Here is a 57671-nt window from a genome sequence, read left to right on the forward strand (position 1 = left end):
TTCTGGAGCCCATTTTCGATATCCAGGTTAACAATGTCTATATTGTTGTGAACATTCGCGAGGACGGCTTCCGCAAGCTGGTACAGGGAGGCACGGGGGCAGGAGCGTCGAGCTTCCTGCTTAATGCGGAAGGAGAGACTGTGTACCCAGCGAGGCAGCCTCTGGTTCGGCAAGCTGTGGATGCAGGCAGCCTGAGGGTTATGATGAACCGTAAGGAAGGCAATCAATCCTTTGAATTAAACGGCAAAACCTATCTGCTGAACTATGCCCGGCTAGGCATTGCGGATTGGACGATGACAACGATTCAGTCTCAGGCCAGCGTGCTCAAGGATATGGTTTATGTGAAATGGTTAATCGCCGGGGTAGTCTTGACGGCATTTATTGTAGCTGCATTAATTTCCGGGGCATTTACGCGCTATCTGCTGAAGCCCTTGCAGAGGCTTATGAAGGTGATGAGACGGGTGGAGAACAATGATTTATCCGCCCGTTTTGAAAGCAGCAGCGGAGACGAGCTGGCTCAGGTTGGCCTTCGGTTTAACCGGATGCTGGAGCAAATTGTGGTATTGATCGAAGAGGTTACGGAAGCACAGACGAACAAGCGGTCAGCCGAGATCAAGGCGTTGTCAGCGCAGATGGACCCGCATTTTCTGTACAATACCCTGAACACTATCTACTGGAAGCTCAATTTGAAGCAGGTCGAACCCTCGCAAAAGATGGTCATGTCCCTCTCCCGGCTATTTCAGCTTGGATTGAATAAGGGTCAGGAAATTACGACCTTGTCGAAGGAGTTGGAGCATGTACGCCAGTACCTGGAACTGCAATCAAGCTGTTATGAAGGGTTGTTCTCCTATGAAATCCAGGTACATGAGCCGGGGTTATACTCACTTGCTATTCCGCGTATTATTTTGCAGCCTCTGGTGGAGAACAGCATCCTGCATGGTTTCCACGACCTGGAGAATGGTGGACGAATTAAAATCGAGATTGCCGGAGAGGAAGATCGCTGGACGATGACCGTCAGTGACAATGGCAGCGGCATGGAAGAGAGCCAGGTTCGCGCGCTCTTCTGGCGGGAATCGGAGAAGGGATACGCGGTATCCAATCTCATTCGGCGGCTTCAGCTCTATTACGGGGACTATGCTGAATTTTATGTAGATAGTACACCGGACAAGGGAACGACCATACGAATTACTTTGCCCAAGAAGGGAGAACGTGCGGATGAGTAATCATGAGGAAGTCAAGCTCTGCATTATCGATGATATTAAAAGCGTGGTGGAAGGTCTGACCGCCATGAGGTGGGAGGACGAGGGAATTCGGGTTGTCGGGGTAGCCAGCCATGGGGAAGAGGGGCTTCAGCTCATTGAGAAATGGTGTCCGGATTTGATCATCACGGATATACGCATGCCTAGGATGGATGGATTAAGTCTGCTGCGGGCAGTTTTGGAAGAAAACCGTTGCTGCAAGGTCATTTTGATTAGCGGTTATGCTGATTTTGAATATGCGCAGCAGGCGGTGCAATTGGGAGCCTTTGATTTTGTAGTCAAGCCTTTTTCAGAAGAGGATATTATGTCAACGGTACTGCGAGCCAAGTCGGCGATTATGGCCGAGCGGTCCAAGCTGCTAAGCCAGGCGGAAATGGAGGCCAAGCTGCGGGAAAGCATGCCGGTATTGCGGAATGAATACTTTGCAATGCTGGTAAGTCATCGCACTTCATGGGAAGAAGCCTCCAGACGGTGGGATTTCCTGAATATTGATCTCGCCCCGCAAGGCTTTGTGGTCATGCTAACGGAGATTGATCGCTTTCAGGAGCGAGTTGCCGAGATGTCCATCCGGGAGATGGAGCTGATTCGCTTCTCCTTGTTGAACATTATGCAGGAGACTTTGGCCGATTATGCCCGTAGTGTCGTTTTTCGTGCTCGTCATGACCGATATCTGGCTGTACTCAATGCCCCGGATGTGTCCCGTCCATTTAGTCCAGTAGAAATTGCAGAGCAGTGCTGTCGTAATATTGAACGGTACACCAAATTTACGATTTCAGTTGGCATCGGCGGCAGAGTGGAGGAGATCAGTGAATTGCCGGATTCCTACCGTCAGGCCCAACGGGCATTGTCCCACCATCTGTTCACCGAAGGAAACACGGCAATTATGTACCACGATATTCACCAAAGCGGAAGTCAGGAACCGCTGGCCCTGGAATATAAGGATGAATTGCTGCTTGCCCTTCGCTCGGGGAATGCTGAGCGGACAGGGGCTATTTTAGCTGCCATCTCGGACACATTGCAGGGCCTGATCTCACGGCAAAATCCTGATTATCTTCTCAGCTTGTACGATGAGTTGGCGGCCTCAGCCATCCGTACCTTCTACGAAATGATTCCGTATTCAGACATTCAGCCGCTCATTCAGCGGTTTCGTGCAGTACAAGGGACAGCCGGGTTATCGCTCTCCTCTTTGCAGCGTCAGTTGCTGGTCCTGTGTACGGAGGGAGCGGAATTGGTGCGTAGGAACAGCTTGTCCGAAGGGCAGCGGGTCATCTATGAAGCTATTGATTATATAAAGGGCCGCTTATCCCGGGATATTACCGTTGGCGAATGCGCTGCCCATGTTCATCTCAGTGCCAGTTACTTTTCCAGCCTGTTCAAGAAGGTGACAGGAATGACGGTAACGCAGTATATGACCTCGGAACGCATTCAGAAGGCAAAGCTGCTGCTGGTAGAAGGGGTGCAGGTGCAGGAGGTAGCTTCCGCCGTAGGTTATGAGGAGCGCCGGTATTTTAGCGAAATGTTCAAAAAGGTGACGGGTCAGACACCATCGGAGTTCAGAGCAGGCTATCACCCCGATCGGCCAGAGGTGTGAGGCTAATGACAAATTCAGCTCTGCAACGCTCCTGTGTTATTTATGCCAATTATTCCGCGCACACCAAACCTCATGCTGTTGAATATACCAGCGGGCTGACCTTCTATCTGTTCCGGCTGCAGGCAGAAGGAACCTGCCGTATGCTGGTGGAAGGAAAATATGAGACCGTGATTCCTGGCGATCTGCTCATTTATCCGCCCGATCAGCCATACGGACTTCATGTGCTGCCCCGGAACAGACCCCAATCGCAGGAGGTTCAACCCGTCGCAGACTATTTTCTGGCTGGTAAGGGAGAGTGGATAGACGCGTGGTGGAAGGAGAAAGGCTTGCCAATCAGAACAAACATCGGCTTTGACGATACGGTCATTACCTTATGGAAGCATATCATCGGGGAGAAGAAGAAGCTCATGCAGAACCAAGAGGAGATCATGGACTATCTGCTTAGAACGCTTTGCCTGACCCTGGAGCAAGTGGTTGAGATCAAGCAGCACCGCAAGGGGGGAGATGCCGCATACAAGCTTAAGCAATTCATCGAGAATCATGCCCATGAACCTCTCAGTCTGGAAAAAATATCGGCCTCCGTCGGGTTAAGTGTCTCTCGCTGCTCCTATCTGTTCAAAGCCGCTTTTGGCCAATCGATGTTCGCCTATTGTATTGATGTCAGGCTAAAGCTTGCGCAGCAGCAAGTGCTTTATAGTAATCTGGCCCTGGAGCAGGTTGCCGAGAACACAGGCTTTCAGAGCTACGCTCATTTTTGCCGTGTGTTCCGTGAACGTTTCGGGCATCCTCCGGGAGAATATCGACGCCAATTCGGCTTTCAATTCAATCACTATTGAGTCAAGCATCAGGGTCCTCATACAATACTTGACTCTCTTGGACGAGTACAGCATTCAACTCATTGTACTTTACATGCTGAACGATGCCGTCCGCATCTATTGCCAGTACGGCGGCGATAGCAGCCGATTGCCCCAAAATCATAAACACAGGCTCCATCCGAATGGAGCCGTAGGCTGCATGGGTAGCGGAGACGCAGATGGGTACGATTAAATTTGTACATTCCAACCGTTTCGGAACAATTGCCCGATAGCTGATGGGATAAGGGGCTTTTAATCTTACATAAAATCCGCCCTCGGTGCTTACATGTCCATCTTCATTTACATAGTATTGGGTATGATGCGAGTCCATAGCGAAGGAGCCCATTCCTATGGAATCCGGCACCGGGTTGTCCAGTCTGACATCATGCTCCGTTATTACATAATCACCAATCATTCGGCGGGATTCTCTAATGTATAACTGAGGTGTCCAATGACCGGTCTCAACAAATTCATCGAGTGGGAGTCCCCACGGCTTATAAACATTCCGGATATCCTCCGGCACGCGCGGATGGTTCTGAATAGTCCAGACATAACCTTGCTGATAGATTCGGTGGGCTTCCCAGATCTGTTCACGTGTACGATAATCTGCTTCTGCATAGTTGTGATTCATGCCGTTATAATCCGTAGAAATGCCGCTGTTGTTGTTAGAATCCGTCTTGTCCGGGGTAACCCGATTTAATTTAAAGAACCGGGAGCTCTGACCTTGCTCAATGGCCCGGAACAGGATTTCATAATCCGCCTCGTTATATCCTTCCGGCTTTTCGATGGTCAGACGGTTGTCCGGATTGTCCGTAAGGCACATACGGAAGTTGTAGGCTTGCAGCTTGTCGTCCCCATCACCGACATTGCCGCCACGATCAGCATTAACACGCAGGAGCAGTCCGCTGGAGGGGACGCCTTTCACCCTATAAGGATCAATCCCGGCGGGCAGTTCATTAAGTTCATCACCGGGCTGAATGCCGTTAAGCGTCTCCCCGTATTGTGAATTCGACTCCCGGCCAACAAAGTAGGAAACGCCCGCCTTGCCCATCAAATCTCCTTCATATGTAGCGTCAATAAATACTTTAGCTCTGTAAATGGCTGCGGATTCGGTACGAAGGGCAGTGATTTTTGTTCCTTGTTTGGTCACTCCTTTTTGCAAGTCCAGCCTTTCCCCATAAACGACTTCAATATGGTGTTCGGCCACCCAATCCTGCAACACTTCGAGCGCTACCTTGGGTTCAAACAGCCAGCATGCCCCATCTTGCGAATACTTTCTAGCGACCCGCTGGTAAAATTCCAAGGATAATCCGCCGATCGCCTGCTTCATCCCGACATCCGTATCACCAAGACCGCCGCTGGTCAGCCCCCCGATGCGCTGGCCTGGCTCAATCACGATCACCGTTTTGCCCATTTTTTTCGCTTGAACAGCCGCCGTGATCCCCGCTGCCGTTCCTCCGTAGATAACAATATCATAATGTTTCTCCTGGCTCATTTTTAGCTCCTCCTCCATGATGATTTGGCTTGCCAACGTTATTATAAAGTGTTGAACGCTTGGCGAGAATGATGGATCTTCCTTTTCTATTTGATGCATCTTACTGTTTTTGCGAGAGTGTGGAAAGGCTTCAGCAATTAGGGTTTAATGAAATGGAAAAACGGTAAAACAGGAGGAACCTATGAAACCCCAATTTCGCTATTCAAGCAAGCCCGTCCTCGAACCTGTACCTGGTTGCAATTGGGCGGATAAAATGGTGTTAAATCCGGCTATCGTTAAAGACCCGGAGTCTGATGACATTCATATGCTTTTTCGGGCAACGGGCCCATGGCCGCAAAAGAGAAGAGCAGGTTGCCACGATCCTTACCCGATTTTCCTGGGGTACGCCAAGAGCAAGGACGGGGGAGAAACATGGGATGCAGACTTCTCAAGACCCGCTCTGGCTCCTGCCTTGGGGTATGACGAACACGAGCTGTATATCACGGATATCCGCGGCAACAAGGTGCGGAACTATGCTAATGGTTGTGTGGAAGATCCACGTATCTTTTATGTTGAAGGACAGCTCTATTTGACGGTTGCTTGCCGTCCGTTTCCTCCAGGGCCGTATTGGCTTAGCAGCCAGCATCCTCCGATACAAACGCGCTTTGAATATGTTCCTGACTGGATATTTGCAGGGGATGATTCCGATCCGTTTATACAAACAGCCCGTTCCAACGATACAGTCAGTGTTCTCTACAAGCTGAATTTGAGCGCATTGAAGCAGGGGAATTATGAAGGCGCGTTTCAGTATGTAGGTCCGCTGACTGAGGGGCATGTGAGTGATAATCGGGATGTATTTTTATTTCCTGAGAAAATGTGGATTGCAGGCAAACAGCAGTATCTTATGCTGCATCGTCCTATGAATGTTGCTCCGTTTGAAGGAGGGGAAGAGGTGAATAAGCCTTCCATTTATTTGGCGGCAGCGGAATGGATGGAGGATTTTGCTTCACCTAAAGCGAGCCACAGGCTGCTGGCCCATCCTGTCTTTGAATGGGAGGAGAATCGTGTCGGCGCAAGCTGGCCACCGCTGCCTCTGGGGAATAAAGAGTGGCTGCTAGCTTACCACGCGAAGAAGGATGCCAAGCTGGGATATACGCAATCCTTTATGATTCTCAGGGAACAGGAAAATGATTTCCCTCTGATTGTCCACCGCTGCTCTGAGCGCTTGATGTTTGCCCAGCAGGATTGGGAAATGCCTGCGGATTACCCCACACCTTGTCTCTTCACCACTGGAGGAATAGTCATGGGGGAGAATTTGATCATGTCTTATGGCGCGGCGGATCAAAGGGTTGGTATTTCCTGGGTTCATTTTCATCAGTTAGTGGCATATATACGGAAATTTGATAAGAACGGAATAGAATTCTGTCCCTGAACAGTGAGTCTGCCACCCTCCATTTCCAGGGCCAGGGGCCTATAATAAAAACTGAGCTCATCAAAAAATCATCAATTAAAGGGGTAGAAGCTATGCAAAAAAAATGGTTAAGCCTTGGACTGAGTCTCATGCTGACCGCAGGAATTGTAGGCTGCAGCAGCAACAATGGCAGCGCGGCGTCGGAAGCGCCGGGCAGCAACAAGGCAACTGCCGCAGAAGAAACCGGCAGCAACAAGGCTACAGGCGAGCCTATACAGCTTAAGTACTGGACCGACGATCGTCATGATCAGGAGTATGTTAAGGAATTGATTAACAAGTTCAATGAAACCAATGGTGAGAACATCCAGGTTGAATTGACGGTGATGTCCGAGAACTACGCGCAAAGTGTCGACATTGCTTTCTCTAGCAACCAGGCGCCGGATGTGTTGCGTATCAAGAGTGGGAATACGGGAGAGTTTGTAAAAAAAGGCTATCTTGCTCCGATTGATGATTTCCTGACTGACGACATGAAGACGGCATTCGGGGGCTTGATGATCGACAATGTGAATCGTTTTGATGGCAAGGTGTATTCCTTGGCCAATACGGGTCTTACCCTGCGTATGGTCTACAACAAGGATCTCTTCGCCAAGGCCGGTATCGCAAATCCTCCGACATCGCTACAGGAAATGGTGGATGCTGCCAAGCAGATTACCGAAGCGGGCAAGTCCGAAGGAATCTACGGCTTTGCGTTAAACTTTAAAAGCCCAAAATCGGCATTTGACCGCTCCATACGCGAGATTCTCTCCTTAAGCGGCCATCAGGGACTGGGCTTTGATATGAAAACAGGTCAATTCGATTTCGAGCCTTATTCTCAGGTGATTGAGTATTTCAAACAAATGTATGAGGACGGAAGTATTCTTCCTGGCGCAGAATCGCTGGATATCGACCCGCTGCGGGCCCAATTCGCGGCAGGCAAAATCGGAATGTATCTCTCCTTCTCGACAGAGCCGGGCGTGTATCAGGATCAGTTCCCGACGGAAATCGACTGGGCGGGTGCTCTGGCTCCAACACTGGACGGACAAATCAAGGGAACCTCGGAAATTGTGTCCGCCGGAACCTGGCTTGGCATTAGTGCGACATCTGCTCATCAGGAGGCAGCCTGGAAGTTTATGCAATACATGTATGGGGATGAGGTCCTAAAGGCCTATCATGAGAAGGGTTTCGGCATTGCCATCGTACCACATATTGTAGAACAGGCTAAAAATCCGGAAATCGACGGTATGGAGGGCTTCCTGGTCGGAGAACATGACTCGCTTTGGCCGGCTACACCAAGCGTAACACCGGAAGGTTCCACCTATGCGGATGCTTTCTTCAAATATATGCTTGACGGAGGAGATTTGAAAGCGGTCACAGCTGATTTGAACGCAAGATATAACGAGGCTTTGAGCAAATCGGTAGAGAAGGGTGAAGTGACCGTAACGCCAAATCCTGCTTTTGATCCAAGCAAACCGCAGGGAGAATAACAGGAAGGATGGGGCTGCAGCGCACTTCTTGGCGCAGGGCCCTTTTCTTTTCCGGAAGGAGGAATCAATCATGAGCTTTAATTGGAAACGACTGGGAGAGAATACCCTGTTCCTGATCCCGAGCATCATTTTAACGGCCGCCCTGGGTATCTATCCTTTGCTTTGGATGCTGCGTTATATGTTTTATGATTATGCCGGATATGGCGATGCACTGTTTATCGGACTGGACAATTTTCGCCGCTTGATGCGTGACGGACTGTTCTGGGAATCGGTAGGCAACACCTTCATCTATGCGGGAGGCAAGCTGCTGCTGACCCTGCCGGTGTCGTTGCTGCTCGCAGTTATTCTGAACGGCAAGCTGCGGGGCAGCAACTTGCTGCGAGGCATTTACTTTATGCCGACGGTCATCAGTACAGCCGTTATCTCCGTTGTCTTTTATAATATCTTTAATTCCTATAACGGCATGGTTAATACTGTTCTGATGAAGTTGCATCTGGTCTCACAGCCGATCGACTGGCTCGGGCCCAAATATGCGATGCTCACGGTTATTCTGGTCGCGGTGTGGGGCGCGGTCGGCAACTATATGCTGCTGTTCCTGGCCGGGCTGCAAAGCATTCCCCAGGATTTGTATGAAAGTGCGGCTATTGATGGGGCAAATGCCGGAAGACGATTCTGGAACATCACGCTGCCGATGCTGGCTCCGGTTGCTCAAATGGTTATGATGCTGGCGATCATCGCTTCTCTGAAGGGCTACGAGAGCATCATGGTTATTACTGAAGGCGGCCCGATCGGCAAGACCGAGGTCATGTATCTTTATCTCTACAAGCTGTTGTTCCCGGTATCAACAGGCTCGCCTGTAGTACAGCAGCTTGGGTATGGCAGTGCCGTTGGCTTCGCCAGTGCTGTTATCGTTGGGGCGATCACCGGCTTGTATTTCTTCTTGAGCCGCAAAATGAGCAAGGTGTACTAGTGACAGGAGGGTTCATCATATGAACGAACAGGTACTATCTCCGCAGCCGGATGGACGCAGCAAGCTTGCCGAGCGCCGGACTTCCGGTTCGGCAGGCCGAGTGGTGGCTCGCACGGCTATGTGGTTGTTTTTATTGATAACGGCGCTGCTGACTTTGTTCCCTCTGCTCATGACCATCACGGGTTCCTTGAAGACCGGAGCCGAGATGATGACCGGAGGAAGCCTGCTGCCAGCCAAGCTGCAATTTATCAATTATGTGGAGGCCTGGAAGCAGGCCAACTTCGCACGCTATACCTGGAACAGTGCTTTTGTCAGTATTATGGTGACGGCAGGCACGCTGCTGGTCGCTTCCATGGCGGCTTATGTCGTGGATCGGCGCAACTTTCCCGGCAAATCACTTTATGTGACCGTGCAGGCCTCCATGATGTTCATATCCGTTGGCGCTATCGTATTGCGTCCGCAATTTGATCTTATGGTGGCGCTGCATCTCAATACGACATTGTGGGGAGTTATTCTCATCCTGATCAGCGCTCATTCCAGCACATTCTTTATGCTGCAAGGCTTCTTCAAAGCCATTCCCCGCGAGCTTGATGAAGCGGCGATGGTGGATGGCTCCGGATTCATCCGTACGTTCTTCCGGATTATTCTGCCGCTGCTGACGCCGGGACTAGGTGTGGCGGGCTTGTTCGCCTTCCGACATGCCTGGAATGAATACATTTTGCCTCTGGTGTTCACGATGACCAATCCAGAGCTGCAAACGCTCACCGTAGGGCTGGCGAATCTCCGCTATGGTTCCTCCGCAGCGATGCAAATTCACCTGATGATGGCAGGGGCCTGTCTGTCGATCCTGCCGATGCTGCTGGTATATATTTTGGCCAACAAGACGTTTATCCAGGTGACCGCAGGTTCGGTCAAAGGTTAAAGATTAAAGGTTTACTATAGTTCTACCTCAATTCGCATAAAAGGAGCATCAGGTATATGAGTCATTTTACAATTGGGCCTTTGGCTTCCAGTCCGGTAGTCACCCGTCATGCCGATAATCCGATTCTGTCGCCGGGGGACGTGCCTTACGGGCCCGCAATGGTCTTTAATGCAGGAGTCGCCAAATTCAAAGGCAAATATGTCATGGTCTTCCGCAATGATTACGGGGATGAAAAGAAAGGAATCGTTGCCCCTCATCATACGACTAACCTGGGGCTGGCCTTCAGCGATGACGGGATCAAGTGGGAGGTTCAGCCTGAGCCATGCTGGTCCTGGCAGGACGAAGAGGTCATCCGGGTATATGATCCGCGTCTGACAGTGATCGGGGAGCAATGCTATATGTGCTTTGCCGTCGATACCAAGCATGGGCTGCGGGGCGGCATTGCTGTCACCGAGGATTTCAGCTCCTTCAAGGTGCTTAGCCTGTCGCTTCCAGACAATCGCAACATGGTGTTGTTCCCGGAGAGAATCGGGGGCAGCTATGTACGGCTGGAGCGCCCAATGCCGGTGTACAGCCGGGGAGGGAAAGACCGCTTTGACATGTGGATGAGTGATTCGCCAGATTTGAAATATTGGGGCAACTCCAAACTGCTGCTAACCGTTGAAGATGTCGCATTTGCCAACGACAAGGTAGGGCCGGGTGCTCCGCCTGTCAAAACGGACAAAGGCTGGCTGACCCTGTTCCATGCCGTGGATCTGGATCTTGGCCGGGGCAAGAATGGGTGGGAGGATAGCTGGAAAAAGCGCTATACGGCCGGAGTCCTGTTGCTTGACCTGGCTGATCCAAGCCGCATCATCGGCAGGGCGTCAGCGCCGCTGCTCGCCCCGGAGGCCAAATATGAAATCAGTGGGGGATTCCGCAATGATGTCATTTTTCCGGGCGGCATGATTCTGGAGGCTTCCGGGGAAGTCAAAATCTACTACGGGGCCGCCGATACGGTAGAATGTTTGGCAACCGCCCATGTGGATGATCTGTTGCGTCTCTGTCTTGAAGGTAAGATCCATTAAGTGGAACACGTGACCACCCCCTGTCTCACAAACAGGGGGAAAGTCCCACATAAATTGGAGGGGTTTTTTATGAATATCAAAGAGATTACATTGCCTTCGGCCAGCATTCCGGTGACCCACGAGGTGGATGTACTGGTCATCGGCGGTGGGGCTGCTGGCATCGCCGCCGCTATTGCTGCCGCAGAAGGGGGAGCGCGCACGATGCTGGTAGAGCAACGTGGATTCCTTGGCGGTATGGGAACCGTTGCCTTGGTTCCATCCTTCTCCCCCTATACAGATAAGCAAAAGCTGATTATACGCGGTCTGGGTCTGAAGCTGATGGAACGGATGAAGCAGCACTGCAAGCCGGAGTATCTTGAGGAATACCGGGAACTGCTGGATTGGGTGCCTATCGATCCAGAGGTGCTGAAGCGCGTTTATGACGATGCCATTCTGGAGAGTGGCGTTACCCCGCTATATCATACCTTTGTCTATGATGTTGTGCTTTCGGAGGATCGCCGAAGCGTTCAAGGCGTTGTTGTCGTCAACAAAACGGGACGTTCCTTCATCTCCTGCCGATATATAATCGATTGCTCGGGAGATGGGGATATTGCCGCCTTGGCGGGAGTTCCCTTTCAGAAGGGCGGGGAAGAGGGCGAACTCCAGCCGGGCAGTATGTGTTATCTGCTTGCGAATGTAGATCGTCCGAGGTTCAAACGCTTCCTGGAGGAGAGCGGAGACACGGGGCAACTGCATAAGACGGTGGAACAAGCGATTCAGGACGGAGCGTTGCCGGAGGGGCGCAAGTCGATCTCCGGCCTGGCCTGGATCAGTGATTACCTGGTGGGTGTTAACTTCGGCCATGTCTTTGGTGTCGACGGTACGCTTGCTGAGGATTTAACGCGGGGGGCGATTGAAGGACGGCGTACCGCAGAGCGCCAACTGCAATTCTTCCGCCGTTATGTCCCGGGGTTTGAGCATGCCCACATGGTGGCAAGCGGAGAACAACTTGGCATCCGGGAGACCCGGCGCATTGAAGGAGACTATGTGCTGACGGTCGACGATTTCCAGGCTGGTCGCTCCTTCCCGGATGATATTGCCCGGAACGCTTATTATATTGATATCCATCTCGCCAACAGCCAAAGCGAAATGACCTTCAACCATTTGCCTCCGGGTGTGTCGCATGGGGTGCCGTACCGGATTATGCTACCGGTCGGAATTGACAACCTTTGGGTGGCTGGTCGCTCGGTATCTTCGGATCGGGCGGTGCAAGGCTCCTTGCGGGTGATGCCCAATTGCTTCTCCATGGGTCAGGCGTCCGGCACAGCGGCCGCCTTGGCGTTGCAAGACGGCAATACCTCGCGTGGCATATCGATCACTGAGCTTCAGCGGCGATTGCTGGAGCAGGATGTCTGGCTAGGAGAGGATTTCTTGCTGGCCGGGAGCAAGAAGGCGAGCGATGTTCTGTGAAGCAGATCACTTTAACGGATGAATGGTTCCATGGTGCCGTATCCTTAGAACATCTGGAGCAAGGAATCAAGCCGTGGCGCATTCCGTTCCAGGATTACGAGCTTTATCCACCTGAAGGCATTGAAGGCAAAGCGGCGATTTGTGCCGGTATCCGCTTGCGGTTATATACGGATGCGGCGGCAATCAAACTATCCTTTACACCACTTGCGGAAGCCGCCGCACTGGATTGCCTCGTAGATGGGGAATTGATTCGGACACTCCCGCTGCCGGCAAGAGCAACGGACGCATTATTCGATAAAGGTATTCCGCGTAGGTTCAAGGAGCTGGAAATCTGGCTTCCGCAAAACACCGAAATGACAGTTAACGGACTGTGGATTGATGAAGAAGCCTCGGCAAAGCCGCTACCGGACAACCGGCCTCGCTGGATTACATACGGCAGCTCCATCACCCAATGCGTAGCTGCTTCCAGCCCTACGCGCACCTGGCCTGCTATCGCGGCAGCCAAGTGCGGCTTCAACCAGACCAATCTCGGTTTCTCTGGCAACTGTCATATGGAGCCGATGATGGGGCGGCTCATCCGTGACCTGCCGGCTGACTTCATTTCACTTTGCATAGGCGTGAACATCTATGGAGCAGGCACCTTAAGTCCACGTATGTTCCAGCCGATGCTGATCGGACTGCTGGAGACGATTCGCGACAAGCACCCGAATACTCCGTTGCTGATAATCTCCCCAATCTATGGCACCCATCGTGAGACAGAGTCTAATTCGCTGGGCTTCACCTTGCCGATGATGCGTGAGATCATTCATAAAACCACCCGAACACTGCAAGCACGGGGGGATCGACATCTGTACTATCAGGATGGACTAAGTTGGCTTGGACCGGAGGATGCAGACCTGTTAACGGATGGCCTGCACCCTGGGGCTAAGGGTTATGAGTTGTTAGGCCAGAGGTTCCCCGAACTTCAACAAGCAGCTTTTCCATATAAGAGGTAGTTCAAAAATTCGTCTTTCCAGGACGAAGCTGTTCGAGGAGTAGATTCGACATCGAATCTTGAATTCACCCGGGACTTCCGTTGCTCACGTACCCACTACGTACGCTGCGCTACTCAGTCCCTAGCTTCATCCAACCTTCTCGATCCTGAAAATCTGACTTTTTGAACACATATTAAAAGAGGTAGTTCAAAAAAATCATCTTTCCAGGACGAGGCTGTTCGAGGAGTAGATTCGACATCAATTCATAAGTTTGTATCCCTAGAGAGTGGGCTCACCCCACTCTTTTTGAATGGGGACAAGGCTATAATGAAGTTGTTCAATGTCATAAAATGAGGGGGGATGAAAATATTTACGTTTTATTTAAATCTATTTGGCAACGTTTACACTAGAGGGGCAGACACATAGTTTGTTAAAGGTTAATGGCCGGCAAATGAAAGAGTAGAAGGAGGTACTTATGTTTAACAGGAGAGCATTTACCTTATTGTTACTGTTTGCTGTCTTCGTCTCAGGGTTATTACCGCAAATGGCTTCTGCCGATATGCTTGCTGAGAATCATGTTATATCCTCCATGGATAAGGAAGGATTATCTGACCTCAATGCTGACAGCGAGATTATTGAAAATGATCCCTTGCCCGTTAATGAAGACGAGCCTGTACTCACTACTGATCCTGGAGCCTTGCCTGATGCTGATCCAGCGGAGGAGGTCAATGTGACGGACGCTGTATATTTGGAGGCCATGGACCCTGCTGCCTTTGAAATTACGGATGCGGCGGCAACAATTCAGAACTATCCCATGCCCTCTATTTATTCCGCATCCAGTGTATTTTCGTTGAAAGCTAATGGCAATAACGTTCCTGTCATCGCTTATGTGCGCGATTACGACTATGCCCAATTCTCCTTCTCTGGAGCAGTGACCCTGGAAGTGACAGCTAATGAGAATATAGAATCCTACTCCATCAGTCCGCTGGCGAAAAATATTCAGGGTACGGTGAGCGGAAGAAAGCTGACGTTTACGTTGTCCTCTTCAACCTATGTGATCGTTAAAATCAATGATCTGAAGAAAATAGTCATTGCCGCCGATCCTCTGGAAACGGATATTCCCGCTTCTTCCGGTCCCGGCATCTATAACGTAACCCAATCGCCGTACAACGCAGATCGCACTGGCAATACGATGGCAACCACAGCTATTCAGAGAGCGATTGACGATGCAAATCAGGCAGGCGGCGGTACTGTATTTGTTCCAGCCGGTGTCTACAAGAGCGGGAATCTGACATTAAAGAGCAACGTGACCTTCTATTTGGCCGGGGGTGCTGTCATTGTCGGCACAGGCAAGGGAGAGGACTACGTCAAGGATTTCCGCAAGGACTCGCTGAACAGGGATGGAACTTATTTTATCCGTACAGCGATTAATTCCAGCAATATTACCCTGCGGGGACGGGGAACCATTGACGGAAAGGGCATGGAAATGCGTGACCGCAAGATGCCCGCCCCACACAAAAATGAAGGGTTTATCAACAATCTGCTGGTTCCGCTAGCGACGTCCCATTTTACATTTGATGGCTTGATCTTGCGGGATGCCGGCTTCTGGTCTTTTATGGTGGTTCGCTCCGATCATGTTACGATTACCAATCTCAAGGGCTTTCAGGACCTGCACAAGCTTGAAAATGATGTGATTGACATTAATGAAAGCCAGGACGTGCTGGTGAAGCATGCGATTGCGATCTCGGATGATGATACGTATTCCACGAAAACCTGGCTGCAAACAGGCATGTCCAAGGGGTGGCCGGGCCAGCTTGAGCATTTGGAGAATGTGGTCTTTGACGATGCCTTTGCCTGGACAAGATGTGCAGCCTTCAAAGTTGGCATGGGCGTAGCCCAACCGCAAATCGGGGTTACCGTGCGAAATTCCTATGTATACCAAAGCGCTCGGGCTTTGCTCATCGATCATGGTTACCAATACAACACACTTCCGGAGGAAGGCTACGCCCAGAATATTACATTTGAAAATATTGATATTGAACGCGTTGGCATCAATCAGTTCGGAAACTACTGGCTAGGAGTATCCACCAGCACCTCTGGTGATATCAGTAATGTAATCGTTAAGGACATTCATATTCGCGAGTTGGGCTCTCAAAACTCCAGACTCTCCGGGAACGTCACGAAAGGGGGCATGGTTAACGGCGTCATGTTCTCGGACGTGTATGTCAAAGGCGAGCTTGCCACCAAACTGAGTGATATGAAAATCACCGTTAATAACAATGTCAACGGCGTTATCTTTGCTAATTCCAGACCTCCGCTGTTCAGCGATAATTTTGAAGACGGAGATACGGCAGGCTGGACCGCTCATTCCGGATCCTGGAGTGTAGCTACAGATGATTCTAGGGTTTTGGCTCAGAAGGCCACGGCGACCTCGCTTATTACGGCAGGCAGCTCGTGGACGGATTACGCCTATGAAGCCAAAGTAAAGATGCCTATTCACAACGCAAATGCCGGCATCGTATTCCGGGTGAAGGATGCAAATAACTATTACATGTACAGAATTAACGCGACGACACAAGAGGTAGAGCTGTACAAGAGCATTAATGGCACCCTGACAAGAGTGTCCGGCACAGCGTTCACAGCAGTAGCCAAGCAGTGGTATAAACTTAAAGTGGTTGTCCGGGGCAACACCATTGAAGGTTATGTAGATGGAGTATTAAAAACGCAATGGACGAATCCTGTGACCGAATTGACAAAAGGTAAGGTCGGCTTCAGAACGACATCTGCGGATGTGTTGTTTGATCATGCTATCGTCTCCAGTTTGAATAAAGCTCCTACCGATCTTACGTTAAGTCATAACCGTGTGCCTGAGCATACTACGGCAGGCGGCAGCGTGGGAACCTTCACCACCACTGATCCAGATGATGGCGACACCTTTATCTACCAATTGGTGGCTGGCATGGGGGACACGAATAACGGGAGCTTTGATATTTCGGGAAATGCGCTAATCCTCAAGATAAGACCGGATTATGAAACGAAAAATAGCTATTCGATTCGGGTCAGAACGGTGGATTCCGGTGGACTCTATTACGAGAAGGCATTTACGGTTCAAATTACGGATGTAAGTGAAGCACCCAATCCGCTGCCTAACCTTACGTTGTTCAGTGACAACTTCGAGGATGGAAATACAACAGGCTGGACGGCTCACTCAGGCTCCTGGAGTGTGGTCACCGACAGTTCGCAGGCATTGGCCCAGAAGGCATCGGCAACCTCTCTGATTACAGCCGGTGAGACATGGACGGATTATTCGTTGGAAGCCAAGGTCAAGGTTCCCATTGCTAACGCGAACGCAGGGATTGTCTTTAGAGTGCAGGACACCAACCATTATTACATGTTCAGAATCAACGCTACAGCCAAAACGCTGGAGCTTTACAAAGCTGTGGACGGCCTTTTGACCAGCGTATCCAGCACGCCATTTACCGCCACTGCAAATCAATGGTATACTCTCAAAGCCGTGGTGCAAGGCAATAATATCAAGGCCTACGTGGACGGAGCCTTGAAAATCGAGTGGACGAATCCAGTAAACGAATTAGCGACGGGTAAAATTGGACTACGAACAACGTCAGTGAACGTGTTATTTGATGATATTATCATCAAAGGCAATCACTAGATAAGCATAATTACCAGCAATGAACCAAAAACAGCTCATTAGATGGGTACTATCTAATGAGTTGTTTTTTATCTTTGCAGGGTGTAGATGCTTAAAGTGTTTGTGATGATTGCTTGCTGCGACGTAATGCGCGCCGGGCCCACCAGAGCCGGCTGCCTGTCAATAAGCTGGCCACCAGACAGATCGAAGCCGAGGTGACGAACACGACATGCATTCCGGACAGGAACAGATCAGGCCGATCCGCGATTAAGCCGGTGACGCGGTAGCCAGCCCGGTTGCTCATGACATTGAACAATGTGGTAGTGGCGACGGTAATGCCTACCACCATACCGATGTTGCGTACGAGTGAGTTGATACTGCCAGCAATGCCGAGCTGTGTTCGCGGCACCTTGGACATGACAAGCGAATTGTTCGGCGATTGAAACAGACCGCTGCCCAGACCCAGCATGCCAATCCATACGCCTACCAAGGCGATCGAACTCCGATCATGCAACTGGGCTAGTCCAATCTGGGCGACGACCATGACGATCAGGCCGGCAAAGGTAAGAAATTCCGAGCCGATTTTATCAGATAAAGCCCCGCTTAACGGAGCAACAATGACCATGACGATCGGAAAGAGCATCATGAGGAAGCCAGCATCAGAAGGGGACAGATTCAAAATACTCTGGGTGTAAAAGGGGGCGATGATATTGAAGCAAAAGTTGGCAACGAACACCAGAAAGCCACACAAAATGCTGAGACTAAACATAGGGTTGCGAAATAGGCTCAACTGCAGCATAGGCTGGTGCTGGCGTATTTCCACAGACAGAAACAGGCTGAACACCATGACGGCCAGCACAAGCGCACCAATAATGCGAAGGTCCTGATAGCCTAGCTGTTGTCCTAACAGCAGCCCGGAGAACAATGCAAGAATAAATAGCGGGAATAAGATACTGCCAGCTTTATCGATATGTACCTGCAAGCGAGTACGATCCTCAGGCAACAGACTCCAGCCAATAATAATGGCGATGAGACCAACAGGGATATTTACCCAGAAAATATACTCCCAGCCCAAGCTGGCTACAATAACTCCACCCAAGCTTGGCCCGGCAATACTGCCGAGAGATACGAAGGTCCCGATCAGCCCTAACGCCTTGCCCCGTTCCGTGGAAGGGAAGATGTCGGTAATGATGCCCTGGCTATTAGCCATCGTCATGGACGCACCCAAGGCCTGAATCAGGCGGGAGCCGACCAGTAGCAGTAATGAGTTGCTAAATCCGCAAAGCAGGGAGCCTAACGTGAAAATAACCATGCCCCACTTGAATATTTTAATTTTGCCTATAATATCGCCTAGCTTGCCAAAAAAGAGGATTGCCGCGCAAATCATCATCAGGTAGGCGGTGACGATCCATTCGGCGTGAGCTACGGATAGCTGCATCTGCTCGGAGATTACAGGAAGCGCAATATTGACAATACTCCCGTCAAGTGTTGACATAAACGTGAACAGGTTTAATACGATCAGAATCATCCAACGTTTACGCTGAATGTCCGGATCATCCTGGAAGGTTGAAGCTATGCTGCTTTTAGCGTTCATAAGAAATTGCACCTCGTTCTGTAGGATGTGCTTGTCATGCGCATCAGTGTGCGCACGGTCCAGCGTGATTGCCTAATTTATTGTATACCTAGTCCCTGCTATGTTACAATGAGGCGCATTTTTCATTCAGGACATATGTCCTTTGCAAATGATGAAAAGTAACTTTTAATGAAATTGACAGAGAGACATGGAGAGTTCCAAGGATGAAGGGGAGAGACCATGAAGGGTTTGTTATTTGCCTTGCTGGCCGGGGCTTTTGTTACACTGCAGGGAGTTGCCAATACGCAAATTAGCGCGGGTATCGGGACTTGGCCAGCCGCCGCCTTAACTCAGTTTATCGGCTTTGTGGCGGCCTTGATAATTTGGGCATTAGTCAGGGACGGAAACAGGCGGGAACTGGGGCGGGTGCATCCGCTTTATTTGAGTGGGGGAGCGCTGGCGGCCATTATTATATTTACCAATGTTACAGCAATTCAACAGGTGGGCGTAACGATGACTATTTCCGTGCTGTTGATCGCCCAACTATGCATCACCTTCCTCATCGACAGCATGGGATGGTTTGGCGTAAGGAAGCAACGAATGCGCTGGCCGCAATTTATAGGGATCGCCCTGATGATTGCCGGGGTCATTATTTTGAAATTTTAGCAGCGGGACAAGAATGGAGGCTTAGCATGAGAGAGATTCCTGATCGTGGGCTGCTGGAAGCCTACATGGACAAATACGATCTGCATCAAGTATTTACCTCTGAATTAACTCCGCACTTAAGCTTGATCAGCTTCGATGAAGGCGAACTGATCTGTGCCCAGGGCGAGCCTTCTCATACGATGTACGTGCTGGTTAAAGGCAAAATCAAGATCTACAATACCTCGCCGGAAGGCCGCACCTTGGTCATTTCGTTCAAAAATCCGCTTGAGGTAATCGGTGATATTGAGTATATCCGCACCGGGGATATCATTAACACCGTGGAGGCTGTATCGGCCGTTCAGGCTATTGCTGTCGAATATCGTTGGCTGCAAAAAATATGCTATGACCACTCGCCGCTGCTAAATTTTCTGCTTGATATCATTACGAAAAAATTTTATATGAAATCCAGCTCCATGAGCTTTAACCTGCTCTACCCGGTGGAGGTCAGACTGGCCAGTTATCTCTTATCTGTGTCCTTTGATGAGACAGATATTCTGTTCCGGGGCGAGCTAAGCACAAGTGATTTGGTGGATGCCGCCAATTTAATCGGGACCAGCTATCGGCATGTCAACCGGGTACTGCAAAAGTTCACGGCTCATGGGCTGGTCGAACGAAATCGGAGCGGCATTTGTATCAAGGATGAGGCGGGGCTACGCCGGTTGGCCGAACGAAATATTTATGAATAATAAAGGTAGTTCAAAAAGTCGTCTTTCCAGGACGAAGTTGTTCGAGGAGTAGATTCGACATCGAATCTTGAATTCACCCGGGCCAAGCGTATGCTTCCGTAGCATGTTTCTTGCAGAAACATTTGAGTTGCTCACGTACCCACTACGTACGCTGCGCTACTCAGTCCCTCGCTTCATCCAACCTAAAGCGTTTTGAAAAAACGCACATCGGAAGCATAAGCCTCGATCCTGAACGACTTTTTGAGCGCGCACGAATAGGGGGGGAAGATATGATTGCAGGGTTAATGTTAGCATTAACGGCCGGAACTTTAGTCGGAATGCAGAATATATTTAATGCCAAGGTAAATGAACAGACGGGGAACTGGACGACCACAACCTTGGTGCTGGGCTTGGGTTTTGCGGCCTCCTTTTTGCTGGGACTATGCTTTGAAGGCATGGGGATGTTTCGTTTTTGGCCTAATATGCAAACATGGTATTGGTTCAGTGGATTGATTGGTGTGGGGGTGGTCATCAGCTTGGTGCAGGGCATCAAATTACTGGGGCCCACTTATGCTATTGCCATCATGATGACCTCGGAACTGGGGTTTGCCGTGATATTTGATTCCATGGGTTGGCTTGGCCTCGAGAAGGTGCCATTTACGCTGAATCAGTTGCTTGGCGCGCTGGTGATCGTCGGAGGAATCTTCGTGTTTAAGTGGGGAGAAAACCCGAAAAAGACTGCCGCCGATTGAATTTGCTAATTGATATGATGTTGCAGAAATGCCCCCTGAGCTGCTATTCAGGGAGCATTTCTTAAAATGCTGGAATTTATAATTCTTCAGTCTTCCGATAAAGGTGGTTTGTCTTCGGTGAAAGTACATCGATAGTCGGTTTTCTTATGTACTGTACAGCAAATCACCGATGAAGCTTGTAGCTGTTGGCCTTGCTCACCTCGCGGATCAGACTGATCTCGGTCTCCGTCAAATCCGGGAGGTCGGCTGCGGCAAGGTTTTGCTGAAGCTGCTCACGCGAGCTGGCACCGGGAATCACGGCAGCCACTGCCGGATGGGCCAACGAGTATCGAATGGCCAATTGCGTTAGCGAGCGTGCAGGCGTTACCAGAGATTCTTCTAGTGCCCGGCGAAGCTCAAGCAGTTCGTTCAACTCGTAGTCCGGTACTCCCTTGACCGGCTGTCTATTGGCAGCAAGCGCTCCACTGGACAGAGGACCACGGGCGATAACGCTGATGCCCTGCTCCTGAAGAAGAGGCAAGACGGCTTCCTCTGCGCGTCGATCTACGATACTGTAGGAATTCATCACACTAACGATAGAAGAACGGCTCACATATTCACGGATGACATTAGGGCGGATAGAGGAAATGCCGTATTGACGAATGTAGCCTTCCCGTTTCAACTGCTCAAAGGCTTCAATCGTATCGTCCATCGGATCATCCAGTGTGCCTCCATGAAGCTGATACAAATCGATATAATCGGTATTCAGCCGTCGCAGACTGTCCTTGACCGCAGCAAGGATATAGCTCTTGGAAGCATCCCAACTCCAGCCTTCCTGCCCGGGAATGCGGCGGTTTCCCACCTTGGTGGCGATGATAACTTGGTCCCGGCGGCCACGAATGGCCTTGCCTACAATTTCCTCATTACGGCCACTGTCATACAGGTCCGCTGTATCAAGCAGATTAACTCCACGATCAAGAGCCTCGTGAATGATAGCGATAGCCTTGCGTTCATCCATGCCTAAAGACATGCAGCCAAGGCCAATTTCACTTACAAGCAGATCGGAAGAGCCTAAGCGATTTAGTTTCATAATCAGTCAACTCCTTCCTAGTGAATGTTGCGTTTCTTGAAATTACCACCGCGAACTTCAGATACGTCGGATACGACAACAAATGCACTGTGGTCAAATTCCTTAATGATAGACAGCATCTTGGTTTCCTCCATCCGGTTAATGACGCATGTGATTACATCAGTAGCTTCGCCCGAGTATCCGCCATGCCCGTGCATAAAGGTCACACTGCGGCCTAACCGCGACTGAATGGCAGCCCCGATTTCTTCGGTTTTACTGCTGACAACTTGTACGGATTTGGACTTTTCCAACCCTGTTTGAATGATATCGATCACATTCTTGGCGATAAAATAGGTAAGTGCAGAATAAAGAGCATTCTCCAGTCCGTAAATAAACCCGGCTCCAATGAAAATAAAGGCATTGATAAACAGGATAATGTCGCCGACCGAGAAAGGCATATTACGTGATAATAATACCGCCAGCACCTCAGAGCCATCGAGCGCTCCGCCACTGCGAAGCACGATGCCGATGCCAACTCCCAGCAGCATGCCGCCTGCAAGAACAACAAGCAACGGATCTTTGGGCCCTAAAATGGTATCTACATGGTGGAACAAAATGGTGAATGCGGACAAGGCAGCGATACCGATGCTGCTCATAATAGCGAAGGTTTTACCGATTTGCTTGTAACCCATGAAGACGAAAGGGATGTTGAGAACGAAGAGGAAAAAACCGAGGGGAATGCCGAATAAGTCCATGCCCATAATACTTACGCCGGTCACACCGCCGTCGATAACATTGTTGGGAATCAGAACCGCTTCCAGACCGTATGCCGCAATCATGGCTCCGATAATAATCATAGTAATCCTGCCGATGGTAACGAATAATTTGTTTTCTTTCATCATTCTGGCTCCTTGCTGTTAGTTTGGCTTGTTCCTTAATTTTACTCTATTTCATGGAATGAATAAAGTTTAGTGAAGAAAGGAAAGAAGCAGTGCTTGGCATAACCCTTGTGATAGCGGGTCTACCAAACACTGCTCATGTTCCTGGTGAAACGGCCAAAGCAAATTTTTACATATATAAGGAGGCCAACAGAATTCCTAAACTTTGTTGATAGATTTCATCGAATTGCGAGAGTGGCAGCGGGTTGACTCCATATCCAAGCTCTACAGTAAACCCCGGACGCCGCCAGTCCTGGATGAACCAGTCCTTGTAACCGGCGTAGCTCTCGATATTCCTTATCGGCTCATACCCGCTGACTCTGGCAAACTCGTTCACGATCGTCTCAGCGTACGGGGGTTCTAGCTGTTCAAAACCCCAATAAATAACCTGGCCCTGGGTATGGAAGGCCAGTACCTGGGCGAAATTGCTCTGTCGGGTCAACTCAGCCATAGCGATAGCTTCCGGTTCAGTTAACGGAGCGGTGCCCGGGTAGTCTCTTGGTCCGGGGCGGTCAGGGTTGCGAGCCACCTCGCGTTCCCAGAGAGCAGGGAACTGGTCATTCAAATCAACGCCGTTGATGTTGGCTTTCCAGCCTTGAAAATCTGTGCTTCCATCGTTATAGGACAAGACATTGCTTCGATAAGGCTCTTGCTCGGGTAATCCCTGAATGACCAAATCGACTCCATCCGGGTTAACCATGGGGACCATCGATAGGGTAACGCCCTCGTAATAAGGCCACATTTGCAGGCCGCGAATGTCCGTGTTGTTGGTGAGGGCTAGCAAGTATTGATTTAAAAATTGGATCAGGATGGAGGTAGTAATCCATTCATTGGCGTGAAAGGAACCGTTGACATGCACCTGCTTGGTGCCCTTGCCAATCCGCAGCTCCGGAATCGGCTTGCCCATAACGGTATTGCCGATCGTGCGATAGGCTATAAACGGATACACCTCAATCAAACGGCTGAGATCCGCCCGCAATGCCTTATAGTCATAGGGGTTGCGAACATCGACCACAAACCAGGTCACTCGCAGTGGCAGTAGCAGCCGCTCACCAACAACGAGCCCGTTGGGATTGACCGATGGATTAAGCAGAAGCAGCATATCCAGCGGAACCCCCCGATCCCTCGCAATTCTCCAGAGTGAGTCTCCTGCCTTGATCTGATATTCACTCACCAGAAATCCGGGAATTTGAATCGTCTGGCGGGGGCTTAAACTAGCTCCGTCGATTCCCGGATTAGAGTCCAGGATTAAAGGCAATGGCAATTGAAACAACTGACTATAGTACCATAACGTGTCACCCGGCCGAACTTGAATTTGCATGAATATCCCTCCTTCACGATGGGTTTCTTACTATAGCCTATGTGCAGGGAAAGGGGCACCATGCCACCTATTGTTCGGCAAACCGGTGATCCAACCTCCCGAATTGAATTTTACCTCTCTAAAATGGAATTCTCCCGGCCAACGAACCGGTAAACCATGTTTTTGTACTCTTCAAGCTCCTTGCAACAATCGTTCATGCGACTGGCAATGGTTTTCCCGTTACCAAAGAAGAAACGTTCAAATTGGTTTTGCCTTCCTCCAAAGGGGCCAGCACCCAGTTCCCACGCCAGCCTGAATAAGGCGACTCGCTCCTTCGCTGAACTGGACAATCCCGGCAAATAAGCCTCCAGTTGGGCTTGATTCATGGAAGCCAGGTCGGCTTCTAAGGGAGTCATGATCAACTGGCTGGCGCTCAGTGACTGAATCATCGCGATGATCTCTGCATGCAGCATAGGATATTGCAGTCCTGCGGCGGTCAATGGGGCTAGATCGGGGATGTAGTAGCCCAGGGAGCTGACAGTTGCATTGATCTCGGAGGCCAGCCTCAACGATTTGAGATTCTCCAGCCCGGCCAGAATGCCCGCTAATTGCTGCCGGATTGCCGGTTCTTCCTCACAATTTTGCTCCTCTGCCAGCCCCAGTAATAGGCCAAGAAGGAACTCAGTTTTAGCTATATAGCGGGAGCAAATCTGATGTCCGGCATAGGCATGAAAATGCCCGCCATGAAATAATCGATCGTACATTCGTTCGTCCCCATAATAAAAAATACGTTCGTGCGGGATGCGTACCTGGTCAAGGATGACCATCGTATCCATTTCCTCATATCGGCTGCTTAAAGGATAATTGAAGGTGGAGTCTTGCGCATAGCTTTCCCGGCAGATGAAGGTCACGCCCTCCAAATCGTTGGGAATGGCAAAGGCAAAGGCGCTGGGATTCGTTTCACTGTCCGAAAGGGTGAAGGAGGGCGTGGGGAACACCAGAATTTCCTCACAGGTAGGTCCCTGGGTAGCCATCATAAAGGCTCCGCTGACAACCAGGCCCTCCGGGCCTGCTTCAATCACTCTGGCGACGAGCGAGGCTTCGTGGTCTGCCGGTCCCGACCATTTGGAAGCCATCGGCTGCACAAAAGCATGGGAGAGGGTAATGTCCTGATCGCGACAATAAGCGTAATAGGCTCGCAGATTTTGAGCATATTCGGGCATTTCATCATCTAAAAGGGAGGCAGCGGTATAAAACGCCATCAAAGCCGTGTTCATATAATCGGGTGAACGCCCCAGGAAGCCATGATGATGGGCCGCCCAAATTTCATTTAGCTTGCGTCTGCGTACCAGTTCCTCATAAGAATGGGGAGGAAGGAAGGATAAGCCTACCGGTTCTCCGGTAGCTGGTGACGGGTAAGTCATAAGTTCAATGTAGCGTTCCTGGCCCTGTAAATCATACATTTCAGCTTGCGTCTGGATCAGTCCACGGAAGGCGGGATGACGGGATAAGGGGGAGGTTACTCGCTCACCGTTATACCAGAGGTTAATGTGTTGCCGGTCAATGCGTTCGATATATTGCTCACCGTTCTTGATAGACATCAATATTCGTGCTCCTTTACGCTAAAATCCTGCTACTTCATATATAGCAAGGAACAGCCAAGGGGTGAAAAGCCGGCATTAGAAACTAGAAAACATTATAAATTTAAAATAAGTGTTGAAATCGTTTCCCGCTTCTATTACAATCCTAAATGATAATGAGTTTCAATATCAATTGGTAGAAGCGGGGGAAGATGGTCATTATGTTGAAGTTGAGAAAAGGGTTGTTCAATTCAATAGCATTTCTTTTAATCATTGCTGTGGTATCCGGTTGTGCATCTGGAGGAACCGCGGAAGGTACAACGAATAACAAGGGCACGAATGCGGCTGAGAATACAGAACAGTCCGCCAGCGGCAATACGGAATCCACCGCTGCCGAAGATACTCGTGTAATCAAGCATGCCATGGGGGAAACAGAAATTACAGGTACGCCCAAGAAGGTTGTGACCTTGTTCCAGGGAGCTACGGATGTGGTCGTCTCGCTTGGCGTAACGCCCACTGCGGTGGTAGAATCCTGGGTTCAACAGCCGGTTTATGAGTATCTGCGGGCGGATCTGGAAGGCGTGCCCGTGATCGGACAAGAACCACAACCAAATCTGGAGGAGCTTCATAAGCTGCAGCCGGATTTGATTCTTGCCACCAAGATTCGCCATGAAGAGATTTACGATCAGCTTTCTCAAATAGCTCCTACCGTGGTGACAGAAACGCTTTACGACTGGAAGGAGACGCTGGCAACGGTCGGAGAAGCGATGAACATGCAGGATGAATCCGCTCAGTTGCTTGCCGATTGGGAAGAACGTGTAGCTGACTTCAAGGAGAAGATGGGTGATCGTCTGCCGATCGAGGCGACCATTACCAACTTCCGGGCGGATCAGGTAAGAATTTTCTATATGGGCTACGCCGGGAAAATTCTCAAGGAGCTTGGCTTCTCCAGACCTGAAGGGCATGATGATGATTCTACCTGGGGAGTCATTTTGGCCTCCAAGGAGAGCATCCCTGACATGAACGCCGACTTGATCTTTAATTTTAATTCCGGTACAGATACCGAAGCCATCCAGAAGAACTACGAGGATTGGACCAAGAGCAAGCTGTGGACCAATCTGGATGCCGTGAAGAACGGCCAGCTTGTTCAAGTAGACGAGGTGGCATGGAATAGTGCCGGAGGCTACAAGACAGCCAATATGGTGCTTGACGATCTTTACGAATACTTTGAGCTCAATTAATCGCAGCAGATAGGCTTGCCTTTAACAGGGCAGGTCTCTGTGCATTTCAATATACGAAAGAGTGAGAATATGCTTCCGTTGCTACGAAATAAATCGAAAATATGGGGGCTTGCAGCCCTTCTTGCCCTGTTGCTTGCGGCCTCTGCTGCCAGCCTGGTGCTTGGACGCACGGAAATTACGCTCTTCACGGCTGTGGAGGCGTTTAGAGATTACAATGAAGAATCGATTGAACACATTGTAATACATACCGAGAGGTTGCCTCGAACCGTCATTGCCGGAGTGGTGGGAGCTGCGCTTGCGGTTGCCGGAGCGCTTATGCAGGCACTCACCCGTAATCCGCTAGCTTCGCCAAGCGTGTTTGGCATTAATGCGGGGGCAATTTTTTTTATTGTACTGTCCATTGTAGTATTGTCTGTCTCTTCCTTAAGCACGATGATGTGGTTCGGCTTCACCGGAGCTGCTTTGGCGGCGCTTATCGTCTATGCATTAGGCTCCCTAGGCAGGGACGGCATGACTCCGATCAAGATTGTATTGGCAGGGACGGCGATTACAGCTTTATTTACGTCATTCACGCAGGCGATGCTTGTGCTGAACTCCACGGGGCTGCAGGATGTGTTATTCTGGATCGCGGGTTCAGTTAGTGGAAGGACGCTGGAGATGTTGTATCCAGTGCTGCCGTACATGACCTTCGCGGCGATGGTCTCACTTTTCATGGGCCGAGCGATTAATTTGCTCTTGACCGGCGAGGATATTGCCAAGGCTATGGGGCAAAATGTCCTGCTGGTCAAATTGCTCATGGGCGCTGTAGTTGTGCTTCTCGCTGGAGGTTCTGTAGCCGTTGCCGGCTCTGTAGGGCTAGTTGGCCTTGTTGTTCCTCATATCATGCGGGCTCTGGTCGGCAATGATTACCGTTGGCTCATTCCTTATTCATTGTTCGGGGGAGCGGTGCTGCTGCTTTGTTCCGATGTGATTGCGCGCCTTGTAATTCTGCCGAATGAGCTGCCGATCGGTGTGGTTACCGCGCTCATTGGCGGACCGTTCTTCGTTTATATTGCGCGCAAGGGAGGGACCAAGGTATGAGGAAGACATATGTTTTGCGCAGCAAAGGAGAGAAATTTTCTTTCCTGATCGAGCGGCGGGCGGTAGTAGTTATCACTTCGCTTATGCTGTTAGTGCTGATTTGTGCCGTAGTTGGGACCAGCATAGGCAGCGATTTTGTTTCACCACTTCAGGTGCTGTGGACGATCCTCGGGATCGGTGAAGGAGAGCATGATTTCGTCGTACTGACGCTAAGATTGCCACGGGTATTGCTGTCCATCTTGGTGGGTGCAGCTCTGGGTATGTCCGGGGCGATTCTCCAGGGAATCATTCGCAATCCGCTGGCTTCGCCGGATGTCATCGGGATTACCGGCGGCGCTGCGGTTGCGGCCGTTGGCTTCGTGACTATCTTCGGAGGAGCCCTTAGCATCAAGTTCCTGCCGGTCTTTGCAGTGATCGGTGCCTTGGTTACTTCGCTGATCATGTATGCATTGGCCTGGAAATCCGGGGTTACTCCCATTCGGCTGGTACTGATTGGCATCGGGATATCCTCGATCACCGGAGCGGGCACGACATTCATGTTAATACTGAGCCCCTTCTATAGCGCCGGGCAAGCTTACATTTGGCTAACAGGCAGTGTGTACGGCGCTGCCTGGCGAGAGGTATATACCATTTTGCCCATCATTCTGCTTATCCTCCCATTATCGCTATGGTTTGCACGAAGCCTTAATGCTCAGGCGTTTGGCGATGATCTGGCGGCCGGGCTAGGGGTAGCGGTACAGCGTCAGCGAATGGGGCTGCTGCTATGCAGCGTGCTGCTTGCGGGCTTTGCCGTATCCGTGGCAGGAACGCTTGGCTTCGTGGGACTCATTGCTCCCCATATCGCCAGAAGGCTGGTAGGCAACCTGTTTGGCAGCCTGCTACTGGCATCAGCACCTATTGGGGCATTGCTGGTGTGCGGAGCTGATTTGATTGGACGAACGGCCTTCTTGCCGTTAGATGTGCCTGCCGGAGTATTTACAGCAGGGGTTGGCGCACCGTTCTTTTTATATTTGCTGTTTAAGAACCGAAATCAATTCTGATAGGGGGAGAGAAGCTTGAGTATACTGGAAGCCAGAAATCTAACGATTGCTTACGGCCCGGAGCCGGTCATCGAGGATTTGAATCTAACGATCCCGCAAGGGCAAATTACCGTCCTGATCGGCAGCAATGGGTGTGGCAAATCCACCTTGCTGCGTACAATGGCCCGGTTGCAGGCACCCCGCTCAGGCACGGTCCTCCTCAGTGGGGAGGAGATTGCCAAGCTGCCGACCAAGGAGATTGCCAAGCGCATGTCGATCTTGCCACAGGGGCCGTCTGCTCCGGAAGGACTGACCGTTAACCAATTGGTCAGACAAGGGAGATACGCCCATCAAAGCTGGCTGAAGCAATGGTCGCGCGAGGATGAACGGATGGTCGGGCAGGCGTTGGAATCAACACGCTTGACTGCGTTGGCTGATCGTCCGGTGGATGCCTTGTCGGGAGGACAGCGGCAACGGGCCTGGATTGCCATGACTTTGGCACAGGGGGCCGAAACCTTGTTGCTGGATGAGCCAACGACCTACCTGGACATGAGTCATCAGATTGAAGTGCTGGACCTGCTGTTTGAATTGAACGAGCAGGAACAGCGTACCATTGTGATGGTGCTGCATGATCTGAATTTGGCCTGTCGCTACGCGCATCATGTTGTAGCTGTAAATGAGAAATCGATATATGCTCAAGGGCAACCTGAGGATATTGTTACGCGCAAGCTCGTTCGCGACGTATTTGGTATGGAATGCGAGATTACGATTGATCCGTTGTTTGGCACCCCATTATGTATTCCACATGGAAGGGGCAGGAGCATTCATGGAAAACCACGCTATGATCAACTCGTTGCAGCCGGAGCAATATCAAGCTCTGGCTGATCACTGAGCAGCAGCAGTTGGAGGAAGACTACCATTACCTGCTGCACGGCGCACCGGCGCATCTATTTGGAGAGAGGCGGAACCACCTGATGCAATTCAACAGCCCCAAGGTAGCGAAGAGGTGGCCACGAGCAGCCGCTAAGAGTACGGAAAACCTGCTGTTTTTACTATATAACCTCAGATAAACAGGATGATTATTGCTCAACCTGTCCGAAATGAACCTCTTGACCAACGGTCTTCCAATTGGCCACCCACACCTTGAAGTGCTTCATGCTATTCGTTTCTGGGAAATTACGGAGCTGGCTTGGAAGGAAGCACTGCAAACTGCCGGGCTGCCGGAGGAAGACCAAGACGAGTTGTACAGGGTGGTCTTTACGCAGCGCGAGTGCCCATGAAGCTCGTCATCCGTCCGCTGCTTGAGAGGATGAGGGAGTCCCCGGCGCTAAGCCTCCCGGCAAAGGCCAGGGCCCCAATCCTTTCTGCCGGGGAAACCTATGATGGAGCAGGGGAGAACGCTTTATTTAACAGGAATTTCTCCAGCAAAAACTAGTTTGCAAGTGAGTTATTGATGATTATAGGGATTTCCTCCATATAATATTGCTAAAAGCGCCGAATATGGGCCAGAAGCACAGATTTATAGTGAGCTTTTCCAGTTAAACGTCCAAAATCAGCTTATTTCCGCAAATTATCTGGAGAATTTCCCACTCGTGTGAATGAGATCAACATTGAGGGTCGTGTTTGATGGGGGACGCGTGCTGATCCATGAATGGAAATCCTGTATGTATTTGTGTATATATTTGTGTATGCATTTGCATAAACGATTGTACTAGTAGAGCTATGGAGAGGGGCTTGGACAACACAGCATTGTGGCCTGCATTGAAATCGCTTAACAGTTGTGATAAGATACACCTAACTTTTCATAAGGGAGTTGAAGTGGATGGATATTTCTTGCTAAGGAATGGATACGGAATGCGAGGTTTAGTTTCGCACGTCTGTTTTGTTCTTGCGCAAGAAAGCAATTCCATCTTCTCACTCCAATCGTATACGCAGTCCGGACCCTTATCTCATGGTGTAAAGGTTCGGATTTGTGTTATCCGCCAGGGCTGTAAGAAGGGAAACTTTCTTGCAGCCTTTTTATGTGCGGGAGGAAATTAATTTATGACATTAATTAGTGTGAATCATTTGACTTTTGCTTACGAAGGAAGCTACGATCCGATTTTTGAAGACGTCAGCTTCCAAATGGATACGAATTGGAAGCTGGGGTTCACGGGGAGAAATGGACGGGGGAAGACGACCTTCCTTGAGCTACTGCTAGGTAAACATGCCTATAGCGGACAAATCTCTGCAGACATAGAGTTTGACTATTTCCCCTTTAAGGTCCAGCATCCGGAACATCAGACCCTGGACGTCGTGACCGAGATTGTTCCGAATCTGGTGCATTGGGAGCTGCTGCGCGAGCTTTCCTTGTTGCAGGTAGCGGAGGATGTATTGTATCGGCCCTATCATTCGTTATCTAACGGCGAACAGACCAAGGTCATGTTGGCAGCTCTGTTTCTGAAGGAAGACCGCTTTTTGCTTATCGATGAGCCAACCAATCATCTGGACCTGGCTGGCCGGGAGCTGGTTAGCGGCTACTTAAACCGCAAGAGCGGGTATATTCTGGTGTCGCATGACCGGGCGTTCCTCGATCGGTGTGTTGACCATATTTTGTCCATCAACAAGACGGGTATTACCGTGCAGAAGGGGAACTTCTCGGACTGGTGGGAGAATAAGCGGCGGCAGGACCAGCGAGAGCTGGCAGAGAACGAGCTGCTGCGCAAGGATGTCAAACGCTTGGCCGAAGCGGCCAACCGCACGGGCGAATGGTCGCAGGCGGTGGAGAAGACCAAGAATGGCACGCGAATTTCGGGCAGCAAGGTGGACAAAGGCTACATTGGTCACAAGGCGGCGAAGATGATGAAGCGCTCCAAAGCCTTGGAGCAACGCCAGCAATCGGCTATTGAGCAGAAGTCTAAGCTTCTTAAAAATGTAGAGACCTCAGAGAGTCTGAAGATTGCCCAATTACCTTATCACAAAACCCAGTTAGTCGAGCTGGATCAGGTGGCGATCTATTATGGGGAGAAGCAGGCTAGCACAGCAGTCAGCTTCACCATTCAACAGGGGGACAGAGTCGCCTTAACCGGCAAAAATGGCGCGGGGAAATCAAGTATCATGAAGCTCATTGGTGGTGAAGAGCTTGCTTATACAGGGACGCTTCGGGTAGGGAGCCGTTTGAAGATATCTTACGTATCACAGGATACCTCGTATTTGCAGGGGAATTGCTCGGATTATGCCAGGGAGCATGGCATTGACGAAAGCTTGTTTAGGGCGATCTTGCGGAAGCTGGATTTCTCCAGAATTCAGTTTGAGAAGGATATGGCTGATTATAGCGGCGGCCAGAAAAAGAAAGTGTTGATTGCCCGCAGTCTTTGTGAGCAATCGCATTTGCTGATATGGGATGAACCGCTGAATTTTATCGATGTTATCTCCCGCATGCAGATTGAGAATTTGCTGCTGGAATATGCCCCTACCTTGCTATTCGTTGAGCACGACCGTGAGTTTTGCCAGCAAATCGCTACAAAGGTGGTTCAGTTATAATCACAAAAATGGAGCTTCCCACCAGGCGAAGAGGCTGGGACGGGGAGCTTTTGCATTTTAAAGGATTGAAATGAAGTGATAGATCATGTAATATATGATAATGATAATCGTTATCATTGATATAAATCAATGATAGAGGAGTGGACAGGGAGGTGAATTTGGAGTGTGATTGACGCCAAAAAAAGAGAGAAAGGCCGTCTTTATTATACGATCATTTTGAGTTTGATCGGGGCGATTATGGTATCCGCTGTATTCTCTGTATCTATCGGGCAGGTACATATTCCGTTCACGCAATCGATGAACATTATGCTGCATACATTAACCCATGGTTATCTGGGGTCGATTGACCAGATCGATAACGATTCCTACTTGAACATTATCATGCAAGTGAGAATGCCCCGCGTTATATTCGCCTTGCTCATTGGCATGGGGTTGTCTTTGTGTGGAGCGATTATGCAGGCGATTGTCCAAAATCCGCTTGCCGATCCTTATATTCTCGGTATTTCGTCGGGGGCTTCGCTGGGAGCTACATTCGCCATCCTGGTCGGCTTCGGCAGCGGTGCGATGCTGGCGCAGCTAGGCGTTGCGTTTGGAGCGTTCCTCGGTGCGATGATTACTTCAGTAGCCGTGCTGGTGTTATCAAGCATCGGCGGCAAGGCCACCTCGGTGAAGCTGGTCTTGTCCGGGGTCGTTATCGGGGCGCTGTGCAGCTCTTTTTCAAGCTTGATTATTTATTTTGCCAACAACGCCGAGGGCATCAAAACGGTGACCTTTTGGTCCATGGGCAGTCTGGCATCAGCAAGCTGGCAGAAGGCCCCCGTGCTGGCAGTAGTCGTGCTGGCAGGATGTATGCTGTTTCTGTTCCAGCACCGGGTACTCAACACCATGCTGGTGGGTGACGAGTCGGCGATTACGCTTGGCATCAACCTCAGTGCCTATCGCAAGCTCTATATGATTGTAACGGCTCTGATCACGGGAACGATGGTCGCCTACGCCGGGATGATCGGCTTTGTGGGCTTAATTGTGCCCCACATTTCGCGTGGGCTGTTCGGAGCGGATCATAAACGCCTGATGCCGGGCACGTTATTGCTTGGCGGGTTATTTTTGATCTGGTCGGATATTTTGTCCAGAACACTGATCACAAATGTGGAACTGCCGATCGGCATCATTACATCAGTGATTGGTTCACCTCTATTTATTTATATGATTGTGAAAAAGGGCTACAATTTCGGAGGTTGACTAAATGGAATTGAGCGTACAAGGAATAGACGTCAGTATTGGCAAGAAAGAGATTGTGAGCAATGTCTCGATCCTGGTGAAGAAACGTCAATTTGTCGGCCTGATCGGTCCAAATGGCTGCGGGAAATCAACGCTGCTCAAGAGCATTTACAAGAGTATCGCTCCAAGGGAGGGTACAGTTTATTTAGGCGACATGAATATTCTGAATACCGCCGAAAAGAAGGTATCCCGCAGCCTGGGCGTTGTGGGGCAATTCAATGAAATGAATTTTGATCTGAGTGTACAGCAGATGGTGATGCTGGGACGCACCCCCCATAAGAAGCTGCTGGAATCGGATCATCGGGAGGACTATGAGATTGTGGAGGATGCGCTGGCCAGAACGAATCTGCTCGATTATAAGGATCGCAGTTATTTGTCGCTGTCCGGTGGGGAGAAACAGCGGGTTATCCTGGCCAGAACGATTGCCCAGCAGCCACAATTCATGATTTTGGACGAGCCAACGAATCACCTGGATATCCGCTACCAGCTAGAAATTCTATCCTGTGTCAAGGAACTGCATATCGGCGTACTGGCAGCCTTGCACGATCTGGAAATGGCTGCTTATTACTGTGACTACATCTATGCCGTCAAGCAGGGGGAAATCTATGCCCACGGCACGCCAGAGCAGGTATTGACGCCGGAGACTATTGAATCATTGTATCAAGTCAAATGCCAAACCTTCATTAACCCGGTCACCCATGGGCTGGGCTTTGCTTATGGCATCTAAAGAACATCCGAGAAGCAATTTAAGGGGGAAAACTTCATTATGAAGAAGAAATTAGCGATGAAAAATAGATTCGTGATGATGAGCGCGGCATTAACACTGGCTTTGGCTTTAAGCGCTTGTGGAAATGCCTCTGAATCTCCCGGGGCACAACAATCTGAGACACCAGCACCGGAAGCGAGTAAATATCCGCTCACCATCCAGAATTTTGCCAAGGCTGAAGGCGGAACAGAGTGGGAACCGAAAGAGCAGGTGTTCGACAAGGCGCCTGAACGCGTGATGGCGAATACAAGACCGGCTGCGGAACTACTGCTGCATTTAGGGCTTGGCGACAAAATTGTTGGAGTTGGAGCCAACTTCGGAGCCCCTGACCCAACGGTGGAAGAGGAATATAACAAGCTGAATATTCTCGCGGATGAATATGTGGGCAAGGAAGTCACCTTGGGAACAAACCCGGATTTGGTCTACGGCCGGGGTGGTCTGTTCGATAATGCCGATTGGGGAGTGGGGACAGTAGATTCTCTGAACGAAATCGGCGTCAAGACCTATGTATGGGAATCATCGGTAACGGGAGGAAGCTATGCTTCCATCTACAAGGATATTGAAAACCTCGGCAACATATTTGGCGTGGAGGACAAGGCCGCTGCTTTTGCCAAGCAATTGAAGGATCGTCAGGAGGAGATTGCCTCCCGCTTGTCCAGCATTACGGAGCAAAAGAAATTTGCCTATTTGCATATGAGCGATCCAAATGAGGTTAATGTATACGCCGCTCAGAAGGAAACCTTCTTTAACGATGCCTTTAATATGGTCAAGCTGGACAATGTCTTTAAAGATGCGCCGGGAGAGGTTACGGTGGAGGCGCTGATCGGAGCTGATCCGGATGTGCTGATTATCCCGGATTGGACCAGCGAGGACAGTGTCGATGCCCAGGTGCTCAAGGATGCGCTCTACAGCAATCCTAAGCTGTCCAGCATGAAGGCGATCAAGAACAAGCAGATTTATGCTGTCGATTACAATTATATGTTCGGATACAGCTACAACACGATTGACGGGATGGAGAAGCTGGCTCGTGAGATGTACCCGGATCTGTTTAAATAGAAATACATGAGAGGGGCGGGAACGCCGGAAAGGGGTTGCATATTCGTTGATCCGCAGATTTTTTGCCTATTACCAGCCCTACAAATGGTTGTTTCTCCTCGATTTTGGCTGTGCCGTCATTGCTGGACTACTGGAGCTTGCCTTCCCGATGGCGGTTAACCTGTTTGTTGATGATTTGCTACCGGGCGGGAAATGGGACATTGTCGTCTGGGCCTCCATCGGCCTGATCGCGTTGTATGCCTTAAGTGCCATATTAACTTATGTGGTTAATTATTGGGGGCATATGCTGGGCATTAATATCGAGACGGATATGCGTCACAAGCTGTTCTCGCATATTCAGAAGCTATCTTTCCGTTTCTTTGATAATACCAAGACCGGCCATCTGATCGGGCGACTGACCAATGATATGAATATGATCGGTGAGATGGCGCATCACGGTCCGGAGGATTTATTCATTGCCGTAATGACGCTCGCTGGTTCCTTTGCCTTGATGTTATCGATTAACTGGCAGTTAGCCTTACTGACCTTTGTGGTCGTTCCGGGGATTTTGTGGGTCGTTATTTACTTCAATCAGAAAATGACCAAGGCCATTCATCAGCTCTTCAGCGATATCGGCGACTTCAATGCTCGCATCGAGGATAACGTTGGAGGCATCCGCGTAGTAAAGGCATTTTCGAATGAGGCGCATGAGGAAGCCCAGTTTGCCGTAAACAACAGACGGTTTCGCCTCACCAAGCTGAGTTCTTACAAGCTGATCGCCCGCAACGGCTCCATCAGCTATGTGATGATGCGCTTTGTGACGGTATTTGTTATGGTGTGTGGAACCTGGTTCGTCATTCAGGACCAGCTAACCTACGGCGAATTTGTCGGTTTCCTCTTGCTGACCAATGTGTTCTTCCGTCCCATCGAAAAGATCAATGCTATCGTGGAGAGCTATCCTCAAGGCTTTGCCGGATTTAAACGGTATACCGAGTTGCTCGATACGGACCCGGATGTGGAGGACTCCCCGGATGCGGTGGAGATGCAGCCCTTCGAGCGGGAGATCCGCTATGAGCAAGTTACCTTCGGCTACGATGAAAATCAGAAGGTGCTGAATGAAGTAAGCCTGACCATTCACAAGGGCGAAACGATTGCTTTCGTTGGGCCATCCGGGGCCGGGAAAACAACGCTGTGCAGCCTGCTGCCCCGATTCTATGAGGTAGAGAGCGGGGCCATTAGTATAGACGGTGTGGATATCCGTCAGGTGACGCAAGCCTCGCTGCGCAGCCAGATCGGGATTGTACAGCAGGATGTCTTCCTGTTCTCCGGAACCATTCGCGAGAATATCTTGTATGGCAAGCTTGGAGCTTCGGAGGAAGAAGTGTGGGAAGCTGCGCGACGCGCTCATCTGGATGAGTTCATTCGCACCCTGGAGCAAGGCATGGACACGGTGATCGGGGAACGGGGCGTGAAGCTGTCCGGTGGACAGAAGCAACGCCTTGCCATTGCCCGGATGTTCCTGAAAAATCCGCCAATTCTTATCCTTGATGAGGCGACTTCCGCGCTCGATACCGAAACGGAGCAAGCGATTCAACAGTCGTTGATGGAGCTGTCTAAAGGTCGGACGACGCTGATCATCGCCCATCGGCTCGCAACCATCAAGGAGGCCGACCGGATTGTGGTTGTCACTGCCGAAGGCATTGAGGAGCAGGGAAGGCATCAGGAGCTTGTGGAGGCAGGCGGCATCTACAGCCGTCTGCATCAGGCGCAATTTGGCAGCTAGGTAAGTTGGAAACTAAAGCTAAAGCTAAAATCTATGAGCAAGTTGAATCTTAATACAAGAGAACCGGATTGGGAGCAATCCGCAGAGATGGAGGAGTAACGATGGCAGAGAACCTGGAGCTTTATGATGTAACGATCATCGGCGGTGGCCCGGCAGGGCTGTATGCGTCATTCTATAGCGGTATGCGTGATATGAAAACCAAGCTGGTTGAGGCAAAGGACGAGTTGGGTGGAAAACCCTTGATTTACCCCGAGAAAATGATTTGGGATGTCGGTGGGGTGACCCCGATGCGCTGCGAGCAATTAACCCGGCAAATGATCAGTCAGGCTATGACCTTTGAACCTACGGTCGTCCTGGGTCAACAGATTAGCGGACTGGAACGCTTAGACGACGGGACCATGATATTGGAAGCCGAAACGGGAGAACGTCACTGGACCCGTACCGTCATCCTGGCCTTGGGCCGGGGAGTGCTCAAGATGGCCAAGCTGGACATCGAAGGGGCCGAACGCTATGAGGTCGGCAATCTGCACTACACGGTACAGGAGCTGGAGGTCTTCCGGGACCAACGGGTGCTGATCTCCGGCGGCGGCGATTCGGCGGTGGATTGGGCGAATGAGCTGGAGCCGCTGGCGGCCAGCGTAACCGTGGTGCACCGCCGCGAACGCTTCGGTGGTCATGAGCGCAATGTGAAGCGGATGCTGGAATCCTCAGTCCGTGTGCTCACGCCTTATGCCCTCAAGCAGCTTCATGGCAGCCAGGATGGCAAGGCCATCGAAGCCGTATCGATTGCAAAGGTGGATGGGGAAGGACAATTATCGGAAGCCGTGGAACGGCTGGAAGTGGACGCGGTTATCGTCAACCATGGGTTGCGCGGTGATTTTGGCAATATCGTCAACTGGGGACTGAACATGGGCCAGTGGGATATTCAAGGAAGCGAGCGGCTGGAGACGAACTTGCCAGGCATCTTCGTAGCCGGCGATGTGGCTCAGTATGCCAGCAAGCTCCACCTGATTGCCGGCGCCTTCACAGATGCCGCTCTGGCGGTCAATAGCGCCAAGCTGTATCTGGAGCCGGAAGCAGCGAAGGCAGCGTATGTATCCTCGCATAATGCCAAGTTCAAGGAGCGGAACATCGCGTTGGGCGTAGCGGAAGAAGACGCTTAGCCTATCAGCACCAGCTCAAATTTAAATCCATATATGTCACTTATATGTCAGGAAGTCTCCTAAACCAATGTCAGCATGGGATAGGAGACTTTTTGCTTGCATAGAATTTTACAAGTGGAATTGGCACAATTGCATTCGGTGAATTGCGTATAAATGTTAAAAAACTTTGACAATTTTTCATTTTCTATATAAGTTGAACTAAAGAAAAGATCATTTTCTCGTCTGCTTCTTTGCCTTAATCATAAGTTCAACTTATATAGAAGTCCGCATAGCTTTTTTTCAAATTAATAACTAGGAGGGATGCGGAGTGTTGAATATTTTAGTAGTGGATGACGAGCCAAAGCATAGAAGGGGCTTGTCCCGAATGTTGAAGGCCTTGAAGCCGGATTGCAATATATATGACGCCAGGGATGGGGAAGAGGCGCTGCAAAGTGTGAAGGCTCATCCGGTCGATCTGATCTTTACGGATATTCAAATGCCGATTATGAATGGACTTGAGCTGGTGGAGCAATTGAATCGGCGGGGAGGCAGCGAGAGTATTATCATTATGAGCGCCTATCCCGACTTTACTTATGCGCAGCGCGCCTTGCAATTGGGTGCCAGCGATTATTTGCTCAAGCCGGTGGAGGAACGCAAAATCCTCCCCTTGCTGGACAAGGCCGAATCCAAAGCATATGGCATTAGACGCGATTCCCTCGAATCCGCTCTCTCCGAATGTCTGAAGGGCGAGGCCACGGATGAAAATATTCGCTTGCTGGAGCAAGCTTTCCCCGGCTTCCAACGTGGTTATGCCCTGGCCGCCTCGTTAAGCATAGCTAGGGGCAGGGACGCAATATGGACTGAGCTGCAAACCCGCTTGACCTTACCTCTGAAGGCCTGTGGATTGTCCTGTGCCTTCTGCCAGTCTGACAATATTCTAATGATCTTTCTTGTCAGCGACCACGCATCCCCTGTGTTTTCCAGTGAACTGGAGGCGAGGCTTCGGCAGGTTGCGGACGAATTTGCCCAAGCCGACAAGGGCAGCCTGAGCTTCGGCCTGGGCGGTGAATTTACCGATTGGACCGAAGGGGTTCGCCATGCCTGCCAACGAGCACGCCATGCTCTCAAGGCAAGCTTCTATCACGGCTGTCGCGTGATCTATCATCCTGAACAGATGGCGGGGGGAGGTCATGTCACCATTCAGCTCGATACCGGGCGCTTGACTCGGGCCGTTCTGGACGGAGACCCCAAGGATGCTCGGGCCTGTATAGATACCGCGATTGAGCTGACCTATACCGAAGGATGCCCTGACCCACAGCAGCTCAAATATGCGGTTGCTGCCGCGATTCATCAGCTTGGCTCCGTATTTCTGGAATCCGGGCTGCCTGTTGTCCATAGCGCTGATTTTGAGCAAATATTATGGCAGGGTCAGCATGTGGAGGCTCTCAAGCAAGCAGCCCGGGCCTGGGTCTTTGAACTGATGAATCGCTTGAAGCAGCGTAAGCCAAATAGAGCCGAATTCATCATCGGCCATTGTAAAACGTACATTGAGACCTATTATCACGAGCCTGATTTGTCCCTTAGCACGCTATCCCTGAAATTTCATTTTAACCCCTCGTACTTTTGTCTTCTCTTCAAAACTCATACTGGCACAACCATTCACCAATTCATTATGCAAACCCGCTTGAAGGCAGCCTCGCAAAGGCTTCTGCACACGTCCGATAAGGTCTATACCATTGCACAGCAAGTTGGCTATAAGGATGTTAAATATTTTACCCGGCTGTTCAAGAAGCAGTACGGCATGAGTCCGGAGGAATTCCGTCATTTGTCCGCAATTCGCTAGAAGTTCTAACCTCTAAAAGGAGGAGGGAAAGACAAATGAGACGTTATCGGGGCTGGAAATTAAAGGATTTGAGTTATCGGACCAAGCTCTTCTTGACCTATGCGCTTATCGTTGTTATTCCGCTCAGCCTGCTAAGCGGACTGTACTATTCCTCTGGACGGGAAACTGTGTCCGACCTGGCCCGGCAAAACCTCTACTCCATCGTCAAGCAAAATAATGAAATCATCGATGCGGAGCTGACCAGAATTGAAGAGAGCAGCCTGGCGCTGATTGGAGAACAGGTGTTGTACGAGCAATATTTGCAAGCCGATGCCAAGGACGGGTACAGGATGGTAACGATGGAGAAGGAGGTCAGCCGGGCTTTGAACAAATATTTCCCCGAATTGCGTGATATCTACTCGATTCATTTAATGACCAGCTATGGGAATATCAGCCTGACTGGAGCCTCAGCTTTGATTCCCTATGATAGCTTTGCGCATAGCGCACTCTATCAGGCAGCTCTGGAGGGGGAAGGAGATATGAGGTGGGTTCCAACCTTTTCCTATTCGGAAATGTTCGACACAAATCTAAGTATGGCAGCCCCTGGAGAAAGCTTCCGCCTGCTGGCTGGAGTGCGCCTGCTGCGACTGTTTCAAATCGACCATGGTCATGTGACTGAGCTAGAGGCTCAAGCAGAGCTGCCGGTGCTGTTGATCACTTATCGGCCTGAATATTACGAAAGCCGCTTTACCGCCACGCTCCCGTCCACCGGGGCTTCTTTTTTTGTACTTAGCAAGGAAGGGGAAAGGGTGGCCGGTACGGAGTTAGGGGTGTCAGAACCTGTGATCTCGCCGGGAGCACTTAAGGAAATGGTAAGACTGAAAAGCGGTACGCTGACGGTATTGCAGGATGGCAAGCCGTTGATAATCTGCTTCGATACCTCCAAAGTTACCGGCTGGATTTCGGGAATCGCTATTTCCCCAGAGGCTTTGGGGGCCGCCTTCCTGCCGCAGATCAAGGCCTATACCTTCTACTTGGCGTTATTTCTGCTGCTTCTATCGCTCCTGCTGGCCTTTATTTTCGCTAATTCCATTACCCAACCCATTCAGAAATTGCTGCGGGCCATCAAGAAGACGGGGGAAGGAGAGTTCGATACCCGCATTCCGGTGGAAGCCTACAATGAAATGGGGCTGCTGATACACAAATTCAATCAAATGAATGGCAAGATTAATCAACTGATCGAGGAAAATTATAAGGTCAAGCTGCGGGAGAAGGAGACGCAAATTATGGCCTTAAACGTGCAATTAAATCCTCATTTTCTCTATAACACGCTAAATATGATGAACTGGACCGCCTTGGAGAACGGACAGGCCGAACTGAGCCGTATGATCGTCGGGTTGTCCTCCATGCTGCAATATACTTCGCAAAGCCACCGGGAGACCGGGGATTTTACAGAGGAACTGCAATGGCTGGAAAGTTACATATACATGACGAGTCAGCGCTTTGAAAATAAGTTCACGGTTACGTTCGACATCTCACCCGAGCTGTATTCACTCCAGGTTCCCAAGCTATTCTTGCAGCCGTTCGTGGAGAATGCTATCGTTCACGGCTTTGCCCGGCGGCACAGCGGCGGCAGGATTGTCATCACAGGACGGATCGATGGAAATACACGGGTCTTCACGGTAGAGGATAACGGGTGCGGAATTCCTCCTGCCCGCTTGGAGCGGTTAACCCGGGTTCACAGCGATTCGATCGGCATTCAGAACGTAGACTCCCGCATTAAGCTTATTTACGGAGAGACCTATGGCGTTACTTTGGATTCTGCGGAAAATCAAGGGACCCGTGTGAACATTACGTTACCGGCGGCTAACAAATGAAAATTATCCACCTATCCGAAAATGTTCGAATACTTATTGTAAACATTATTTTTTACAATAAATATACAAAACAAATTTGGAAGAATGGAGGATGGCAAATGAAAGCGAGGCGTTTGGCAGGATTGGCCTTATCAGTCACATTGGCCGTTAGCCTGTTGCTCACCGCTTGCTCGGATGGTGGTGGCCGAGAAGCCGGGAGCGCAGGCGGCAGTCAAAGTGCTGGGGAAGAGCAGGTTACCCTCAGATTCTCCTTCTGGGGAGATACGATTGAGAAGAAGACGATTACCGAAGCGCTTGAACATTTTGAGCAGGAGACCGGTATTCAGGTAGAACCCATGCATGTTCCTGCGGACTACCTGACCAAGTTAACGACGATGGTAGCGGGGAATGTCGCGCCTGACCTGGGTTATCTGTCCTCCGGTGCGGCATTGAGCTGGGGGGCGGATGGAAAGCTGCTGAATCTGGCTACGCTCATCGACAATGATCCTGAGTTCAAGCGAGAGGATTATCTGGACCAGATCTGGTACGAGATTGCCCCTGATCATATTATCGGAATGAGTACAGCCGTAGAAGGATACGGACTGATGTACAACAAGGACCTGCTGCTTGAAGCGGGGGTCGAGATGCCGCCTGTAGAGGCTGAGAAAGCCTGGGACTGGGATACATTCGTGGAATATGCCAAGAAGCTGACATTCGATGACCAGGGACGAAACGCACTTGACCCCGAGTTCAATCCGGACAAAATCAGACAATACGGCTTGCAGTATGACCCTTATAACATGATGGCGGCTGTCGTGTCCAACGGAGGCAACTTTCTGACAGAGGATGGCAAGGAATTTGGGCTGGCCAAGCCCGAGGCCATCGAAGCGATTCAGAAGCTGGCAGACCTGATGTATGTGCATCATGTTTCTCCGACCCCGCTACAGACGAAAAATTTGCCGGAGACCGCCCTGCAAACAAAGAAGGTTGCCATGACGGTATCCGGCAACTGGGCATTGCAAGCCTACGGGGAGCAGGATATCAACCTTGGTGTAGGCGTGCTCCCCAAGCTGAAGACCAGCAACACGCTGCTGGACGGAGCGCCCACCGTCATTTTTCAAACGACCCAACATCCCGAGGAAGCCTGGCTGCTCTACAAATATATGGCTGACCCCGAATCAGTGCTGCCGCTGATTGCCGGAGGCCTATGGATGCCCCTGAAGAAGGAGTGGTACTCCAATCCGGAATTGATTAATCAATGGGCGGCGGGCAATAAGGCACATCCAGACGGCTATACCGAAGCCTTTATGGTACAGACGATTGAGAACGGCATTCGCACCCCCGGATTTGAGGTTAAAAATCTCGATAAAATCAATGCATTAGTCACACCAGCCCTCGACCTGGTCTGGACGGGCAAGCGAAGCGCCGAGGAAGCATTGAAGGAGGTAGAGGTCAAGGTACAGCCATTAATTGAAGGATATTATGGCCGGTAAGGTGAGCCAGCCAAACTCTGCACAGCTATTATCCGGATTAGGGGAGGGATTACTATTCGTCATCAACGCCGTATTGCTCTGGCCGGTATCCTGTTCGCCCTGCCCAGCATTTGCGGGCTGACACTATTCGTCATTTTGCCGATGATCGCCAGCCTGCTGCTTAGCTTCACGGATTACCGGATCGTCAATGCCCCTCGATTCATTGGACTTGAAAATTACATCCGGCTCTTTAACGGGACGGACGAATATTTTTACAATTCACTATGGGTTACCTTCAAATACGTCATTCTCCGCGTGCCGCTGGGGCTGGTGTTCTCGTTCATGATGGCGTTCCTGCTGAATATGGAGTTCATTCGCGGCAAGTCTGTATTTCGCACAATCTTTTATCTGCCCGCTATCGTTCCTGCCGTGGCTTCCTCCATGATTTGGCTGTGGTTATTCAGCCCTGATATGGGACTGTTCAACAGCATTCTGGAGGCCCTATATTTACCCAAGCTCGATTGGCTCTATTCCGAAGCGACCGTTGTTCCTTCCATTGTACTGATGAGCTTGTGGGCAATGGGAAGCACCATCATTATTTTTCTGGCTGGGCTGCAAGGTGTCCCGCGTTCGCTATCTGAAGCAGCGACTGTGGATGGAGCGGGCCCGCTCCGCAAATTCAGACATATCACCATTCCCATGATGACCCCGATTATTTTCTTCAATCTGATCATGGGCTCGATTGGCGCGTTTCAGGTATTCACGGAGGCGCTGATCATGACTCAGGGCGGTCCCAATAATGCCAGCTTGTTCTACAACTACTTTATTTACCGCCAAGCGTTTCAGTTCGGGGAAATGGGGCAAGCCTCAGCTATTGCCTGGATTTTGTTCATGATCATCCTGCTGGTTACGGTTATTTTCTTCCGTACATCCAGGTCCTGGGTGTTCTATGAAAGCGAGGTGTAGCCCCATGCGCAAAACCCGATTGATTTCGCAAATCATCGTGTACACGTTGCTGCTGGTCGGGGCTTGCTTCTGCCTGTTGCCGTTGTTCTGGCTGGTACGCAGCTCGCTAATGACCTCGATGCAAATTTTTGAGATGCCGCCAAGGTGGATTCCATCTCCGTTTCGCTGGGAGAACTATGTAGAAGCGCTGACGACTATCGATTTCTTCCGTTTCTTCCGCAACACGGTGACGATCACATTGTTATGCCTGATGGGAGCGCTGATCGGCAGCTCATTGGGTGCTTACAGCTACGCTCGGCTCAACTGGCCGGGGAAGCGGTTCTTTTTTGGCTTATTGCTGGCCAGCATGATGCTGCCGAGCGCTGTAACGCTTATTCCTACGTTCATCGGATGGAAGTTCGCTGGCCTGATCAATACGTACGTTCCATTGATTTTGCCGATCTGGTTCGGCTCCGCCTTTGATATCTTTCTGCTAAGGCAGTTTTACGCCAGTATCCCTCGGGATTTGGATGAAGCAGCTTATGTAGACGGCGCCGGGCCATGGACGGTCTTCTCCCGGGTAATTATCCCTTTGTCAAAGCCTCCGCTTATCGTGATCGGGCTGTTCTCCTTCATGAATACCTGGAACGATTTTATGGGGCCTCTGGTGTATTTGAACGAGGAGAAGAAATTTACCGTGGCGCTGGGTCTGCAAATGTTCCAGTCCTTGCATAGTGCCCAGTGGCATTTGCTGATGGCAGCTTCGACCGTCGTCATTCTGCCTGTCATCGTGGTGTTCTTTATCGGCCAACGTTATTTTATCGAGGGTATTGCCTTAACGGGGATGAAGGGATGAAGGGAAAACAATGACCTGAAGGTGATCCAACAATTGATTAGCTCATAGAAACTGCATGATTTGAAAGGAGTGTATATGTAGTGGAAGCTAGGCGATTACAGCAGGTCAGGAAAACAATGGAGGGCGAAGAGTTGGACGCTTTGCTGATCGCAAGCCCTTATAATCGCCGTTATGTAACGGGATTTACTGGTACAGCGGGGACGGTTGCCATTACGCGGGAGCAGGCCTGGCTGGTTACGGACTTCCGTTATACTCGCCAAGCCTTGCAGCAGGCGAAGCAAATGGAGGTAGTTCAGGCTGCGGGCGATCCCCTGGAGTGGATTGGGAAGCGATTGAGTGAAGCGGGGGTAAAGCGCCTGGGATTTGAGAAGCTGCATGTGACCTATGGGAATTATGAGGCCTGTCAGCAGCAGCTTCCCGGCATCGAACTCGTTCCTACGGAACATCTCATTGAGAAGCTGCGCAGCCGAAAGGATGAGCGGGAGCAGGAGTACATTCGCAAGGCGGTGGAGATTACGGATCAGGCCTTCGAGCATATTCTGGGTTATCTCAAGCCCGGGGTTACAGAACGGGACATCGCCGCCGAATTGGAATACTTCATGCGCACCCATGGTGCCGTATCCTCCGCTTATCCTACGATTATCGCTTCCGGAGTGCGCTCCTCACTGCCGCATGGCTTGGCCAGCGACAAAAAGCTGGGCTTGCACGAGTTCGTGACCATGGATTTTGGGGCGAGCTACGATGGGTATTGCTCGGATTTGACGCGAACGGTCTTCATCGGACGGCCAACCGAGCGGCACCGTGAGATGTATCGGGTCGTCCTGGAGGCCAATCAGTTAACTCTGGAGGGGCTTCAGCCTGGCATGACGGGTCAAGAGGGCGATTCGCTGGCCCGGGATTGTATCGCCGGCCATGGTTATGGCGATTACTTTGGCCATGGACTGGGTCATGCCTTTGGTCTGGAAATTCATGAGCCGATGCGTCTGTCCCAGTCCACGCAGGAGGTGCTGGAGCCAGGGATGGTCATGACGGTGGAGCCGGGGATTTACCTCCCAGACTTCGGCGGTGTTCGCATCGAGGATGATGTGCTGATTACGGAGCAGGGAATTGAAGTGCTGACCACCTCAAATAAGGAGCTCATCGTACTGTAGAAAAGGAAGGAATGGGAGCCGATGAATGCGGAAACGGCGGAAGTGGCTATCATTGGCGGGGGAATCATTGGGTTGTCCATCGCTTATTATGCAGCCAAAGCCGGTATGGATGTCGTTGTGCTGGAGCGTGGCGAGCTTGCCGGTGGTACTTCCTCAAAATGTGACGGCAATATTCTGGCCATTGACAAGGACCCCGGCTTCGATAGCCAGATGTCGCTGAAATCGCAGGCTTTGGTGTCCGAATGGGTCAAGGAGCTGGATGAGGAATTTGAGTATCGCGCTCCCGGCAGTATTCTTGTCTGTGAGACTGAGCATGAGATGGAAGCCGCAGCCATCTGGGTGTCCCGCCAGCGGGAAGCCGGACTCCCTTTTCGCCTGCTGGACCGTAGGGACCTGCGGGAGGAATCCCCTTATTTGGCGGATGATCTGCTTGGGGGTCTGGAATGTGCCACGGATTCCACGGTTCATCCGGTGCTGCTGACCTACTCCTTGGCTGCGACAGCACGGCGGCATGGGGGCAGGCTACGTACACATACCCCGGTAAAAGCGCTGCTTCTGGAGGGAGGAAAGCGAATTAAAGGGGTAGATACCACCTCTGGAGCCATTTATGCCAAGCACGTGGTGATTGCTGCGGGAGTATGGGCCAAGCAAATCGGCAGTATGGCCGGAATTGATATTCCCATTGAGCCAAGAAAAGGACATATTCTGGTAGCTTCCCGCTCGGCGAGCTTGGGCAAACGCAAGGTTATGGAATTTGGTTATCTGTTAAGCAAATTTGGAGGAGAGCGCAACATCGAGGCCCGGTTGGAGCAATATGGCATCGCTCTCGTATATGAACCCACGGCTTCGCAAAATTTTCTTATCGGCTCAAGCCGTCAGTTTGCGGGGATGGATACCCGTGTTGATCAGGAGGTGATCCGCTTGATTGCGGAACGGGCCATCCGATTTTATCCGGGCCTGGAGCATATTCCACTGCTCCGCGCTTATGCGGGGCTTCGCCCGTGGACGCCCGATCATCTGCCTATCGTATCAGCTATTGATGAAATTCCGGGCTTGTACGTAGCTGCCGGGCATGAAGGTGATGGCATTAGCCTTGCTGCAGTCACCGGGAAGCTGATGAGCGAAATGCTAAGCGGAGCGGTGGAGACCTGTATTCCGGCAGAGCCGCTGCGTTATGATCGCTTCCGCCTGGCTGGCTGCTGCGGGGAGGCTAAGGGATGAGCGTAACATTTTCAAGAATGATTCACACGATTGATACCCATACCGGCGGCAATCCAACACGCACCATCGTCAGCGGAGCACCCGAGCTGCTGGGCCAGACGATGGCCGAGAAGATGGATTACATGTCCCGTCATTATGATCATTTCCGGTCGGCCATGATGCTGGAGCCACGTGGACATGAAGTCATGTCCGGCTGCGTGCTTACCCCGCCTTGTGACGAACGGGCCGATGTAGGCGTGGTATTTATCGAAACCGGAGGATATTTGCCAATGTGCGGGCATGATACGATCGGCCTTTGCACCGCGCTGATTGAGGGCGGCGTGTACCCGGAGAGTACAGAGCTGCTGCGACTGGATACCCCGGCAGGCCTGGTAGAGGCCCGGCTTGTGATTGAAAAGGGCAAGGTGCAGGAGGTGTGTTTTACAAATATTCCTTCTTTCTTATATCAGCAAGGGGTGCGGGTAGAGGTGGAAGGGCACGGGGAAGTATCCGTTGATATTGCTTATGGAGGCAACTTCTACGGCTTGGTCGATGCTCGTTCACTGGGGCTGGAGCTTCTGCCCCACCGGGGAGCAGATATTATTCGCACAGCCGTCGCTATTCGTGAAGCAGTGAACCGGGAGCTGGAAATTGTACATCCTGAAATTCCATTGATTCGCGGATTAACGCACATCGAGTTTTACAGTGATCCTGTGTCTTCACAGGCACATTGCCGCAATACTGTGGTTGTACCTCCAGGCGGGATTGACCGCTCTCCCTGCGGGACGGGGACCTCGGCCAAAATTGCCGTGCTTTATGCCAAGAAGGAGATCGGGCTGGGGGAGGAGTTCGTGCATGAGAGCATCGTAGGCTCGCTATTTCGGGCTGTGGCGGTGGAGGAATCCAGCGTAGGAGGTTATCCCGCCATCGTGCCCCGTATTTCCGGGTCAGCCTGGATCACAGGCTTCCACCAATTTGTTTGGCAGGAGCAGGATGCGTTAAAGCGTGGTTTCTTTCTGAAGTAGCTTATTTTCATAGTTGCGGGGGCTGGATATGCAATTAAAAAGATGGTACGGGGCAATCGATGTTCATTCCGGGGGTCAGCCTTTGCGAATTATTACCGGCGGCCTGCCCCCTTTGGCGGGAGCCACCTTGTTGGAGAAGGGGGAAAGCTTCCGCGAGCACTACGATATGGCAAGAAGGCTGCTGTTAGCCGAGCCGCGCGGGCATTACGGGATGACCGGCGCAGTGGTGACCGCACCCATGACAGAGGGAGCCAAGCTTGGCTTGTTGTTCTTGAACCAGCAAGGCCAGGAGGCCATCAGCGGGACGGGGATTTTTGGCGTCATGACCGCTTGGCTGGCAACGGGGCAACTTAGTCCTGAAGAAGCAGCTGCCGGATTGAGGGTGGATTGTCCGGCGGGAAGCGTCAAAGCCATGGTCAAGGCTGGCAAAGATCAGGATATAGACTCAGTTACGGTTCAGAGTGTCCCTAGCCTTGCCTATGCGGGTCCAATCATGGTCTGTCTCCAAGGAAGCGAAGTACGGGTGGACATTGCGTATAGCGGAGAATTTTATGCGGTGGTGGATATCTCCTCCCTATGGAGGGAGTCCGACGACACTGTTCCACTAGCATGGCTGCGGGAATGGGCCAGCACCGTACGGAAGGAGGTCGAAGCGCGGCATAGCTTGAAGCATCCGCTGCCAGGCTGGAAGGGTGGGGTATACGGGGTATTCTTTTATCGTAAAGCAACGCTCTTGGCCCTTGCCGTTCCAAAACGACGTACCTACCGAAGCACAACGGTGTTTGGGGGAGATGGAGGGCAGGTGGACCGTTCCCCTGGAGGGACAGGGATATGCGCACATCTGGCGGTCCTGCAGAAGCGGGGTTTGCTTCATCCGGGGGAAGAGGTGCTGTATAGGGGCATTAGCGGCGGCGAGGCAAACGGCAGTATTACGGCGGGAACGACCGCTTACGGCTGTCAGGCCGTGCTGCCGCAAATCACAGGGGACGCCTGTGTTCTGGGCTTTATGAACTTTGTGCTTGATCCTTCTGATCCGTTCGCCGAAGGTTTTACAATTTATTAAATAAATGATTTATATCATTAATTTATGATGAGGGGAGCGTTTCTTAATGCCGAAGTTCGAAGGGGTTTATGTTGCCCTTGTTACACCATTCACTTCTAGTTATGAGGTGGATTATAAACGTCTGGCCGAACTGTGCCACTGGCTTATTGAACAAGGCATTCATGGTCTTGTTCCCACTGGTTCTCTGGGGGAATATGCCACCATGAGTGACGGGGAACGGGCTAAAGTTGTTGAAACTGTCATTGAAGCTTCTGCCGGACGCGTACCTGTAGTAGTTGGCTCGGCAGCGCCATCTACAAGGCAGGCCATAAGCTGGGTAGAACATGCCAAGGCTTCGGGCGCCGCAGGCGTCATGGCGTTGCCCCCCATTAATTACCGCCCGCTAGAGCATGAGGTTATTGCCCATTATGAGGCACTTAATGAGGTAGGACTTCCGATTATCGCCTACAATAACCCCCATGATTACAAGGTGGATTTAACGCCGCAGCTATTGGCTCAATTATCCCGGCTAGAGCACATCGTAGCGGTTAAGGAATTCTCTGGCGATATTCGCCGGGTGCACGATATTCAGACACTAACCCATTTGGACGTGATGATCGGCGTGGATGATCTTGCTATGGAAGGGGGGTTATTCGGTGCCACAGGCTGGATTTCCGGCGTGCCCAATGCCTTGCCGAAGGAGGGAGTAGAACTGTTCCAACTGGCGAAGCAAGGGAAGATCCAGGAAGCAACTGCTCTATACCGCAAGCTGCTTCCGCTGCTCCACTTCGATGCCAGCCCTCAGCTTGTTCAGTCCATCAAGTACATGATGGAGCTGGCAGGCTTCCCGGTCGGACCTACCCGCCCCCCGCGTCTAGCTTTGCCTGAGGCCCAATATGCAGCCGTCAAGCAGGCCTTTGCATTAGCTGCCGAAGAATATCAAGCTATTAAGGATTAAGACAAGGGAGGGGTGATATCATGCACATGCACAGCCGCAATTGGATTGGAGGAGAATGGAGCTTGCCTGCTGCAGGTGAGGCAGTGGTGCTTAATCCCTCGAACATCCACGAAGAGATGGGGCTGCTCCACCTCTCGGACGGCGCCGCAGCGATTCAGGCGGGTCAAGCGGCTCGCACAGCTTTCGCTACCTGGTCCCGGCTGACCGGTGCGGCTCGGGCCGAGCATCTGCACCGATTGGCAGCGGCACTGGAGGCCAAGCTGGAAGAGGTTGCGCAGTTGGCCAGCCGGGAAATGGGCAAGCCGATTAGTGAAATGCGCGGCGAAGTGATGCGCGGGGTTCATCTGCTGCGTTATTATGCCGCGGAAGGTGTCCGCGCAGAGGGTGCGGTGATTCCCGCCAGCGAGGCTAATGTATTGCAGTTCACAAGAAGGGTGCCGCTGGGCACGGTTGCTGTAATTACGCCCTGGAATTTTCCTGTAGCGATTCCCCTCTGGAAGATCGCCCCAGCATTGATCTGCGGCAATACCGTCATCTGGAAGCCGGCAGAATCGGCGTCCTTAACTGCCACCAGGCTGGTGGAGATTTTTGCTGAGGCGGGGCTTCCTCCCGGTGTTATTAATCTGGTCATTGGCAAGGGGAGTGTCATCGGCGGACCACTGCTGGAGCAAGCGGCTATAGATGCGGTGAGCTTTACAGGGTCTACGGTGACCGGGACGCATGTTGCCCAGGTATGCGCGCGACGCAATATCAAATATCAGACGGAAATGGGCGGCAAAAATGCCGCCGTCGTACTTAATGATGCCGATTTGGAGCAGGCGATTCCTCTGATTGTCAGCGGTGCGTTTCGCTCGGCAGGGCAGAAATGTACGGCGACGAGCCGTATTGTGGTGCAATCGGGAATTTATACTGCCTTTACTGAAGCTTTAGCGAAGGCCGTTGCCAAGCTCAGGGTGGCTCCGGCCCTGGATCCGGAAGCTTATCTGGGTCCCGTAGCTTCAGCCAGTCAACAGCAGTCCGTGAATTCCTACGTCCAGATAGCTTTGGAGCAAGCGGAGGTCGTAGCTCAAGGCCCGGCTGCAACAGGCGGTTTGGCCGGGTACTATGTCCGGCCGCTGGTTGTTGCAGGGCTGACGGCGAAGCATCCACTGGTTCAGGAGGAGATTTTTGGACCGGTAGCTGTGGTGCTGGAGGCTGCGGACTTTGCAGAGGCTGTCGCTTTGTGCAATGCCTCCGTATACGGCTTGAGCGCTTCCTTATTTACTCGTGATTTGTCCTACGCTCATCGCTTTTTGCAGGAAGCCGAAGCAGGTATGGTACGCGTTAACCAGGAGACGGCAGGGGTGGAATACCAGTCGCCTTTTGGCGGTATGAAGCTCTCCAGCTCGCATACGCGCGAACAGGGTCAGAGCGCACTGGAATTTTATACGGAGCTGAAAACCTGCGCCATTCGTTATTTCTAAAGGAGGACATTGCCATGCAGCCTTCATCGTTCATGATTTGTCGCTGTGAAGAAGTAACTCAGGAGCAATTGGAGCAGGCCTATGCATCGGGCTGTCATACTGCACGACAGCTCAAGCTGAAGACCCGCTCGACCATGGGGGCGTGTCAGGGCCGGGTTTGTCGGCAAATTCTGGAGGCCTGGGTTCATGCCCAGGCTCCCGGATTGTTGCCGGATGCTGAATCGCTGGCCTATCGCCCGCCCATTCGTCCGGTGACCTTCGGCCAACTGGCGAAGGAGGAGGGTTAGCTATGGAGCGCATCGTTAATCACCCGATTTTGGGGCCACGGAAAGACTCACGCCGGGAGGTAAGCTTTACTTTCAATGGACAGAGGCTCACAGGTCTGGAAGGAGAACCCGTGGCTGCTGCGCTGCTTGCAGCGGGAATACGCATATGGAGGCGACACGAAGAGTCGGGCAGCCCCCGCGGATTGTATTGCGCCATCGGACATTGCATGGAGTGCCGCTTGCTTGTGGAAGGCATGGGACTGGCTCGCGCCTGCCTGACCCCGCTGAAAGCCAACATGCAGCTTGCCGAAGGACCACAGCTTCCCAATGAAATCACGGGGAGGAAGCTGACGTGACTTCGACATCGCATAAGCCCCTTGATCTACTCATTGTGGGCGCTGGCCCGGCGGGCTTGTCTGCGGCGATTGTCGGCGCCCGGTATGGACTTCACGTCCTCGTGCTGGATGAATTCCCGGAACCTGGCGGGCGTATGCTGGGGCAATTCCATGAGGAGAATGGCGGGTGGTGGGTCGGGAAGCGGGAGGCCGAGCGCCTGGTGGCAGAATGCAAGGCTTTGGGCGTGGATATCTGCTGTAGCCTATCCGTATACGGCATAACCAGGACCGATCGTCACTGGATTGTTCGCACAACACAAGGCTCGAAATCTGCAGTAAATGTGCTGATCGCTACGGGGGCCGCAGAAATCCCTTGTCCATGCCCGGGGTGGACCCTGCCTGGCGTCATGTCCATCGGCGCGGCCCAGGTGATGACAAATGTACATTATGTGAAGCCTGGCGAGCGGGGGCTTATTATCGGTGCGAATATGCTGGCCTTGGCGATTGCCCGTGAGCTTGCGGTTAGCGGAGTGGTGCTGATTGGCATCGTGCTGCCGTCCCCTGGCCCACTGGCCGGAGCCGACGCTTCCCCCAGGCAGCAGCTCAAGCGATTGCTGGGCCTGGCCAGCCTGGCTCCTTCTACGCTGCTGCGTATCGGGGGGAAGCTGGCGAACTCCCTAGGCCTGGCGGGTGTAGCCTTGCGGTTGCTGCCGCGTAAAGGCCTGAACATCTGGGGTGTTCCCCTCCAGCTTCGTACCGCTGCCGTATCGATCAACGGTGAGCAGCAAGTAGAATCGGTCACACTGGCCAACCTCACGCATGACGGCAAAATGATTACCGGAAGCGAGCGGGAGGTGAAGGTAGATTTTGTGGCCCTGGCCGGAGGATTGTATCCGCTTGCTGAGTTGGCAGCAGTTGCTGGCTGTCCCTTCGATTTTGCCGTAGAGCTGGGCGGGCATATCCCGCTCCATGACGAGCAGATGAGAACCCCGCTGGAGGGCCTGTATGTGGCCGGTAATATTACTGGCATCGAGAGCGCTCAGGTGGCGATGGCTCAAGGGCGGCTGGCGGCCCTGTCCATATGCGGGGAGATGAACAGATTGGGCGAGTATCCTGACAAGCTGCTGCAAGATGGACTGGCCGATGTTCGTCAGGTGCGTGCCTCCGCGTTAATCCAGTTTCAGCCCGGCATTTCGCTAGCGAGGGAGCAAATTTACCAGAAATTCAGAGCATTTCAGGAGACGCGGGTGTGAGTAGAGCAGGGAAATTCCAATCGCCTTCAATCTTTTGGGAGAAAACGGAGTGGGCTTCATTTTAGTGAAAAGGGGCGCACCAAACTACCAACGCTGCCGTATCGTAAAGCATCGATGTCTATGAATCTATCATCGATAGAGCGCGCAAAGAGATATTATGCACTCACGAGAGGTCATTATAAGAATTGGAGAGGGTATGAATATGAGAAAATGGATTTCGATATGGCTTAGTATTGCGTTAATGCTTTCGGTATTCGCTTTCCCGGCTGCGGCCGAGACGAACTCACCTCAACAAAGCAGCGATGATGCCCAGATCATTGATATTTTCGGAAGAACCCTGAACGACTATGGCGTAGAATTGGTAGATTGGCAGGGTTATATCGCCAACCCATATGTGAAGCTGAAGGTGGTTCCACCGCAAAATGCTTCCTACCCGTTGACGATTACTATTAAGGCCAAAGGAACCTCCCGCCTGATGATGGATCGGCCGAGCACGCTGAGCGCAACTGGGGCTCAAAAGACACTTTCGTTCCAGAACGCCAGTGAAAGTAAAAACTTTTTGCTTGAAATCCATCCTGACCGCATTGGAGGCAACGGGGAGATTGAGCACTACACGCTGGAGTTGACGTCAACGGGAGCCAATGGCATCGTACGTACACAAACGACCCCTATTCGTGTACTGGATCAGGATGATGACCGCGAGCCTGGCCTGCCGCTGAAGTTCGACTACAGATATGACAATATCCAGCCTTATTTCAGTGATCCCGATATTCGGGAAGTGAGTGAACAAGCTATTAAGGATTGGTTCTATTTCTTTGATATGGAGCCTTTCGATACGGTTCCAGCCTCTACAGAAACGACCTGGTTGCCGGGAGATGGCTTCACCAACCATATCCAGGTCACGAATAACGAGGCCTATAACGGCATGTGGATTTATTTGCGAGGGCTGAATGGTCCTTACTCCACCGGCGGACCGGCGAATAACGGCAATTATCATAAACGCAACGGAGTGACAATTCCTGATAACATTCACCGCTCCTTACTGACGATTCTGGATTTTTACGATACCGCCACACCGTTTGCTTCACTGGACGATGAATTGTGGTACTTGACGGAAATGTCCAACACCTCTACAGATGTGCACGGTCTTATTATGCATGAGTTCGGTCATGCGCTAGCCTTCTCGGATAGCTGGAAGGGGATGGCTCAGTACAAGCAAAGCGGGGGAAATGCAGCCAACATCGTTGCCTATCAGGGGAACGCAGTTCCTCTGGACAATACGTATCACATTCCTGGAGATCCGCAATATTGGGACCGCATCAGCGGTCAAAGCGGCGGACGTGATCACCTCTTCCACAGTAAGCGTTGGATGCTGACCAAGCTAACCCTGCTGATTGCCGAAAAGGCAGGCTGGAAGCTGGATCGTACGCTGACTCCGTTCCTTAGCCCAGCCATCAAAAGCACAACAGTTCCAAGCGCTTCGCCAGGGGATGGCTATCTGGTGAAGCTCCAGGCCGAGGGCGGTGTGCCGTTCTATGACTGGACTATTACGGGAGGATCGCTGCCCGGCGGACTTGCGCTGGACCGCTTCACCGGTGAGATTAAAGGCACCGTATCCGCCAGTGCTCAAGGAAGCTACAGCTTTACGGTCCAGCTTCGCGATTATGATGAAATGAGCACTTCGGTGCAGAGGCAGTTTACGATCAGCGTAGGACAGGGAGGCACTCCGGGCAACCCGGTTGAAAACGTAGCCTTGGGAGCAACAGCCTCCAGCTCCTACGTATCTCCTTGGGAGAGCTTGATCGGACTGAATGACGGGTATGAGCCAGTGAATTCGGCTGACCGGGGACACCCGGTGTACGGCAACTGGGATAATCCCGGGACTGAGCAATGGGTGCAATACGACTTTGTTCAGCCAGTAGCTATATCCTCCAGTGAGGTATACTGGTTCGATGATGATCAGGGTATTGATCTGCCTGCTTCCTTTTCACTTCAGTATTGGGATGGCACGGCTTGGAGGCAGGTAGCTAATCCATCCGCCTACGGTGTGCTGGGAAATCAATACAATGTCACAAACTTTGACACTGTTACGACAACCCGAGTTCGCTTGCTGATTCAAGCCAAGGCGAATTTCTCTACAGGCATTCAGCAATGGAAGGTGCTGGGAACCAACTAGGTCATATACGTATTATATTGAGGAATGCCCGACGACCGGGTATTCCTCTTTTAATTCTTATTGACCTATTGGCTCACTCGGGTATGTATGCCAATGGGTCTATTTAAGATAGGACGTAGGAAGCCTTTTCCCATTCCACAAGGCGATATGATTGATTGTAAATCTGGGGCAGCCGTATACTGAATGAAATCAGACAGAATAGTGGAGGGATGTACATGAGCGAGGATGTTGCAATTGGTTGGGACGCGATAGAAGGGCAAATGAAACGTCTATACGGAGAACAGGAGCCTAAGCATTACGGCACTTTACTCTCCTATCAGCTTGGAGGAAATGACCCGTTGGACGGACTTAGCGCTTATAAAGCCACTCGTCCGGTTCCTCATTGGCATATTGTCACTTTTGGTTTCTCTGAGCTCTATGCCAAAGAATCGGAAAATATGATGTATAGCGGCTATGGATTTGAGCTTACCTTTCGCGTTGCCCGGCAGGAAGATGAGGAAGAACCCCCGATGTGGGCGCTGAACCTGCTGCAAAATATGGGGCGTTATGTCTTTAACAGTGGAAACATTTTTGTGGGTGGCGACTATCTGGATGCGAACGGGCCGATCTGCCTGGGGGCGGACACGCTGTTAACGGCACTGTCCTTCATAGAAGACCCGGAGCTTCCGGCAATACATACTCCTAACGGCAGAGTAGAGTTTCTGCAAATGATCGGCATCACGGGAGATGAGCTTGAGGCGATGAAAACCTGGAGCACCGCAGGGTTGCTGGAGGCGGGGAAATCTGTCGTCCCAGGGTACGTCACGGATTTGTCCCGGGATTCCATGCTGCAGATTCCTGCCATTGCTGAAGCTGTAGAGCAAGGGATTGAGCGAGATGGCTCGAATACGGGATTTCTGTTTGTCGATGAATTGGCCTTTGAGCCTGGCAAGAAGAAGCTGTTCCGCAAGACGCCAGCCAAGTTGACGATGGGGGCCAAGCAGGCGGAAACGGTAGGGAAGTTACTGCGTGGAAGACTGCTGAAGGGCAAAGACTTAACCTTGGCCAGCCGCGATTGTCAGATTATCCTGGAACCGGCCGCAGTCACGTCCTATGAGAAGGGTGGGGAGGCGTTCCAAGTACATTTAAGTGATGCAGTGTCCACGGAGTTGTCCCAAAGGCTGCAAGCCAAAGAAGGAACGGTTCAATTATCCTCTTATGACGGACTGATGATTCAAGTCGTAAAAACTCATATCAAGGATCAGGAAGGAAATGTAGTCTCAACCATTGGCTAATAAGACT

Annotated in this window: 47 protein-coding genes (1 of these 47 cut by a window edge); 41 read left to right on the forward strand and 6 right to left on the reverse strand. The window is 51.3% G+C overall.

Annotated features, from left to right (window positions below; genetic code table 11):
- The 3 genes in view from C557_RS0114135 to C557_RS0114145 are tightly spaced (at most 5 nt apart) and all read left to right on the forward strand, a layout consistent with a single transcriptional unit that may run on beyond the window.
- Positions 1 to 1223, forward strand: the 3' portion of a protein-coding gene (locus tag C557_RS0114135) for a sensor histidine kinase (protein WP_018752532.1). 526 nt of this gene lie to the left of the window's left edge; the window shows 1223 of its 1749 coding nt (coding positions 527–1749); the start codon falls outside the window, past its left edge; the stop codon is at positions 1221 to 1223.
- The gene (locus C557_RS0114140) at positions 1216 to 2850 is read left to right on the forward strand and encodes a response regulator (protein WP_018752533.1); all 1635 of its coding nucleotides are present in this window, start codon (positions 1216 to 1218) and stop codon (positions 2848 to 2850) included. Before C557_RS0114135 ends, C557_RS0114140 begins: the two co-directional genes overlap by 8 nt.
- Before the next feature lie 5 nt (positions 2851 to 2855).
- Positions 2856 to 3686 (forward strand): helix-turn-helix domain-containing protein, encoded by an 831-nt coding sequence (locus C557_RS0114145; RefSeq protein WP_018752534.1) that lies wholly within the window; start codon positions 2856 to 2858, stop codon positions 3684 to 3686.
- A gap of 1 nt (position 3687) precedes the next feature.
- Here C557_RS0114145 and C557_RS0114150 read toward each other — a convergent pair whose 3' ends face one another.
- Complete coding sequence (locus tag C557_RS0114150) at positions 3688 to 5199, reverse strand: FAD-dependent oxidoreductase (RefSeq protein WP_018752535.1); 1512 nt, start codon at positions 5197 to 5199, stop codon at positions 3688 to 3690.
- A gap of 181 nt (positions 5200 to 5380) precedes the next feature.
- Between C557_RS0114150 and C557_RS0114155 the strand changes: the two genes are divergently transcribed.
- From C557_RS0114155 to C557_RS0114190, 8 genes are all read left to right on the forward strand, one after another.
- Positions 5381 to 6610, forward strand: a complete 1230-nt coding sequence (locus tag C557_RS0114155; RefSeq protein ID WP_018752536.1) for a glycoside hydrolase family 130 protein — start codon at positions 5381 to 5383, stop codon at positions 6608 to 6610.
- Between the two features lie 92 nt (positions 6611 to 6702).
- Positions 6703 to 8112 (forward strand): ABC transporter substrate-binding protein, encoded by a 1410-nt coding sequence (locus C557_RS0114160; protein WP_018752537.1) that lies wholly within the window; start codon positions 6703 to 6705, stop codon positions 8110 to 8112.
- Positions 8113 to 8182: 70 nt separating this feature from the next.
- Entirely contained in the window at positions 8183 to 9082 is a 900-nt protein-coding gene (locus C557_RS0114165) for a carbohydrate ABC transporter permease (RefSeq protein ID WP_018752538.1), read from the forward strand.
- A gap of 19 nt (positions 9083 to 9101) precedes the next feature.
- A complete protein-coding gene (locus C557_RS0114170; RefSeq protein ID WP_018752539.1) occupies positions 9102 to 10004 on the forward strand; it encodes a carbohydrate ABC transporter permease in 903 nt (300 codons plus the stop codon).
- Positions 10005 to 10060: 56 nt separating this feature from the next.
- Positions 10061 to 11071, forward strand: a complete 1011-nt coding sequence (locus tag C557_RS0114175; protein ID WP_018752540.1) for a glycoside hydrolase family 130 protein — start codon at positions 10061 to 10063, stop codon at positions 11069 to 11071.
- A gap of 69 nt (positions 11072 to 11140) precedes the next feature.
- Positions 11141 to 12520, forward strand: coding sequence for an FAD-dependent oxidoreductase (locus C557_RS0114180; RefSeq protein WP_018752541.1), 1380 nt, complete (start codon positions 11141 to 11143; stop codon positions 12518 to 12520).
- Complete coding sequence (locus tag C557_RS0114185; RefSeq protein ID WP_018752542.1) at positions 12517 to 13515, forward strand: SGNH/GDSL hydrolase family protein; 999 nt, start codon at positions 12517 to 12519, stop codon at positions 13513 to 13515. The genes C557_RS0114180 and C557_RS0114185 overlap by 4 nt, the downstream gene beginning before the upstream one ends.
- Before the next feature lie 454 nt (positions 13516 to 13969).
- Complete coding sequence (locus tag C557_RS0114190) at positions 13970 to 17164, forward strand: 3-keto-alpha-glucoside-1,2-lyase-like domain-containing protein (RefSeq protein ID WP_018752543.1); 3195 nt, start codon at positions 13970 to 13972, stop codon at positions 17162 to 17164.
- A 91-nt stretch (positions 17165 to 17255) separates the two neighbouring features.
- On the opposite strand, the gene C557_RS0114195 is transcribed toward C557_RS0114190, so the two are convergent.
- Positions 17256 to 18737: an MFS transporter gene (locus C557_RS0114195; RefSeq protein ID WP_018752544.1), complete on the reverse strand. Its 1482-nt coding sequence runs from the start codon at positions 18735 to 18737 to the stop codon at positions 17256 to 17258.
- A 219-nt stretch (positions 18738 to 18956) separates the two neighbouring features.
- On the opposite strand from C557_RS0114195, the gene C557_RS0114200 reads away from it, so the two are divergent.
- The 3 genes from C557_RS0114200 to C557_RS0114210 all read left to right on the forward strand — a co-directional run bounded on the left by C557_RS0114200 (position 18957) and on the right by C557_RS0114210 (position 20838).
- Positions 18957 to 19382: a DMT family transporter gene (locus C557_RS0114200; RefSeq protein ID WP_018752545.1), complete on the forward strand. Its 426-nt coding sequence runs from the start codon at positions 18957 to 18959 to the stop codon at positions 19380 to 19382.
- 26 nt (positions 19383 to 19408) lie between these two features.
- Entirely contained in the window at positions 19409 to 20107 is a 699-nt protein-coding gene (locus tag C557_RS0114205) for a Crp/Fnr family transcriptional regulator (RefSeq protein WP_018752546.1), read from the forward strand.
- Positions 20108 to 20376: 269 nt separating this feature from the next.
- Complete coding sequence (locus tag C557_RS0114210) at positions 20377 to 20838, forward strand: DMT family transporter (protein WP_018752547.1); 462 nt, start codon at positions 20377 to 20379, stop codon at positions 20836 to 20838.
- Positions 20839 to 21001: 163 nt separating this feature from the next.
- On the opposite strand, the gene C557_RS0114215 is transcribed toward C557_RS0114210, so the two are convergent.
- From C557_RS0114215 to C557_RS0114230, 4 genes are all read right to left on the reverse strand, one after another.
- Positions 21002 to 21907 carry an aldo/keto reductase gene (locus tag C557_RS0114215; RefSeq protein ID WP_018752548.1) on the reverse strand — a complete coding sequence of 302 codons (906 nt, stop codon included), beginning with the start codon at positions 21905 to 21907 and terminating at the stop codon, positions 21002 to 21004.
- Positions 21908 to 21924: 17 nt separating this feature from the next.
- Entirely contained in the window at positions 21925 to 22785 is an 861-nt protein-coding gene (locus tag C557_RS0114220; protein ID WP_018752549.1) for a YitT family protein, read from the reverse strand.
- Positions 22786 to 22954: 169 nt separating this feature from the next.
- Positions 22955 to 24145 carry a M14 family metallopeptidase gene (locus C557_RS0114225; RefSeq protein ID WP_018752550.1) on the reverse strand — a complete coding sequence of 397 codons (1191 nt, stop codon included), beginning with the start codon at positions 24143 to 24145 and terminating at the stop codon, positions 22955 to 22957.
- Positions 24146 to 24255: 110 nt separating this feature from the next.
- Entirely contained in the window at positions 24256 to 25725 is a 1470-nt protein-coding gene (locus tag C557_RS0114230; protein WP_018752551.1) for a 4-hydroxyphenylacetate 3-hydroxylase family protein, read from the reverse strand.
- Positions 25726 to 25925: 200 nt separating this feature from the next.
- On the opposite strand from C557_RS0114230, the gene C557_RS0114235 reads away from it, so the two are divergent.
- The 27 genes from C557_RS0114235 (at position 25926) to C557_RS0114370 (ending at position 57664) form a co-directional block, all read left to right on the forward strand.
- The gene (locus tag C557_RS0114235; protein ID WP_018752552.1) at positions 25926 to 26945 is read left to right on the forward strand and encodes an ABC transporter substrate-binding protein; all 1020 of its coding nucleotides are present in this window, start codon (positions 25926 to 25928) and stop codon (positions 26943 to 26945) included.
- 69 nt (positions 26946 to 27014) lie between these two features.
- Positions 27015 to 28025: a FecCD family ABC transporter permease gene (locus C557_RS0114240; protein ID WP_018752553.1), complete on the forward strand. Its 1011-nt coding sequence runs from the start codon at positions 27015 to 27017 to the stop codon at positions 28023 to 28025.
- Positions 28022 to 29065, forward strand: coding sequence for a FecCD family ABC transporter permease (locus tag C557_RS0114245; RefSeq protein WP_018752554.1), 1044 nt, complete (start codon positions 28022 to 28024; stop codon positions 29063 to 29065). Before C557_RS0114240 ends, C557_RS0114245 begins: the two co-directional genes overlap by 4 nt.
- Before the next feature lie 15 nt (positions 29066 to 29080).
- The gene (locus C557_RS0114250) at positions 29081 to 29929 is read left to right on the forward strand and encodes an ABC transporter ATP-binding protein (protein ID WP_018752555.1); all 849 of its coding nucleotides are present in this window, start codon (positions 29081 to 29083) and stop codon (positions 29927 to 29929) included.
- Between the two features lie 197 nt (positions 29930 to 30126).
- On the forward strand, positions 30127 to 30324 hold the full coding sequence (locus C557_RS0114255) for a hypothetical protein (protein ID WP_018752556.1): 198 nt from the start codon (positions 30127 to 30129) through the stop codon (positions 30322 to 30324).
- Between the two features lie 763 nt (positions 30325 to 31087).
- Positions 31088 to 32566 (forward strand): ribosomal protection-like ABC-F family protein, encoded by a 1479-nt coding sequence (abc-f, locus tag C557_RS0114265; RefSeq protein WP_018752558.1) that lies wholly within the window; start codon positions 31088 to 31090, stop codon positions 32564 to 32566.
- Between the two features lie 237 nt (positions 32567 to 32803).
- A complete protein-coding gene (locus C557_RS0114270; protein ID WP_085979061.1) occupies positions 32804 to 33805 on the forward strand; it encodes a FecCD family ABC transporter permease in 1002 nt (333 codons plus the stop codon).
- Between the two features lie 4 nt (positions 33806 to 33809).
- A complete protein-coding gene (locus C557_RS0114275) occupies positions 33810 to 34571 on the forward strand; it encodes an ABC transporter ATP-binding protein (RefSeq protein ID WP_018752560.1) in 762 nt (253 codons plus the stop codon).
- A 39-nt stretch (positions 34572 to 34610) separates the two neighbouring features.
- Positions 34611 to 35666, forward strand: a complete 1056-nt coding sequence (locus C557_RS0114280) for an ABC transporter substrate-binding protein (RefSeq protein ID WP_018752561.1) — start codon at positions 34611 to 34613, stop codon at positions 35664 to 35666.
- 46 nt (positions 35667 to 35712) lie between these two features.
- On the forward strand, positions 35713 to 37428 hold the full coding sequence (locus C557_RS0114285; RefSeq protein ID WP_018752562.1) for an ABC transporter ATP-binding protein: 1716 nt from the start codon (positions 35713 to 35715) through the stop codon (positions 37426 to 37428).
- Between the two features lie 101 nt (positions 37429 to 37529).
- Positions 37530 to 38591, forward strand: a complete 1062-nt coding sequence (locus tag C557_RS0114290) for an NAD(P)/FAD-dependent oxidoreductase (RefSeq protein WP_018752563.1) — start codon at positions 37530 to 37532, stop codon at positions 38589 to 38591.
- Between the two features lie 307 nt (positions 38592 to 38898).
- Positions 38899 to 40413, forward strand: coding sequence for a response regulator transcription factor (locus C557_RS0114295; protein ID WP_018752564.1), 1515 nt, complete (start codon positions 38899 to 38901; stop codon positions 40411 to 40413).
- A 35-nt stretch (positions 40414 to 40448) separates the two neighbouring features.
- Positions 40449 to 42269, forward strand: a complete 1821-nt coding sequence (locus C557_RS0114300) for a sensor histidine kinase (RefSeq protein ID WP_018752565.1) — start codon at positions 40449 to 40451, stop codon at positions 42267 to 42269.
- Between the two features lie 98 nt (positions 42270 to 42367).
- On the forward strand, positions 42368 to 43741 hold the full coding sequence (locus C557_RS0114305) for an ABC transporter substrate-binding protein (RefSeq protein ID WP_018752566.1): 1374 nt from the start codon (positions 42368 to 42370) through the stop codon (positions 43739 to 43741).
- 141 nt (positions 43742 to 43882) lie between these two features.
- Entirely contained in the window at positions 43883 to 44686 is an 804-nt protein-coding gene (locus C557_RS0114310) for a carbohydrate ABC transporter permease (RefSeq protein WP_018752567.1), read from the forward strand.
- A gap of 4 nt (positions 44687 to 44690) precedes the next feature.
- Positions 44691 to 45521, forward strand: coding sequence for a carbohydrate ABC transporter permease (locus tag C557_RS0114315; RefSeq protein ID WP_018752568.1), 831 nt, complete (start codon positions 44691 to 44693; stop codon positions 45519 to 45521).
- Positions 45522 to 45601: 80 nt separating this feature from the next.
- Entirely contained in the window at positions 45602 to 46672 is a 1071-nt protein-coding gene (locus tag C557_RS0114320) for a M24 family metallopeptidase (RefSeq protein WP_026263493.1), read from the forward strand.
- A gap of 21 nt (positions 46673 to 46693) precedes the next feature.
- Complete coding sequence (locus C557_RS0114325; protein ID WP_018752570.1) at positions 46694 to 47893, forward strand: NAD(P)/FAD-dependent oxidoreductase; 1200 nt, start codon at positions 46694 to 46696, stop codon at positions 47891 to 47893.
- Complete coding sequence (locus tag C557_RS0114330) at positions 47890 to 48897, forward strand: proline racemase family protein (RefSeq protein WP_018752571.1); 1008 nt, start codon at positions 47890 to 47892, stop codon at positions 48895 to 48897. Before C557_RS0114325 ends, C557_RS0114330 begins: the two co-directional genes overlap by 4 nt.
- 28 nt (positions 48898 to 48925) lie before the next feature.
- Entirely contained in the window at positions 48926 to 49960 is a 1035-nt protein-coding gene (locus tag C557_RS0114335) for a proline racemase family protein (protein ID WP_018752572.1), read from the forward strand.
- Between the two features lie 46 nt (positions 49961 to 50006).
- Positions 50007 to 50897 carry a dihydrodipicolinate synthase family protein gene (locus tag C557_RS0114340; protein WP_018752573.1) on the forward strand — a complete coding sequence of 297 codons (891 nt, stop codon included), beginning with the start codon at positions 50007 to 50009 and terminating at the stop codon, positions 50895 to 50897.
- A 26-nt stretch (positions 50898 to 50923) separates the two neighbouring features.
- The gene (locus C557_RS0114345; RefSeq protein WP_026263494.1) at positions 50924 to 52360 is read left to right on the forward strand and encodes an aldehyde dehydrogenase family protein; all 1437 of its coding nucleotides are present in this window, start codon (positions 50924 to 50926) and stop codon (positions 52358 to 52360) included.
- 14 nt (positions 52361 to 52374) lie between these two features.
- A complete protein-coding gene (locus C557_RS0114350) occupies positions 52375 to 52647 on the forward strand; it encodes a (2Fe-2S)-binding protein (RefSeq protein WP_018752575.1) in 273 nt (90 codons plus the stop codon).
- 2 nt (positions 52648 to 52649) lie between these two features.
- A complete protein-coding gene (locus tag C557_RS0114355; RefSeq protein WP_018752576.1) occupies positions 52650 to 52982 on the forward strand; it encodes a (2Fe-2S)-binding protein in 333 nt (110 codons plus the stop codon).
- A complete protein-coding gene (locus tag C557_RS0114360; RefSeq protein WP_018752577.1) occupies positions 52979 to 54214 on the forward strand; it encodes an NAD(P)/FAD-dependent oxidoreductase in 1236 nt (411 codons plus the stop codon). Before C557_RS0114355 ends, C557_RS0114360 begins: the two co-directional genes overlap by 4 nt.
- A 196-nt stretch (positions 54215 to 54410) precedes the next feature.
- Complete coding sequence (locus C557_RS23570; RefSeq protein ID WP_240472967.1) at positions 54411 to 56390, forward strand: putative Ig domain-containing protein; 1980 nt, start codon at positions 54411 to 54413, stop codon at positions 56388 to 56390.
- A 215-nt stretch (positions 56391 to 56605) separates the two neighbouring features.
- Entirely contained in the window at positions 56606 to 57664 is a 1059-nt protein-coding gene (locus C557_RS0114370; RefSeq protein ID WP_018752579.1) for a suppressor of fused domain protein, read from the forward strand.
- Positions 57665 to 57671: the final 7 nt, after the last annotated feature.

Source organism: Paenibacillus sanguinis 2301083 = DSM 16941, assembly GCF_000374825.1.
GTDB lineage: Bacteria > Bacillota > Bacilli > Paenibacillales > Paenibacillaceae > Fontibacillus > Fontibacillus sanguinis.

Coding starts and splice junctions, on each gene's coding strand:
- C557_RS0114305 (WP_018752566.1), top strand. CDS start 42,368: ATGAAAGCGAGGCGTTTGGCAGGATTGGCCTTATCAGTCACATTGGCC.
- C557_RS0114270 (WP_085979061.1), top strand. CDS start 32,804: ATGGTATCCGCTGTATTCTCTGTATCTATCGGGCAGGTACATATTCCG.
- abc-f (WP_018752558.1), top strand. CDS start 31,088: ATGACATTAATTAGTGTGAATCATTTGACTTTTGCTTACGAAGGAAGC.
- C557_RS0114220 (WP_018752549.1), bottom strand. CDS start 22,785: ATGAAAGAAAACAAATTATTCGTTACCATCGGCAGGATTACTATGATT.
- C557_RS0114175 (WP_018752540.1), top strand. CDS start 10,061: ATGAGTCATTTTACAATTGGGCCTTTGGCTTCCAGTCCGGTAGTCACC.
- C557_RS0114335 (WP_018752572.1), top strand. CDS start 48,926: ATGCAATTAAAAAGATGGTACGGGGCAATCGATGTTCATTCCGGGGGT.
- C557_RS0114350 (WP_018752575.1), top strand. CDS start 52,375: ATGCAGCCTTCATCGTTCATGATTTGTCGCTGTGAAGAAGTAACTCAG.
- C557_RS0114290 (WP_018752563.1), top strand. CDS start 37,530: ATGGCAGAGAACCTGGAGCTTTATGATGTAACGATCATCGGCGGTGGC.
- C557_RS0114140 (WP_018752533.1), top strand. CDS start 1,216: ATGAGTAATCATGAGGAAGTCAAGCTCTGCATTATCGATGATATTAAA.
- C557_RS0114145 (WP_018752534.1), top strand. CDS start 2,856: ATGACAAATTCAGCTCTGCAACGCTCCTGTGTTATTTATGCCAATTAT.
- C557_RS23570 (WP_240472967.1), top strand. CDS start 54,411: ATGAATATGAGAAAATGGATTTCGATATGGCTTAGTATTGCGTTAATG.
- C557_RS0114240 (WP_018752553.1), top strand. CDS start 27,015: ATGCTTCCGTTGCTACGAAATAAATCGAAAATATGGGGGCTTGCAGCC.
- C557_RS0114325 (WP_018752570.1), top strand. CDS start 46,694: ATGAATGCGGAAACGGCGGAAGTGGCTATCATTGGCGGGGGAATCATT.
- C557_RS0114370 (WP_018752579.1), top strand. CDS start 56,606: ATGAGCGAGGATGTTGCAATTGGTTGGGACGCGATAGAAGGGCAAATG.
- C557_RS0114195 (WP_018752544.1), bottom strand. CDS start 18,737: ATGAACGCTAAAAGCAGCATAGCTTCAACCTTCCAGGATGATCCGGAC.
- C557_RS0114280 (WP_018752561.1), top strand. CDS start 34,611: ATGAAGAAGAAATTAGCGATGAAAAATAGATTCGTGATGATGAGCGCG.
- C557_RS0114345 (WP_026263494.1), top strand. CDS start 50,924: ATGCACAGCCGCAATTGGATTGGAGGAGAATGGAGCTTGCCTGCTGCA.
- C557_RS0114180 (WP_018752541.1), top strand. CDS start 11,141: ATGAATATCAAAGAGATTACATTGCCTTCGGCCAGCATTCCGGTGACC.
- C557_RS0114215 (WP_018752548.1), bottom strand. CDS start 21,907: ATGAAACTAAATCGCTTAGGCTCTTCCGATCTGCTTGTAAGTGAAATT.
- C557_RS0114165 (WP_018752538.1), top strand. CDS start 8,183: ATGAGCTTTAATTGGAAACGACTGGGAGAGAATACCCTGTTCCTGATC.
- C557_RS0114230 (WP_018752551.1), bottom strand. CDS start 25,725: ATGTCTATCAAGAACGGTGAGCAATATATCGAACGCATTGACCGGCAA.
- C557_RS0114330 (WP_018752571.1), top strand. CDS start 47,890: ATGAGCGTAACATTTTCAAGAATGATTCACACGATTGATACCCATACC.
- C557_RS0114235 (WP_018752552.1), top strand. CDS start 25,926: ATGTTGAAGTTGAGAAAAGGGTTGTTCAATTCAATAGCATTTCTTTTA.
- C557_RS0114355 (WP_018752576.1), top strand. CDS start 52,650: ATGGAGCGCATCGTTAATCACCCGATTTTGGGGCCACGGAAAGACTCA.
- C557_RS0114170 (WP_018752539.1), top strand. CDS start 9,102: ATGAACGAACAGGTACTATCTCCGCAGCCGGATGGACGCAGCAAGCTT.
- C557_RS0114225 (WP_018752550.1), bottom strand. CDS start 24,145: ATGCAAATTCAAGTTCGGCCGGGTGACACGTTATGGTACTATAGTCAG.
- C557_RS0114155 (WP_018752536.1), top strand. CDS start 5,381: ATGAAACCCCAATTTCGCTATTCAAGCAAGCCCGTCCTCGAACCTGTA.
- C557_RS0114340 (WP_018752573.1), top strand. CDS start 50,007: ATGCCGAAGTTCGAAGGGGTTTATGTTGCCCTTGTTACACCATTCACT.
- C557_RS0114160 (WP_018752537.1), top strand. CDS start 6,703: ATGCAAAAAAAATGGTTAAGCCTTGGACTGAGTCTCATGCTGACCGCA.
- C557_RS0114190 (WP_018752543.1), top strand. CDS start 13,970: ATGTTTAACAGGAGAGCATTTACCTTATTGTTACTGTTTGCTGTCTTC.
- C557_RS0114275 (WP_018752560.1), top strand. CDS start 33,810: ATGGAATTGAGCGTACAAGGAATAGACGTCAGTATTGGCAAGAAAGAG.
- C557_RS0114210 (WP_018752547.1), top strand. CDS start 20,377: ATGATTGCAGGGTTAATGTTAGCATTAACGGCCGGAACTTTAGTCGGA.
- C557_RS0114245 (WP_018752554.1), top strand. CDS start 28,022: ATGAGGAAGACATATGTTTTGCGCAGCAAAGGAGAGAAATTTTCTTTC.
- C557_RS0114200 (WP_018752545.1), top strand. CDS start 18,957: ATGAAGGGTTTGTTATTTGCCTTGCTGGCCGGGGCTTTTGTTACACTG.
- C557_RS0114315 (WP_018752568.1), top strand. CDS start 44,691: ATGCGCAAAACCCGATTGATTTCGCAAATCATCGTGTACACGTTGCTG.
- C557_RS0114310 (WP_018752567.1), top strand. CDS start 43,883: ATGATCGCCAGCCTGCTGCTTAGCTTCACGGATTACCGGATCGTCAAT.
- C557_RS0114300 (WP_018752565.1), top strand. CDS start 40,449: ATGAGACGTTATCGGGGCTGGAAATTAAAGGATTTGAGTTATCGGACC.
- C557_RS0114205 (WP_018752546.1), top strand. CDS start 19,409: ATGAGAGAGATTCCTGATCGTGGGCTGCTGGAAGCCTACATGGACAAA.
- C557_RS0114150 (WP_018752535.1), bottom strand. CDS start 5,199: ATGAGCCAGGAGAAACATTATGATATTGTTATCTACGGAGGAACGGCA.